45 protein-coding genes and 2 pseudogenes (2 of these 47 cut by a window edge) are annotated in these 57,671 nt (G+C 69.6%); 20 read left to right on the forward strand and 27 right to left on the reverse strand.

Annotated elements, in window-relative coordinates; genetic code table 11:
- Nucleotides 1-509, reverse strand: partial view of an NAD(P)/FAD-dependent oxidoreductase gene (locus tag ACIP8Z_RS29405; protein WP_402088747.1) — the 5' portion only. Its footprint begins 508 nt before the window's first position; the window shows 509 of its 1,017 coding nt (coding positions 1-509); its start codon is at nt 507-509; the stop codon falls past the left edge of the window.
- 106 nt (nt 510-615) lie between these two features.
- Between ACIP8Z_RS29405 and ACIP8Z_RS29410 the strand changes: the two genes are divergently transcribed.
- Nucleotides 616-1,320: a GAP family protein gene (locus tag ACIP8Z_RS29410; RefSeq protein ID WP_402088750.1), complete on the forward strand. Its 705-nt coding sequence runs from the start codon at nt 616-618 to the stop codon at nt 1,318-1,320.
- Between the two features lie 57 nt (nt 1,321-1,377).
- On the opposite strand, the gene ACIP8Z_RS29415 is transcribed toward ACIP8Z_RS29410, so the two are convergent.
- Nucleotides 1,378-1,581: an ASCH domain-containing protein gene (locus tag ACIP8Z_RS29415; protein WP_402088899.1), complete on the reverse strand. Its 204-nt coding sequence runs from the start codon at nt 1,579-1,581 to the stop codon at nt 1,378-1,380.
- Between the two features lie 224 nt (nt 1,582-1,805).
- Here ACIP8Z_RS29415 and ACIP8Z_RS29420 point away from each other — a divergent pair.
- Nucleotides 1,806-2,337 (forward strand): annotated as a pseudogene (locus ACIP8Z_RS29420) (nucleotidyl transferase AbiEii/AbiGii toxin family protein); the annotation flags it as partial.
- Nucleotides 2,338-2,757: 420 nt separating this feature from the next.
- Here the strand turns inward: ACIP8Z_RS29420 and ACIP8Z_RS29425 are convergent.
- From ACIP8Z_RS29425 to ACIP8Z_RS29445, 5 genes and pseudogenes are all read right to left on the reverse strand, one after another.
- Nucleotides 2,758-3,141: pseudogene (locus ACIP8Z_RS29425) on the reverse strand (transposase); the annotation flags it as partial.
- 200 nt (nt 3,142-3,341) lie between these two features.
- A complete protein-coding gene (locus tag ACIP8Z_RS29430; protein ID WP_402088752.1) occupies nt 3,342-6,755 on the reverse strand; it encodes a NaeI family type II restriction endonuclease in 3,414 nt (1,137 codons plus the stop codon).
- Complete coding sequence (locus tag ACIP8Z_RS29435; protein WP_402088754.1) at nt 6,745-7,776, reverse strand: AAA family ATPase; 1,032 nt, start codon at nt 7,774-7,776, stop codon at nt 6,745-6,747. Before ACIP8Z_RS29435 ends, ACIP8Z_RS29430 begins: the two co-directional genes overlap by 11 nt.
- A gap of 28 nt (nt 7,777-7,804) precedes the next feature.
- Nucleotides 7,805-9,547 carry a trypsin-like peptidase domain-containing protein gene (locus ACIP8Z_RS29440; RefSeq protein ID WP_402088757.1) on the reverse strand — a complete coding sequence of 581 codons (1,743 nt, stop codon included), beginning with the start codon at nt 9,545-9,547 and terminating at the stop codon, nt 7,805-7,807.
- Nucleotides 9,547-9,885, reverse strand: a complete 339-nt coding sequence (locus ACIP8Z_RS29445) for a CU044_2847 family protein (protein WP_402088759.1) — start codon at nt 9,883-9,885, stop codon at nt 9,547-9,549. Before ACIP8Z_RS29445 ends, ACIP8Z_RS29440 begins: the two co-directional genes overlap by 1 nt.
- A gap of 85 nt (nt 9,886-9,970) precedes the next feature.
- Here ACIP8Z_RS29445 and ACIP8Z_RS29450 point away from each other — a divergent pair, with 85 nt between their 5' ends.
- Both ACIP8Z_RS29450 and ACIP8Z_RS29455 read left to right on the forward strand, forming a co-directional pair.
- On the forward strand, nt 9,971-10,651 hold the full coding sequence (locus ACIP8Z_RS29450; RefSeq protein ID WP_402088760.1) for a hypothetical protein: 681 nt from the start codon (nt 9,971-9,973) through the stop codon (nt 10,649-10,651).
- A gap of 99 nt (nt 10,652-10,750) precedes the next feature.
- Complete coding sequence (locus ACIP8Z_RS29455) at nt 10,751-12,619, forward strand: DNA/RNA helicase domain-containing protein (RefSeq protein ID WP_402088763.1); 1,869 nt, start codon at nt 10,751-10,753, stop codon at nt 12,617-12,619.
- Nucleotides 12,620-13,636: 1,017 nt separating this feature from the next.
- On the opposite strand, the gene ACIP8Z_RS29460 is transcribed toward ACIP8Z_RS29455, so the two are convergent.
- The 3 genes from ACIP8Z_RS29460 to ACIP8Z_RS29470 form a co-directional block, all read right to left on the reverse strand.
- A complete protein-coding gene (locus tag ACIP8Z_RS29460; RefSeq protein ID WP_402088766.1) occupies nt 13,637-13,834 on the reverse strand; it encodes an NUDIX domain-containing protein in 198 nt (65 codons plus the stop codon).
- A 77-nt stretch (nt 13,835-13,911) separates the two neighbouring features.
- Entirely contained in the window at nt 13,912-15,111 is a 1,200-nt protein-coding gene (locus ACIP8Z_RS29465; protein ID WP_402088768.1) for a damage-control phosphatase ARMT1 family protein, read from the reverse strand.
- Between the two features lie 26 nt (nt 15,112-15,137).
- Nucleotides 15,138-18,668 carry an NB-ARC domain-containing protein gene (locus tag ACIP8Z_RS29470; RefSeq protein WP_402088771.1) on the reverse strand — a complete coding sequence of 1,177 codons (3,531 nt, stop codon included), beginning with the start codon at nt 18,666-18,668 and terminating at the stop codon, nt 15,138-15,140.
- Nucleotides 18,669-18,938: 270 nt separating this feature from the next.
- Between ACIP8Z_RS29470 and ACIP8Z_RS29475 the strand changes: the two genes are divergently transcribed.
- The 6 genes from ACIP8Z_RS29475 to ACIP8Z_RS29500 are packed head-to-tail and all read left to right on the forward strand — an operon-like array spanning nt 18,939 to nt 24,878.
- The gene (locus tag ACIP8Z_RS29475; protein WP_402088773.1) at nt 18,939-19,616 is read left to right on the forward strand and encodes a class I SAM-dependent methyltransferase; all 678 of its coding nucleotides are present in this window, start codon (nt 18,939-18,941) and stop codon (nt 19,614-19,616) included.
- The gene (locus ACIP8Z_RS29480) at nt 19,613-20,929 is read left to right on the forward strand and encodes a N,N-dimethylformamidase beta subunit family domain-containing protein (RefSeq protein ID WP_402088776.1); all 1,317 of its coding nucleotides are present in this window, start codon (nt 19,613-19,615) and stop codon (nt 20,927-20,929) included. The genes ACIP8Z_RS29475 and ACIP8Z_RS29480 overlap by 4 nt, the downstream gene beginning before the upstream one ends.
- Before the next feature lie 19 nt (nt 20,930-20,948).
- Nucleotides 20,949-22,103, forward strand: a complete 1,155-nt coding sequence (locus ACIP8Z_RS29485; protein WP_402088779.1) for a glycosyltransferase family protein — start codon at nt 20,949-20,951, stop codon at nt 22,101-22,103.
- 5 nt (nt 22,104-22,108) lie between these two features.
- Nucleotides 22,109-23,656, forward strand: coding sequence for a hypothetical protein (locus ACIP8Z_RS29490; RefSeq protein WP_402088782.1), 1,548 nt, complete (start codon nt 22,109-22,111; stop codon nt 23,654-23,656).
- Nucleotides 23,657-23,661: 5 nt separating this feature from the next.
- Nucleotides 23,662-24,216 carry an FkbM family methyltransferase gene (locus ACIP8Z_RS29495; protein ID WP_402088784.1) on the forward strand — a complete coding sequence of 185 codons (555 nt, stop codon included), beginning with the start codon at nt 23,662-23,664 and terminating at the stop codon, nt 24,214-24,216.
- 23 nt (nt 24,217-24,239) lie between these two features.
- A complete protein-coding gene (locus ACIP8Z_RS29500; RefSeq protein WP_402088785.1) occupies nt 24,240-24,878 on the forward strand; it encodes a histidine phosphatase family protein in 639 nt (212 codons plus the stop codon).
- A gap of 32 nt (nt 24,879-24,910) precedes the next feature.
- Here the strand turns inward: ACIP8Z_RS29500 and metG are convergent, their stop codons facing one another.
- Nucleotides 24,911-26,635, reverse strand: coding sequence for a methionine--tRNA ligase (gene metG, locus ACIP8Z_RS29505; RefSeq protein WP_402088788.1), 1,725 nt, complete (start codon nt 26,633-26,635; stop codon nt 24,911-24,913).
- Between the two features lie 356 nt (nt 26,636-26,991).
- Between metG and ACIP8Z_RS29510 the strand changes: the two genes are divergently transcribed.
- The 5 genes from ACIP8Z_RS29510 (at nt 26,992) to ACIP8Z_RS29530 (ending at nt 35,541) form a co-directional block, all read left to right on the forward strand.
- Nucleotides 26,992-28,287 carry a nucleotide sugar dehydrogenase gene (locus ACIP8Z_RS29510; RefSeq protein ID WP_402088789.1) on the forward strand — a complete coding sequence of 432 codons (1,296 nt, stop codon included), beginning with the start codon at nt 26,992-26,994 and terminating at the stop codon, nt 28,285-28,287.
- A gap of 20 nt (nt 28,288-28,307) precedes the next feature.
- Nucleotides 28,308-29,258 (forward strand): NAD-dependent epimerase/dehydratase family protein, encoded by a 951-nt coding sequence (locus ACIP8Z_RS29515; protein WP_402088791.1) that lies wholly within the window; start codon nt 28,308-28,310, stop codon nt 29,256-29,258.
- A gap of 456 nt (nt 29,259-29,714) precedes the next feature.
- Nucleotides 29,715-31,283, forward strand: coding sequence for an N-6 DNA methylase (locus ACIP8Z_RS29520; RefSeq protein ID WP_402088794.1), 1,569 nt, complete (start codon nt 29,715-29,717; stop codon nt 31,281-31,283).
- Nucleotides 31,276-32,463 carry a restriction endonuclease subunit S gene (locus ACIP8Z_RS29525; protein WP_402088797.1) on the forward strand — a complete coding sequence of 396 codons (1,188 nt, stop codon included), beginning with the start codon at nt 31,276-31,278 and terminating at the stop codon, nt 32,461-32,463. Before ACIP8Z_RS29520 ends, ACIP8Z_RS29525 begins: the two co-directional genes overlap by 8 nt.
- Nucleotides 32,464-32,466: 3 nt before the next feature.
- A complete protein-coding gene (locus ACIP8Z_RS29530; protein WP_402088799.1) occupies nt 32,467-35,541 on the forward strand; it encodes a type I restriction endonuclease subunit R in 3,075 nt (1,024 codons plus the stop codon).
- 223 nt (nt 35,542-35,764) lie between these two features.
- Here ACIP8Z_RS29530 and ACIP8Z_RS29535 read toward each other — a convergent pair whose 3' ends face one another.
- Complete coding sequence (locus tag ACIP8Z_RS29535) at nt 35,765-37,900, reverse strand: AIPR family protein (RefSeq protein WP_402088802.1); 2,136 nt, start codon at nt 37,898-37,900, stop codon at nt 35,765-35,767.
- Nucleotides 37,901-38,625: 725 nt separating this feature from the next.
- Here ACIP8Z_RS29535 and ACIP8Z_RS29540 point away from each other — a divergent pair.
- A complete protein-coding gene (locus ACIP8Z_RS29540) occupies nt 38,626-39,135 on the forward strand; it encodes a very short patch repair endonuclease (RefSeq protein ID WP_402088804.1) in 510 nt (169 codons plus the stop codon).
- A 263-nt stretch (nt 39,136-39,398) separates the two neighbouring features.
- On the opposite strand, the gene ACIP8Z_RS29545 is transcribed toward ACIP8Z_RS29540, so the two are convergent.
- Nucleotides 39,399-40,727, reverse strand: coding sequence for a class I SAM-dependent RNA methyltransferase (locus ACIP8Z_RS29545; protein WP_402088807.1), 1,329 nt, complete (start codon nt 40,725-40,727; stop codon nt 39,399-39,401).
- A gap of 108 nt (nt 40,728-40,835) precedes the next feature.
- Nucleotides 40,836-42,887, reverse strand: coding sequence for an APC family permease (locus ACIP8Z_RS29550; protein ID WP_402088809.1), 2,052 nt, complete (start codon nt 42,885-42,887; stop codon nt 40,836-40,838).
- A gap of 234 nt (nt 42,888-43,121) precedes the next feature.
- On the opposite strand from ACIP8Z_RS29550, the gene ACIP8Z_RS29555 reads away from it, so the two are divergent.
- Nucleotides 43,122-43,790 carry a TrkA family potassium uptake protein gene (locus ACIP8Z_RS29555; RefSeq protein WP_030321520.1) on the forward strand — a complete coding sequence of 223 codons (669 nt, stop codon included), beginning with the start codon at nt 43,122-43,124 and terminating at the stop codon, nt 43,788-43,790.
- Nucleotides 43,790-44,467 (forward strand): TrkA family potassium uptake protein, encoded by a 678-nt coding sequence (locus ACIP8Z_RS29560; protein WP_073906411.1) that lies wholly within the window; start codon nt 43,790-43,792, stop codon nt 44,465-44,467. The genes ACIP8Z_RS29555 and ACIP8Z_RS29560 overlap by 1 nt, the downstream gene beginning before the upstream one ends.
- A 156-nt stretch (nt 44,468-44,623) precedes the next feature.
- On the opposite strand, the gene ACIP8Z_RS29565 is transcribed toward ACIP8Z_RS29560, so the two are convergent.
- From ACIP8Z_RS29565 to ACIP8Z_RS29600, 8 genes are all read right to left on the reverse strand, one after another.
- Entirely contained in the window at nt 44,624-45,364 is a 741-nt protein-coding gene (locus tag ACIP8Z_RS29565; protein ID WP_319321335.1) for a DUF3159 domain-containing protein, read from the reverse strand.
- Nucleotides 45,365-45,367: 3 nt separating this feature from the next.
- On the reverse strand, nt 45,368-45,766 hold the full coding sequence (locus ACIP8Z_RS29570) for an OB-fold nucleic acid binding domain-containing protein (RefSeq protein ID WP_402088812.1): 399 nt from the start codon (nt 45,764-45,766) through the stop codon (nt 45,368-45,370).
- Between the two features lie 57 nt (nt 45,767-45,823).
- The gene (locus ACIP8Z_RS29575) at nt 45,824-46,510 is read right to left on the reverse strand and encodes a response regulator (RefSeq protein WP_229315636.1); all 687 of its coding nucleotides are present in this window, start codon (nt 46,508-46,510) and stop codon (nt 45,824-45,826) included.
- A gap of 253 nt (nt 46,511-46,763) precedes the next feature.
- Complete coding sequence (locus ACIP8Z_RS29580; RefSeq protein WP_402088816.1) at nt 46,764-49,310, reverse strand: DUF4118 domain-containing protein; 2,547 nt, start codon at nt 49,308-49,310, stop codon at nt 46,764-46,766.
- A 122-nt stretch (nt 49,311-49,432) separates the two neighbouring features.
- Complete coding sequence (locus tag ACIP8Z_RS29585) at nt 49,433-50,185, reverse strand: ABC transporter ATP-binding protein (protein ID WP_402088818.1); 753 nt, start codon at nt 50,183-50,185, stop codon at nt 49,433-49,435.
- A gap of 180 nt (nt 50,186-50,365) precedes the next feature.
- Nucleotides 50,366-51,130: a DUF3710 domain-containing protein gene (locus tag ACIP8Z_RS29590; protein WP_319321343.1), complete on the reverse strand. Its 765-nt coding sequence runs from the start codon at nt 51,128-51,130 to the stop codon at nt 50,366-50,368.
- Nucleotide 51,131: 1 nt separating this feature from the next.
- Nucleotides 51,132-51,644, reverse strand: a complete 513-nt coding sequence (dut, locus tag ACIP8Z_RS29595; protein ID WP_055601374.1) for a dUTP diphosphatase — start codon at nt 51,642-51,644, stop codon at nt 51,132-51,134.
- Nucleotides 51,644-52,228: a PaaI family thioesterase gene (locus tag ACIP8Z_RS29600; RefSeq protein ID WP_319321345.1), complete on the reverse strand. Its 585-nt coding sequence runs from the start codon at nt 52,226-52,228 to the stop codon at nt 51,644-51,646. The genes dut and ACIP8Z_RS29600 overlap by 1 nt, the downstream gene beginning before the upstream one ends.
- A 58-nt stretch (nt 52,229-52,286) precedes the next feature.
- Between ACIP8Z_RS29600 and ACIP8Z_RS29605 the strand changes: the two genes are divergently transcribed.
- The gene (locus tag ACIP8Z_RS29605; RefSeq protein WP_319321348.1) at nt 52,287-52,790 is read left to right on the forward strand and encodes a DUF3093 domain-containing protein; all 504 of its coding nucleotides are present in this window, start codon (nt 52,287-52,289) and stop codon (nt 52,788-52,790) included.
- Nucleotides 52,791-52,808: 18 nt separating this feature from the next.
- On the opposite strand, the gene ACIP8Z_RS29610 is transcribed toward ACIP8Z_RS29605, so the two are convergent.
- From ACIP8Z_RS29610 to ACIP8Z_RS29625, 4 genes are all read right to left on the reverse strand, one after another.
- Complete coding sequence (locus tag ACIP8Z_RS29610; RefSeq protein ID WP_402088823.1) at nt 52,809-53,870, reverse strand: hypothetical protein; 1,062 nt, start codon at nt 53,868-53,870, stop codon at nt 52,809-52,811.
- Nucleotides 53,871-53,881: 11 nt separating this feature from the next.
- Nucleotides 53,882-54,178 carry a DUF4193 domain-containing protein gene (locus ACIP8Z_RS29615; RefSeq protein WP_003955561.1) on the reverse strand — a complete coding sequence of 99 codons (297 nt, stop codon included), beginning with the start codon at nt 54,176-54,178 and terminating at the stop codon, nt 53,882-53,884.
- Nucleotides 54,179-54,574: 396 nt separating this feature from the next.
- Nucleotides 54,575-55,813 (reverse strand): HAMP domain-containing sensor histidine kinase, encoded by a 1,239-nt coding sequence (locus ACIP8Z_RS29620; protein ID WP_319321392.1) that lies wholly within the window; start codon nt 55,811-55,813, stop codon nt 54,575-54,577.
- A gap of 4 nt (nt 55,814-55,817) precedes the next feature.
- Nucleotides 55,818-56,471: a response regulator transcription factor gene (locus ACIP8Z_RS29625; RefSeq protein ID WP_030146958.1), complete on the reverse strand. Its 654-nt coding sequence runs from the start codon at nt 56,469-56,471 to the stop codon at nt 55,818-55,820.
- Between the two features lie 373 nt (nt 56,472-56,844).
- On the opposite strand from ACIP8Z_RS29625, the gene ACIP8Z_RS29630 reads away from it, so the two are divergent.
- A complete protein-coding gene (locus tag ACIP8Z_RS29630; protein ID WP_169749507.1) occupies nt 56,845-57,018 on the forward strand; it encodes a hypothetical protein in 174 nt (57 codons plus the stop codon).
- A 130-nt stretch (nt 57,019-57,148) separates the two neighbouring features.
- Here ACIP8Z_RS29630 and ACIP8Z_RS29635 read toward each other — a convergent pair whose 3' ends face one another.
- A protein-coding gene (locus tag ACIP8Z_RS29635) for an inositol monophosphatase family protein (protein ID WP_402088902.1) crosses the window boundary here: on the reverse strand, nt 57,149-57,671 show its 3' portion. Its footprint extends 296 nt past the window's final position; 523 of the gene's 819 nt are visible here — the last part of the coding sequence; its start codon lies beyond the right edge, outside the window — the gene reads right to left on this strand; it ends in the stop codon at nt 57,149-57,151.

Genomic DNA, 57,671 nt, shown 5'->3' on the forward strand with positions numbered 1-57,671 from the left:
CCGAGCACGACGATCCGCTGGTCGCGCACCTCGTAACCGTGGCAGTAGGGGCAGAAGTGCACGTCCCCACCCCACAGGGCCCGCACTCCGGGGACCTCGGGCAGCTGGTCGCGCAGCCCGGTGGCGAGCACGACGTGCCGCGCGCCGAGCGAGGCACCCCCGTCGAGTCGCACGACGAAGCCCCCCTCGTCCCGCGCCTCGACCTGGTCGACACGGCCCTCGACCCGCACGGCCCCGTAGCGCGCGATCTCGGCCCGCCCGGTCTCGAGCACGGTCAGCGGCGACACTCCGTCACGGGAGAGGAAGCCGTGCATATGGGCCGAGGGAGCGTTACGGGGCTCCCCGGCGTCGACGACGGCGACACTGCGCCGCGCCCGCGCGAGCACGAGCGCGGCGTTGAGCCCACCCGCCCCGCCGCCTATGACGATCACGTCGTACGAGGTTCGGACACTGCTTTCCTTGTGGGCGCCGGTCATGGCGATCACCTCCGCCGCCAGGGTGCGGCCCACCCGAAACCTGAACAATCTCTGTTGCCGTTTCCGGGACGCGAGGGGGGCCGGGACACGGCCGTCGCTTTGCGGCCCGCCGCTCGTTGGTCGACAGTGTCACTGACTGATGCACCGGTACGGAAAGGGGCAGCAGGTGCTGGTCGAGGCGATCGGGGCCGTACTGCCGGCGGCGCTGGCGGTGGGAATCAGCCCGTTCCCGGTGGTGGGCGTGGTGCTGCTCCTGGCCGGGCGGCACGGCCGCCGCAACGGTCCGCTGTTCGCGGCCGGCTGGGTCGCCGGGCTCACGGTCGTGGCCGTACTGGTGGCCGTGGTGTTCAGAGGTGCCGACGACCCGGAGAGCACGTCGTCGGCGGTCGCCGACTGGCTGCGGGTGGCCGCCGGAGCGGCCCTCATCGTGCTGGGGGTCCGCAAGTGGTCACGGCGGCCGCGAGCAGGTGCCGAGGTCGACGAACCGCGCTGGATGGCCTCGCTCGGCGAGGCGACGGCCGGGCGGTCCCTGACGCTGGGCGTCCTGCTGTCCGGCGCCAATCCGAAGAACTTCGTGCTGACGGCCTCGGCCGTCACGGAGATCGTGGAAACCGACGTACACGGCGCGGACTTCGCCGTCGCCGTGACCGTCTACGTGATCCTCGGCTCCTGCACCGTCGTCGGCGCGGTCGTCGCCCACCTCGTCGGCGGGGAACCGGCCAGGTCGTTCCTGGACGACGTGCGTCGGTTCATGGTCACCAACAGCACGGTGATCATGGTCGTCGTCCTCATCCTCCTGGGCGCGAGCATCCTGGGCGACGGGCTCACGGGCATGGGGCGATGAGCACCCGACCGCTTCATCGATCCGGAGACCACCGAACGGCCCGCCCGAATCGACGGGTCAGGCCGGGAACGCCGCCCCGGCCGGGCGGCCCGCAGCCCGAAAGGCCAGACAGACCACGAGGGTGTCGTCCTCGACCGGGGTACTACCCGCACCGCTCCAGAAGCGACGGTGGACGGCCCGCCACGCGTCGAGATCGGCATCACCCTCACCTTCGGCCGCGGCGTGCTCCCACGTCGTCCGTCTGGCCTTCCGGAACAGCAGGTCAGGCGTCCTTCTTCACCGGCTCCAGGATCGCCACGCACTCCACGTGGTGCGTCATCGGAAAGCTATTAGGCTGAGCGATTCCTGAGAATTCCCAGGTCAGAGCCGGTTTCACAGATCGCTGCCCGGCGTGAGGGCGCCCAGAGCATCAAACGAGCGTCATAACTAACCATCCAGCACCTCTTCGGGCGGAACAGACCGCCACGACCAGCTCGCTGCCGTACCTCGACGTTGACACCGAGAACCCGGCACTCATAACCGACATCGCGGCTACGCTGCGCGCCGGCCTGGAAGGTGCGTGCGCTGGAGATCGCCCCGCTGTCGGCCCGCTTCACCGTCACCGACCCGGCTGCCGGGCAGGACTGCGAGGTCGACATCCTCAGGGAAATCTTCTGGCGCCCGGTCGCCCAGAGCCCGTATGGGCCCGTCCTCGCGGAGGAGGACATGATCGGGACCAAGGTCCGCGCCCTCGCTGACCGCGGAGCGCCTCGTGACTTGATCGACGTGTTCGCAGCCTCCCGCCGCTGGAGCACTGCCGATCTCGAAGAATTCGGGCGCCGCCACGCCCGCGACCGCTTCGAGCGCGAAGACCTGCAGGCAAACCTCGCCGGAGCCGAGTGGACCGACGACGAAGCCTTCGCCGCCTATGGGCTCGATGACGCCATGATCACCGCTCTCCGTGCTTGGGCCCTGGAGTGGGCCGACGACCTCGCAACCCGTCTCCTCGAAGAGGTCGATGATCCGGACATCGACTGAGCAGGTAACAAAACAGCCGGTCGCGGGCTTGCCCCACGTCAAGTAGGTCGGTCAGGCGCTGGGCCTCGGCCTTCGAAAAATCGGAGCCGACGAACAACGCGCCGCTGCTGCGGAGGATCAAGCCCGAAGGTGAGTACTGCTCGCCCGACACGCATGTCGAGGCCGCCTGCTCCGGCACCCGGAGGCATTCGACCGCCCTCGCCGGGACCCGGGCCTGATTCCCGGCACTTTCGACGAACGGCTCCGCTCCGCCTCCCCGGTAAGCGTGGTCGCCTTTCGTCGCAGCACGGAGGACCTGAGCGTCGGCAGGGTCGGCCCTCCGGCGGGTTTACCGGTTTACCGGCGCCCATGGGCCCCAGCGGCTACGACCCGGGACTTAGAGGTCGTTTTCTTCCAATGTTTCATCCCGAGGTGGGATGTTTCTGTGGTCTCCTTCGGGTCGCGCCAGGAGATGATGTTCTCGCTGGTCAGGCGGCGGGTCATGGCGAGGTGGATCATGGCTTCGGGGCGTGTGGGCAGGGCTTCGTAATCGCGGGCCAGGCGGCGGTTCAGCATGAGCCAGCCATAGGCCCGCTACACCGCCCATCGTTTCGGTATCGGGGTGAAGCACCTGGTCCCGGGCTTGCGGGCGGTGATCTCCATGTCGATGCCGAGGGTCGCGACGTGCTCGACGAGGTGCTGGCGGTAGCCGCCGTCGACCCAGACCTTGCGGATGCCCGGGTGTGCGGGGGCGACCTGGTCCAGGAGGTGGGCGCCGACAATGGAATCCTGCACGCCAGCCGCGATCACCAGCACACGGAGTAGTCGAGGGGCAGACGCACCCCCACCCGCTCCACGAACTCGGCGGCACGTTCCTCCATACCGGCCGCACACAACACGAGGCTCTCGCAGTCCACTGAAGCCCGCCCTTCACCAAAGAAGCGACGGAACCCGGCGGCTGATCCAGCGCCCCCACCGTAGAGACACCACGGACCACGGGGGTGACGGTGGTCACAGAAGACTGCTCACGCTCCTTCGTCTCCCACCCGTCCGAGGCTGGAGGGAAGTTCGGGTGCCGTGACGACGGGGTCCTCGGGGGACGCCGCCGACCACCGCGCGCCGTCGAACTCCACGAAGGGCCGGTCATCGCCGGGAACGGCCCTCACCAGCCGGACACTGACGAACTCCCCTTCCCGGGGGATGGGAAGTCCAAGTCCGCGGGCGATCTCCTGATGGGACCGGTAGTCGCCGAGGACGACGATCCCGTGGGGCCGGAGCCTGGAGCGCGACCCGCCGTTCCCGCGGACCCGCTTCATGTAGTCCTTCTGCTGTGCAACGGTACGGACCGTGTTCCGCCCGATCCGGCGCCGCTGCACCCGCCGGAACAACTCGTCGAGCCGTCGCTGACCGGACGCGTGCGCGAGAATGGCGGCGCGGTCCTCGGCCGGGATGTGCAGGAGGACGTTCTCCGGCAGGTCCGCGTCGCGCCAGAGCCAGACAATCTCGTCGCGGCGCTCGGCCCTGACCGTAGCCTTCCTGTCCCGGTTCGAGCCGCCGCTGAGCCGTTCCCTGGCGGCGCGCACCAGTCCGACGCTCCAACGGCTCTCGTGGTCGTCCGCCCACACCAGCAGACACAGGTGGCCCTCGGCCTCGGGCGGGATCATCCATCCACCGAACCGCTGAGAGTACTTGCAGTCCACCTCCACCCCCGCGATCCGGTAGTCCATCGCGTCCCCGTTGTCGAATCCGAACTCGCGCTGGACGGCGACCTCCACCAGCGTCCCAAGGTGCGTCCTCTCCGTCTTGAAGAGGTCCGTCCAGTCGTAGCGGCCGGTCCGCTCACCATCGAGGACGGAGTCGATGGTGTCCCGCAGGACCCGGCCCATGCGAGTGCCGTCCGGATCCAGGGCCAGCACGGTCCCGGCGACCGCTGTCAGTTCCGGGTCGTCCGCGGGCACGCTCATGAGCCTCGCCTTCACCGTCTGCGCATCGGCGGGCCGGTCCTCGGGCCGGGCGGCGAGCAGGTCGGTGACGAGCGCGTCGAAACCGGGCGGGTGGACGGAGTGGAACTCCGGCCCGGGATGCGGACCTCCGTGCGCCCACGCGTTGCGCACGGCGTGGTGGGTCAGGGCGGGAGCGGCCCCGGTGACCATCGCGTAGAACAGACAGCCGAGCGCGTACAGGTCGCTTCGGTGATCGACCTGCCGTCCGAAGAGCTGCTCGGGCGAGCGGTACGCGGGCGGGGGGGCCGTCCATCGCCTGTACGCGTCACCGCGGTCGCCCGGCAGGCTGTGGACGCCTAGGCCGGGATCGACGACGACCACCCGCCCGTCGTGGCGCCTTACCAGGGTCGCCGCGTCGAGGTCCAGATGCGGAAGGCCGTTTCGGTGCAGGGCGTCGAGGATCTCGATGAGCTGTCCGCCGATCGCCCGGACCGACTCCCAGGTCAGGGGCCTGGCGACAGGGTCGAGCAGGTCCTCGAACGGCTCCCCCTCGATGGGGTCCGTCACCGCGTAGGGACGGCCCTCGTGGAATCCGAAACCGGTAACGCGCGCCAGTCCCCCGATGTCGGTCGCCGCCAGCAGCTCCGCGTCGACCAAGAAGGCCTGCCGTCCGGTCCCGTCCTCCACCGGCGCGTGGAAGAGCTTGAGCGTGGCTTCCTGGTCCCGCGCCTCGTCCATCGTCCGCCAGAGATCGGAGGTCGGTCCGGCGTGACGTCGTTCGACCAGCCGATAGCGCCCGTCGATGAGGGAGCCGGGACCACCGGTGCCCGTGTCCCTCCCGTCCTCGCCTAGGGCCCGGTCCGGGCTGCCGCCCAGCTTCCGGACCGTCTCATCGGTCACCACCGCCACGGGCTCCCCCTCCGGGCGCCCCTTCGTCCCGTCGCCGTCCTCGTCGCGCGCCACGACCGGGAACTCCCCTGGTCCAGCCCCGGCGTACCGCTGGATAGCGGCGCCGATCCGCGCCGCGGTGGAGCGGGGCACGGCCCGTGACAGCACCTCCCGCACACCCGGGCGGAAGGCGTAGTGGCCTGAGGAGGCCGGCCTTCCGGGAGCGGTCGTGAGCAGGCCGCTCAGGACGACCTCGGCCAAGTGCTGCGGTTCCGGCCGCGCCTCTGTGACGGCGTGGACCAATCGCATGACGGGAAGGATCGGTTCGCCCGCGGCCAGATGGGTCGCGAGACGGAGGGCCTGCGGAGAGGCATGGGCGCGGAAGTCGAGGACGAGTTCCTCGGGCGAGAGCGAAGCGGCCTCGACGCCGCCGCGTTCGAGCGGGGTCACCGAAAGACCGGCGGGCAGCAGGGCGGCCACTCCGGGCACCTCCGTCCCGGTGCTCCCCGCCACGAGTTCCGCCCAGTGCGCGAACCAGCGCGCGGAGGGTTCCAGAAGCGGCAGCGGCAGCCCCGAGTGTTCCTCGCCCGTCGGCTCGTACGGGGTGAAACGGAGAGCGGAGTTGGCGGCGGCCGGTCCCCTCGCCGCGAGCAGACCCGCCGTACCGGGGAGTGCGGTGCGGCGCCACAGCCGCTCCGGGAGGGGCTGGACGACGGCCACCGGCATCGTGCGCGCCCACCGGCCCAGGACTCCGTACCAGCGCGCGGTCGCCTCGTGGCCGGCGTACCAGTGGGGGCCGCTGCAATCACTGAGGACGAGCGCCGCGGCGCGGCCGTCGCGCGGCGGCAGCGCGGCCGGGCGGCCACCGGGGGACTGCCGGAGGCGGCCGTCCTCGGTGAGGGCCAGCAGCCTGACCCCTCGGAACGCGCCCGTCTGCCCCAGGACACGGTGGAGCTCCCGCCACAACGGGCGCCACATGGGCATCGTCGGCCCCGCGTCGTACACAAGGTAGAGGGTCAGCCAGCGCTCGGGCTTCGCCCGGAGCACGGGCAGCCAGGTACCGGGCAGGGCGCCTTGACGGGCGATGCGGTAGGCCGTGCTCCGCTCGTCCAGCTCCCTGTTCAGGCGCGAAGGCACCTGCCGCCGTAGTGGCCGCAGGGCACGCTGGAGCGCAAGCGGATACGCCAGCATGGGCGGCAGCGGCGCCAGGAACGATCTGTACCGCTCCTCGTCCCCGCCCTCGCCCGACGGTTCCTCGTCGGACCGTGGCGACAGCTGGGTCCCCGGCCCGTCGGCCGACGCTCGCGAGGGCTCTGGGGCCGCGGCGGGTTCAGCCGCCGCGCCCGACGGGGCCGACTCCGCCTCTGGTGTCGGCTCCTGCGCTCCCGGCTCGGAGGCTGGTGCCGACGCGCCGCCGTGGCGCGCCAGCCAGATCAACTCGGCGATCTCCGTCGCGGTGACACCCTGGCCCCCGGCCCGGTGCAGGACGTCGAGGAGACGCGTGAATTCGGACGGCGACGGGGGGCCGCCGGTATCGGACGCGGACGAGGAGCCGTCCGGGTCGGACGGGGACGAGGGCCGGCCCGGTCGGCCAGGATCAGAAGTCATGGAACTCGGAGGCCGGGCCGAGATGGGTCATCAGGGAGGCGGCCAGTGCCTCGCGGGACTCGGTCGTCAGACCGGGGACGCGCGACAGGTAGATGGCGTTGAGCAGCTGATCGGTGGCGAGTTCCCCAGTACTGCGGCGCTCCAGGAACGTGGCGATCATCTGCGTCGTCTCCCCGTTCAGGTCCCCCAGGTGCGCCCGCACGATCGCCTCCAGGTGGCGCCGATCGGGCCGGCTGAGGTGCAGGGGGACGCATCTGCGCAGGAAGGCGGGAGGAAACTCCCGCTCGCCGTTGCTGGTGAGCACGATGAACGGGAACGCCCGGCAGCGCACGAGACCCTGTTCCACGGTGACGCGGTCCTCGCCGCCCGCGGCCATCAACCGTGTCGTGGGCGTGTGTTCGGCGGCGCGCACCAGCTCGGGGATCTCGTACTGTCCCTCCTCCAGTACGTTGAGCAGGTCGTTCGGCAGGTCGAGGTCGCTCTTGTCGATCTCGTCGATGAGCAGGACGCGGGGCCGCTCGTAGGGGAGCAGGGCGGTTCCCAGCGGGCCGAGCCTCAGGTGGTCCTCGATGGCGTCACCCGTGGGGTTCCCATCGCCGGGCTCCCCAGGTGACGTGCGTCCCGCGCCCCTGCTGGCGGCGTAGAGGCGGGCCATCGGGTCGTACTGGTAGAGACCGTCCTGAAGGGTGCTGCGGCTGGTGATGTTCCAGCGCAGTACGGGTCCCAGCTTCAGCTCCCTTGCCACGGCGTAGGGCAGCGATGACTTGCCGCTGCCGGGCGGGCCTGTGATGAGCAGCGGCCGGCGCAGAACCATGGCCGCGTTCACCAGGTCGACGCTCTCCCGGGTCGCCCGGTAGGTGCCGGCCCGGTGCTTCCGGTCGCGCGATACGGAGTCGTCCCCGCCCGACGGGGAGGGCAGGGGCGGTCCGCCGTCGAAGGCACGCCAGGGGGGAGGGTCGGGCAGGCGGGACACACCGTCGTGCGGCTCGTCCGTGCCGGTGTACACAGGCCACAGGGACATGGGAGTTCTCCAGCTCGTACGGTTTCGCTCAGAAGATCGGTGATTGTGTGTAGACGTGCGTCTCGGGGAAGCACCGGGGGTCCTCCCAGACGAGGGTCAGACCGGTGGCCCAGTGCTCGTCGGCCAGGTACGCCTCTTGCCGCAGGGTGTGCACCCGGCGCGGGAGTTCGGCCAGCGGCACGGACGCGAGCTGTTCCTGCAGGGCGTCGAGGAAGCGGGCGCCCGTGCAGGCGTACTCAGCCGCGGTGGCCTCATCGTGGCGGTCGGAGCAGCCGGCCCTTGACCAGACGACGACGGGAACCGCCGCGTTCAGACTCGCCCGCAACAGGTCGCGCGACCGCTCGGAGGAGAGCGGCGCCCCGTATCCCACGGCGGTCGTCTCCAGCAGACGGAGCCTGACGGTGAGCTTGGCGGGATCCTGGAAGCTGTCGCACTCCACCCGGTGCCAAGCGGCGCCCTCCGTCCGGCGGTCGAGGGTCTCCCAGGCCTTCTGGAGCCTGAACTGGAGCCTGGACTCCCGGCGACGCCTCAGGTCCATCACTACGACCGGCGAGGAGCACCCCAGCGGAGCCGCGTCGTCCGCGCTGGTATGCCACTCGTCGACGGGTTCGCCGAGCCAGTCTCCCGGAACCGCGAACGCGATGAGCTCGTCACCGTTCTCACGGTCGATGTGCGCGAAGGCGTGGCCGAGGTGCTCCCTCACGTACTCCTGCACGCGCCCCCGGGCGAGGGTGGTGCTGGCCACGAGCCGCGCCCGCCCGTCCCGGACCGCGTGGACCGAGACGAGGTACGTGTCGCGGTCGGAGCCGCTGCGTTCGATCTCGACGAGGATCGGGGACCACGTCATCGGATCCGGCGCCCACGATTCTCGGGGGGCGGTCCCCGCCCCGTGCTCCTCGGCCCAGGCCAGCAGCCCGCGCCGGACGGCCGGGTCCGGGGAACGGCCGGCGAGGTACGCCGCGAAATCAGCCCACGGGGCGGTCCCCGGTGCCGGCTCGACCTCCGTCAGTAGGAACCAGGCCACGTCCCAGAGGGAGAGGAAGCCACCGGCGGGCGGAGGCGGAGGCAGCGGCGACAGCTTCTCCATGACGCTCAGGTACGCCGTCTCGGGGGCGTGGTCGTCTGCGCACCGCTGGACGAGATCGCGCAGGGCGGCCACGGAGCCGGGCTTGTGGTCGGGCACGGGCACCAGATCGGCCGCGTCGGGCCAGCGGCGGACGAGCGCTCTGACGGGGAGCATGCGCCCACCGCCGCCCTCCGGGTGGCGGGCGGTCACCATGCCCACCACCTCGCCGGTGTCCTCCCGGACGACCGCGGCTCCGCTGAACCCCTCTTCCAGCGGTGCGCCGTGGCCCGTCCAGGCCTCCAGCTGAAGCCACTCCCCCGCGATCAGCTGGTCGCTGGTGCTCCGGAACTCACCGAGGATGCCCTCGTCGTACCCACGGGGGAACCCGTACGCGGTCAGCCGGACCGCCTGATGGGCGAGCGGTGCGTGCACGGTGGCGAACCGGGCCGGGGTCACGCCCATCGGCCGTTCGAGTTCGAGCACCGCGACGTCGCCACGGTCCTCGCCGTCCCGGCGCCACTCGCCGGTGGCGATCACGGTCGCGCGGCGAGGCGACAGGTCCGGGTGCTGGGCGAACGTCACGTCGACGTGCTCCGCGCCGTCCACGACGTGCGCACAGGTGAGTACATGACGTTCGGTCACCAGGAAGCCGGAACCCACATCGGCGGTGGTGGTGACCCGCACCTGCCAGGACTTGGAGCTCATCAACCAGCCGAGGTCGTCCCGGCGGACGGCGTCCAGCTCAGCTTCACGACGAGGTGCCCTTCCATGGACGTCTTGGCGATCACCGCGCCCGCCTCGGCGGTGAGCTTCACACCGAACTCGATCTCGACGGTGTCGGGCTTGAGCTCACCGTCACGGAAGACGCGCAGCGCCGACTCGGCCGCGGTGTGGATGCTCTCCAGGGCGCCGTTGAAGGTCTGCCCCGCCTGCCTCAGCACGCCGTCCCCGCGGGAGACCGGCCGGGCACCACGGCTCTGCTCCGCGACGGCGACCACGACCGAGGCACCGCTGTCCGTCTTGAACTCGATCAGTTCGTCCATGGTTCCCCCAGCGCCGTGCTGTGATTTTGCAGCATCATCCTATGACCCTCGCGTGCCCCCACCAGCCCGAGGACTGGAGGACCACATGAACTCCCCTCTCGACCCGCTGCCCGTCTCGCGCCGCAGCGGAGACGAGCCGATCCGGGTCGACGGCGAACGCGTGGCCGCGCTGGCCGACTTCTGGAGCTGGGCGTGCTCGGACCTGGCGGGCAACACCATGCGCGGCGTGCTGGCCGAGTACCTGGTGGCCATGGCACTCGGTGCGGCCGCCGGCGTCCGCACCGAGTGGGACGCCGTCGACGTCCGGACACCCGAGGAGTGGCGCGTCGAGGTCAAGTCGACCGCGTACCTCCAGTCGTGGGCCCAGTCCCGGCCGTCCGTCCCCACGTTCGGCATCGCGCCCACCGTCTCCTGGGACGCCCGCACAGGCACCTCCGCACTGGAGGCGCTGCGCTCCTCGGACGTCTATGTCTTCTGCCTGCTGCACCACGAGGACAAGCGGACGCTCGACCCCCTGGACCTGGACCAGTGGACCTTCTACGTCCTGCCCACGAAGGTGCTGAACAGCCGCTGCCCGACCCAGAAGACCATCGGCCTCTCCAGCCTTCTCCGCCTCGCACCCGTGCGGACCGACTTCGCGGGGCTGCGGGCTGCGGTCGGGAGCTGCGCCGGGGCCTCTCGGGACCCGGCCCCCGGCACACCCGCCCCCACCGCTTCGTCCCGCCCCCAGGAACCGCCTCCGGCCCCTGCCCTAGGATTGCGGTGACCATCTCAGCGGCCCGCCGGGCTTCCGCTCCGCTTCCGCGGAACTGAAGGACATGCCCCCACCCGCACGAGCTACTTCGTGCTGCCTGGGGGCGTTCCCTTGCTGTTCCGTGAGTCCGCGGCGTCTTTGGCCACCCGCACCCACCTCGAAGGACGACTGGCAGAGCTGCTGAGCAAGAACTTCCTGCACAAGCACCGCCACCGGCCGCACCCCGCGGAGGTCCGCTCCTGGGAACGCAGCATCCCGGCACTCACCAACACGCTGGTCGAGGCCGGACTCGGCGATGTGGAGATGCTGCTGGAGTACGGGCTCCCCCTGACGAGCAAGCGGGCGGACGTGATACTCGCCGGCGTCCATCCGGCCACCGGCGGACCGTCCTACGTCGTGGTCGAGTTGAAGCAGTGGAGCAACGCCGAGCCGGAGGAGGACGACCCCGTGCGGTGCCGCGTCGACGCGTACGCGGAACCCGTCCTCAACCCGATCGAGCAGGTACGCGGCTACTGCGACTACCTGGTGTCGTTCAACGGGGCCCTGGAGCGAGCGCCGGAGTCGATCACCGGCGTGGCGTACCTGCACAACGCGACCGAGTTCGGCGTGGCCGGACTGCGCGCCGTCACGGAGGACCGCCGGGGCAGGATGTTCACCGGTGAGCAGCGCGGCGCGTTCATGGACTACCTGCGCTCGGTGCTGGCGCCGAAGCCCGGCAGCGACGCTGCCGACGCCCTGCTCCAGGGCAAGGTCAGGCCCTCCAAGCAGCTGATGGCCGTGGCCGCGGAAGAGGTCCGCAACCGGGAGCAGTTCGTGCTCCTGGGTGAGCAGCGGCTCGCCTACGAGACCGTGATGTCGGCGGTGAGGAAGGCACGGCGGTCCCACCACAAGCAGGTGGTCGTGGTGGCCGGCGGCCCGGGCTCCGGCAAGAGCGTGATCGCCCTGTCCCTGCTCGGCGACCTGTACCGGCGCGGGGTGCCCGCCCTCCACGCGACGGGCTCGCAGTCGTTCACCAAGACGATGCGCAAGGTCGCGGGAGCCCGCAAGCCCGAGGTGCAGAAGCTGTTCCGCTACTTCAACAGCTTCATGGAGGCCGAGCCCAACGATCTGGACGTCCTCGTCTGCGATGAGGCCCACCGGCTCCGGAAGACCTCCGCGAACCGGTACACCAGGGCCGCCCTGCGCACCGGCCGTCCCCAGGTGGCGGAGCTGATCGACGCGGCCCGGGTGCCGGTGTTCCTCCTGGACCAGCACCAGGTGGTCCGCCCGGGCGAGATGGGAACTGTGGAGGAGATCCGCGAGGCGGCGGCCGAGCAGGGGCTGGAGTGCACGGTGGTGGAGCTGGACAGCCAGTTCCGGTGCGGGGGCAGCGACGGCTACCTGCGCTGGGTGACCGGGCTCCTGGGGCTGGAGGGTGACGGACCCCTGGAGTGGGAGCCCGACGGCAAGGTGCGGTTGCTTACGGCCGAGAGCTCTCAGGAACTGGAGGCGTTCCTGACCGCGCGGCACGCCGAGGACTACGGGGCCCGGCTGTCCGCGGGCTACTGCTGGAAGTGGACAACGAAGATCACGCCGAGCATGACAGAGCTGCCGGCCGACGTGGTCGTCGGCGACTGGGCGAAGCCGTGGAACTTGGCAGGCGACCGCTCCCTGCTCGGCGCCCCGCCAGCACCGTTGTGGGCGACCGACCCTGCGGGGTTCGGCCAGGTCGGCTGCGTCTACACGGCACAGGGCTTCGAGTACGACTGGTCCGGCGTGATCATGGGCCCGGACCTCGTCTGGCGGACCGACCGCTGGGTCGTGGACCGAACGGCGTCCAAGGACCCGTCCCTCACCAGGGCCACCCCGGACGAGGACGTCGACCGCCTGGTCCGCAACACCTACAAGGTGCTGCTGACCCGGGGCATGATCGGCACGATCATCTACTCGACAGACCCCGAGACCCGCGAGAAGCTCCGCTCACTGATCCCCTCACCCTGAGCCCCTGAACGAACAGCGCGTGGGGTCACCCGACCCCCCACGCGCGATCCCCGACTCAGGCGTCCTTCTTAACCGGCTCCAGGATCGCCACGCACTCCACGTGGTGCGTCAGGAAGGAGGTCGCGAGTCCTAACCATGGGAGAAAGTAAAGGTCAGAGGCACCTTTTCCCTTGCCGGAGGATGGCAGGGCAGCCAGAGCGTCACGAGCGAATGAGAGTCGGCATCCTCTGCCGGGAGATCCCTGAGCTCTCTACACCAGGTGCTTGTCGACGAAGGGCCGGTACGCGTGGTGAAACCCGGACGTGATTTAGAAACGAATGCTCCCGGGCTGCCCGACCACCCTACTTCGGCACTGCGCCCACGGCCCGCCGAAGGAACCTGCCATCAAGCACAGGCTGACGGAGCAACGGACCGGCCCGCCGGATCGGAACTACCTAGGATGCAGTCGGAGTGGTTGGAGTAAGCCGAAGCGTACGCGAAACGTTTTGATCCGCTGGGTTCACCACTGGGAACCCCACCCCGTCCTCCGTCCGGTCGCAAGGGTATGCGCGAACTCCTTCAGGGCGATCTCTTTGCCCATGCCTGGCTATTCGGCAGCAAAGGGGCCCGTCCCGACAACGAAGCCTGACCTGTCTGAGCAGACAATCGCCCCTACCTGCTCCCTACCAGACGGGGCGGAGGGTCACCGATTCAGATTTACGCTGGTCTGCAGGAATACCGTCGCTGTGACCCCGCACCAGGCAGGCTTCGGAGGATTTGATAAGGCGACAGTAATCTGATCGCCGGATGCCCTTCGGTTGTTCCATGGGCGTGGAGGCCTGCCCTGCCCGCCCTGCGCGTTCTGGAGTGGATATTGACCATCGCCGACCTCGTCGCGGCACCGGACCAAGATCAGGGTCCGTTCAGGATGCTGGTCCATGTGGAGTACCAACTGCGAGTGCTGGGCCTGTTGTGCGCGGCTGCGGACCAGAAGCCAGCCAAGTTCAGCACACCGGGCTCGCTGGAAAAGTGGGCCGACTACAGCCGGCTGCAGAGCGAGAAGCTGGGCTGCAGCCAGTGCCGAGATGACGCGCTAGCGGTCGCCACCAGCACACTCTGGGGCACCACCAGGAGCCCGGTCTCTTCCTCGGTTTCACGTGCTGCGGCTTCCCCAGGAGTCTCCTCGGATTCGATCTTCCCTGCCGGGAACTGCCACGAGAGCGCCCCTTCCGCCACACGAGCAGGACTCGCTCGCCCCGAACGACGACAGCAGCGGCGACCGCTCTCTGGGCCTCGACCGTCACGAAGATCCCCTACCGTCGCACCTGGATCAACGCGTGCGTTCCACTCGTACGCCAGGCAGCCCCGGACCGTTCGAGCCCGTCCAGCACTTCCTGCTCCAAACCGACGATGACGTCGGACTTCAGGGTCCGGAGCGCCGCGACGGCCCCCGGGAAGTACGCGGTGAGATCGGCGAAGGACGCCTTGGCGTCCCACAGCCGGTCGCCCACCAGGCGCCGGTAGTTGAGGTCTCCCTTCAAGACGGTGAGCGTGGCGCCCTCGAACTCGCCGCGGAGGTCCTCGGGCATGTCCTCGTACGGCAGCGGAGCACAGAAGAACGGGTGGGTGCGGACCTCCAGGCTCCCTGCTGCCACGGCCTTCCACAGCCGGCCTCCGATCACACCGGCTTCGCCGGGTGCCTCGGTGAGGCGGCGGAGGCAGTCGACGACGTCGGCCGTCATCGCGTCGGAGACGTAGTAGGGGTACGGCTTGAGGTGAAGCACGACCTGTTCGGCATGCCGCTGTTCGAGGAGGTGGTCGATGAGGATCAGGTCCGGGATCAGCTCGCGCCCCGCATTGTCCGCCACCACGGCGACGGTCGAGGAGCCCCCGACGGGCAACAGCTGCCACAACAAGGCGCTGTCGTCAGCCACCAGCGCGGAGGCAGCGGCGTCACCGGCTGCCGGCTCCCCCGCCGAGACGCGGAAGCCGAGGTCCGCCCGGTTACCCCAGAGCGACGCGTGGAGCAGGGCAGCAGCCCGCTCGTCCGCCGGAACGCTCGCGAGCGCGTCCAGGGCCCGTAGTTCCTCCTCCACGGCCTCACCGCGCAGCTCGGCCCGCTTGAACGGCGCGAACGGATCGACTCCCTGCCACGGCCCGGTGCCGAAGTAGCCGACCGCGCCGAGGAGCCTGCGGTAGAAGTAGCTCTCCGCCCACAGGAACGGGGCGTCGTACCAGGAGCGCCCGAAGTGCTCCTGCCCCCAGTCCGCCCAGCGCTCACGGTCGTGTTCCCCGGGGGCGAGCGGCTCGATGACGCCGTTGGTGATCTCGTCCAGCAGGGCGTCGAGGGCCTCGTGCTGCTGGCGGCCGTACGGGAAGGCGTCTCGCACCTGCTGGATGAGGGCGGGGTGGCGCTTGGCCAGCACGCCCCAGGCGAACGAGCCGGGCTCGTTGCTCAGGATGACCGGCGCTCCAGCCGCATCGCCCGAGTCGTGGGAGGTCTTCTCTGTCATCGTGTCCAAAGCCCTTCGCATGTCGCTCACGTGTCCATAATCCCCAGGGCCACGACGCCAGCCGCGCTCCCGACCAGCACCTCACCCGTCGCCGGCTCGAAGGCCGCGCAGTGCAGTGAGGCGTCCACTCGGACCTCGGCGATCTGCCGCTGATCGTCGAGCGACCACACGCGCACCGTCCCGTCCGCCGCAGCTGACACGAGGCGGTCCTCGTCGCGCATGAAGCCCAGCATGAGGATGCGGCCCGTGTGACCGGAGAGGTGGGAGGTGAACCGGTCCGTCCCCAGATGCCGTACCGCGATGTCTCCGGTTCCCGACCCGACCGCCACGCGGTCGCCCGGACCGTCCACGGTGACGGCGCGAGCCCATCCGCTGGGGCTGCTGAACCGGCTTCTGAAATCCCCGGTGGGGGCGTGCCATACGCGCACCGAGCCGTCACCACCGCAGGCAACCAGGACGTCTCCGCTGTCGTCGAACGAGAGCGATCGCAGCCGACCGGCGTGCACGTCCTGAGTCCACAACAGCGTCCCGGTGGGGAGATCCCAGCACCGGATGTGTCCGTCACCCGTGCTCGCAGCGATACGAGGCGTCGAACGGGCCATCGCCACAGCCCACGTTCGCGGAGTGTCCTGGTTCAAGGTGAGCGACCAGGCCGGGTCAGGCAGCGACCAGACCCTGACCGCCCCGTCGCCGCAAGCCGCGGCGACGTGCTCCTCGCCGCAGGCCAGGGACCAGACGCGTCCATGGGCGGGGGGCAGCCGCCGGCCGACCGCCGCCGTCGCTGTGTCGACGACGGCGACGCCGCCGTCCCCGTCGCCGACCACAGCGGTACGTCCGCCGGCCGCGAACTGCGTGGACCACACGGTGTTCGAGCCACCGACCAGGGTCCTGAGCCTGCCCTTCCCCACGGCCCAGACACGGACAGCGCCGTCCTCGCACCCGGCGACCACGGTGCCGTCACCCGTTCTGGCGAGTGAGCGCACCCAGTCGACGCCCTGCGGGAGCTGTGTCTCACCTACTGACGTCTCCGCCGAGAACGCCTGGATCCTCGGCTCCTCGGTCGCGGCGACGAGGACGTCGTCACGCGGGGACAAGGCGACGGCGCGCACGCGCGCCTTGAGGCCGGTGATCCGGCGGACGAGCGCGAGTTTTCCGTCGGCCGTGTCCCACAAAGCTGCGGAACGGTCACCAGACCCCGAGGCCAAGAGGGAGGAGCCGGGGGCGAAGGACACGGAGCGGACCCAATCCTGGTGTTCCGCACGTTCGTCGAGGAGGCGGCCGGTGCGCAGGTCGAAGAGTCGGACGAACTCGTCCTCTCCGGCCACGGCCACGAGCGAGTCGGAGTCCCCGCCGATCGCCACGGACCAGACGGGGGTGCCGGCGGCCCGCATCGTACGCAGGAGCACCAGCCGCTCCAGGTCCCACGCGCATACGGCTCCGTCCTCGGCACCGGAGACGAGGACCGAGTCGGCTGAGGAGAAGGCGAGGCTGCGGATGCGGCGGTTGTGCCCGGGCAGCACCCCGACGGGTTCGCCGGTGTCCGTGCGCCACAGTCGGATCGCTCCGTCGTCCCCCGCTGAGGCGAGAACCATCCCGTCCCCGGAGAGCGCAGTTGCGAACACCCATCCGGTATGGGCTTCGTGGGCTCGGAGGAGCCTGCCCGTGTTCAGGTTCCACAGCCTGACCACCCCGTCCTCGCCGCCTGATGCCACGAGGTCGCGGACGGCGGACACGCTGACGACCGCACCGATGTGACCGCGCTCCGTCACCGCCTCGGAGCTCACCTCAGGGGGCGGCAACAGCCACCGCGGGGCGAGCACCGTTCCCTCCCCCGCCGCGCCTTCCAAGGTTCGGGTGGCCTCGGGTGTGGATGCCCGCCGCAGCACGATCGAGAGGGTCGAGGCGATGTCGGCCGGGCTCTCCAGCCCGTTCAGCAGATACCCGGCACCGGTCAGGGCCCGGGCGGTGGCCCACACCTGGTGCTGCGGGTGGCCGGCATCGTGGCGCTCGGGCATGGCGTCGAGCACGGCGGCGTCCGCGGTCAGCGACTGGTGCCCGACCAGTGCGACCTTGCGCATGACGTACGTCGGCGAGGCCAGCAGGCTGACGAGCTCGGCGTCAAGGCCCGCCTCACGCAGGTGGTAGGGGAGGTGACGCCACAGATATCCCTCGCTATCAGCGAGCGTTTCCCAGGCACCGTCCGTGCTCTGCCGGTACGCCTCGGTCAGGGACCGGTGAAGGGTCGCCCACTGGTCACCGATCAGATGGCGCAGATAGGACCGGAACACGTCGTGCAGCACGATGGCGTTCCGGTCGGCGAGGTAGGCGCCGATCAGGGACCGGTCGGACAGCACCCGGCAGAACTGGCGCACCACGTGAGGGGCCCACCCGTTCGCGGTGCCCCACCAGTGGGTGAGGACCGACATGGGGATCGGCACCGACGGAGGGAACACCGCCAGGGACAGGTACCGGTCTCGCAGGTCCGTGCGGCCGGCGATCGAGACGCTCTCCGCGAGACTGCGGAGGCTGGATTCGAGCGCCTGCCCGATGGCGTTCTTGCGCTGGTCGGAGTCCCAGACGTCGAAAGCCTGAGGGCCGTACGCGCGGATCGCCGCGTTCGTCTCCGTGACGGCGCGGTCGGCCGGGGCGCCGAAACCGACCTCCTGAGAGACGTTCGCGCCGACGATCGACGCGAGGAGCGGCCAGCCCCCGCACACGCCTGCGAGGCGCGCGGCCTCGGCATCGCCGAGGGCACCGACGTTGCGGACGAGCAGCTCGCGGATCTCCCCCGGGGCCATGGGCCCCAGGCGCACGACTCGGGCGGAGCTGGGGCAGACGCGCACGTTCCGCGTGGTCACGAGCCGTACGCAGTCCTCGCCGCCGAGCAGGAAGGGGCCGAGGTCGGTGGCGGACCAGACGTTGTCGACGACGAGGAGCGCACGTCGTCCCTGGAGCAGGCGGGCGAGGTGGAAGCCGGCCTGTTCCGGATCGGCAAGCGATGGACGGTTGCCGTCGAGGTGGACGCACAGGTCGGAGATCAGCTCGACGACCCTGGCAGCCGTGCATCCCTCGCCGGTCTCCACCCAGAGGATCTCCGAGAAGGAGTCCCGTACACGCGGGTCGTGGCACACCTGCGTGGCCAGCGTCGTCTTTCCGAACCCGCCGGGGCCGCACAGGGCGACCGTGGCGACGGTGTCGTCCTGCGCCGCCTCACGGAGTACGGAGACGAGCCCTTCGAGATCTTCGGACCTGTGCACCAAGCCGGGCTCCGGAACAGGTATGGGGCGGTATTCGTCCGGCGCCGGCGCGACCTCGGGCGTCGGAGCACCGACAGAGTCCCAGAAGCGCTGCCGCACCTCCGCGTCGCTCCGTTCCAACGCCGTGTCGAGTAACGCCTGGGAGTCCGGTGCGACGACGATCTCCTCGCCCCGGGCCTCCCAGTTGGACACCGTCCGGTCGCTGACGCCGAGGTAGGACGCGAAGCCACGCACGCTCCGTCGCGTCGCGAGCCGCAGAGCACGCGCCTCCCGTCCGGTCCAGCGCTGCACCGTGGCCACCTGAGCTCCTTCGACCGACACCGACGACGGTAACAGGGTAGGGCGGTCTGACCAGCGGCGTAGAGCCTTCGCTGCGACGGGAGTTCAGCACGGATGCAGCACCCGGGCGATTCGGGCCAGGTCCGGGCGAGGTGCACCCGTCGCCCTGGACAGCGGCGGTGCTGCACCGCGGGTGCGACACCACGACAGCCCGCTGACCAGCGCCGCTCGGCAGTCTTCTCGGCACGGAGCACCACGGCTCCGTGAACAGCCGAGAGGGGTGGTCACAGCGTGACCGGAACGGAAGAACGACAGGGCGGTCCGGGCGACTGGTCCGGAGGGCAGATCGCCTACTACCGGGCGCGAGCCGACGAGTACGACGCCACGTACGGCACCCGCATGGACATGCCGCGGCTCGCGAAGGCCCTGGACTCGCTGCCGATCGGCGGTGACGTCCTGGAGATCGCCTGCGGCACGGGCCAGTGGACCCGGCTGCTCTCGCACCGGGCCCGCAGCCTGACCGCGCTGGACGCGGCGCCGGAGATGCTCCGCCGGGCCCGCGACCGTATGCGAGGAACCGAGACCCGGTTCGTCGAAGCCGACGTCTTCGGCTGGGAGCCGGACCGCCAGTACGACACGGTGTTCTTCGCGTTCTGGCTCAGCCACGTGCCGCCGGTGGAGATGGAAGCGTTCTGGAACCTGCTCAGGTGGACTCTGGTGCCCGGCGGTCGCGTGGTGTTCCTCGACGACTCGCCGGCGAAGGCGGAGATCGAGGACCGGGTGGAAGCGGCGCCCGTGCCGACCGTCCATCGCACCCTCTCTGACGGCTCCCGTCACATGGCCGTGAAGGTGCTCCGAGACTCCACCGAGCTCACCTCCCAGCTGAGCGGTCTGGGTTGGGACGCCCGCGTCGAGGCGATCGACCTGTTCCACCTCGCCGGCGTGGCCCGCGCCAAGGAGGGCGCGTGACCACCGTCAACGGCTACGCGGCCCGGCCCAGCGTCCGGGCCGGCGAGGTGGTGCGCCTGCACATCGCCACCACCGCGCCCCGCTTCCACGTCGACTTCTACCGCTGGGGAGCCGAACCGCAGCACGCGGGGCACGTCGAGTGGCCCGGCCGTGCCGCGTCTCCTGGACGTTTCGACGCGGACTGGCAGTGGCCCGCGTACGAGTTCCTCGTACCCCCGGAGTGGCGGTCCGGTGTCTACGTCGCGGTGCTGAGCACGGAGCGCGGCTCCGGCATACCGCCGTTGGACGCCCGCGAGGCACGCATCCTCCTGGTCGTCACCCCCTCCGCGCCCTCCGGCCGCAGGATCCTGTACAAGATCCCGACCTTCACCTACCAGGCGTACAACACGGCGGGCGGCGGCAGCCTCTACAGCGCCGCCCAGGTCACGACGCGCCGTCCCGGGGGTGGTGTCGGCGGGCCTGTGAAGGGCCTGCCGGACGCGTACGACCCGTCATCGCCCCGGCAGACGTTCGCCCACTGGGACGCCCCCTTCATCGCCTGGATGGAGCGGAACCGGATCGAGGCCGACTACTGCACCGACCTGGACCTCCACGAGGAACTGTTCCTGCGCGACGGATACCGCCTCCTGGTCGCCGCCGGTCACGACGAGTACTGGAGCACCGACCTCCGACGCCACGTGACGGCCTTCCGGGACGTCGGCGGCCACATCGCGAACTTCGGGGCCAACACCTGCTGGTGGCGTGTCGACGTCGCCCCGGGCGGGACGGGGCTGTCCTGCGGCAAGTTCCCGCCCGGAGCGCCCGCCGGCACCGACCCGGACAGCTCGTACGGGTGCCCGGACCACTGGTGGGAGTCGGAGCCGGAGAACACCCTCCTGGGCGTGAGCTACCGCAACGGCGGGGGCCACTGGGAAGGCACCCGCGCTTCCCAGGGCTTCGTCGTCACCGACGCCGGCCACTGGGCCTTCGCCGGCACAGAGCTCAGGACCGGAGACAGCCTGGGACACGGCGGAGCGCTGATCGGCTACGAGTGCGACGGCGCGGCGTATGAGTACGACGCCGCCGGCCGCCCGCGTCCCACCGGCCAGGACGGGACGCCGAAGGACTTCGAGATCCTCGGCGTCGCCGAGCTCCCCCCGGACTGGAACTTCGCCGCCCGGGAGCCGATGTCCGGCCCCCGGGCCGCCACGCTCGGCGTCTTCACCGCCGGCGGCACGGTCTTCACGGCCGCCACCACCGACTGGGCACGCCTCCTGGCGACCGATCCCCAGGTCGCCACGGTCACCCGCAACGTCATCACCCGGCTCTCCTGACCGAAGGGATGGGATCGTCGTGCCCGCAAACGGAACCAGTAACGTACGACCGCTCGACGTCATCATCGGTGTCAACGGCATCGGTATGGGACACACCGTCCGGCAGAGCGTGATCGCCCAGTACCTCCGCGACCGCGGACATCGGGTCCGGATCGTCACCAACGGCCAGGGCAGGGTCGAGTACTTCCGGGACCTCGGCTTCCCCGCCTGGGACGCCTGGATGCCGACGCTGCTCGCGCGCGGCGACCGGATCCACGCCCGCGACGCCCTGCGCGCGAACATCCGGCAGGCGCCCGGAGGTCTCCTCCGCCACCTCCGGCTGCGCCGGGCCATCCGGAACAGCGGCGTCCCGGACGTGTTCGTCACCGACTACGAGCCCAACACCCCCCGTTTCGCCTACCACTTCGGTCGGCCGCTCGTCTCCATCGACCAGCAGAGCAAGTACCGGCACCTCGACCTCCCCACCGTCGGCCGGTACGCCCGTACGGCCGACGAGCAACGGCTGCGGTACTTCGCGCCCCGCATGGACCGGTCCTTCATCTGCTCCTACGTCCCGCTGAGTGCCGAGGACCAGAGGGTGGAGTTCATCTCCCCCGTCGTTCCGGATCTCGTCAGGTCGGCGCAGGTCACCACCGAGCCCCTCGTCACGGCCTACTTCTCCCGCTACTTCGACCACGGCCCGGAGGAGTCCGTCCGCGAGCTGGCCTCGGTCTTCCGCCGGTCCGTACCGGACCGCACGCTGCGGATCTACGCACAGCCGGCGGAACTGAGGTCCCTGCGTGGGTACGCAGACACCCGGATCGAGATACGCGCCTTCGACCGCGAGGCGTTCATCGCGGACATGGCCCGTTCCGAGGCCGTCTTCTCCAACGCGGGCTTCAACCTGATCAGCGAGGCCCTCGTCCTCGGCAAACCGGTCCACCTCGTCCCGTTGCCGACCTACGACCAGCACTGGTGCGCCAAGGTCGTCGACGAGGCCGGGCTGGGCACTGCCGCCCCGCGCGTCGAGCGGCGAGCCGTCTTCGACTTCCTCGCGAGGCGGCCGGTGCTCCGCGACAACGTCGTACGCCACCGCGACCTGTACCTCGCAGCCGATCCCCGGGAACGGATCGCCTCGTACCTGGAGAGCCTGCCGGCCGGCGACCGGCCGATGCCCGCGCCGATCGCGGGGTAGTCGACATGCCGACTCCCCCAGTTCCTTCCTACGTGGTGACCGCGGCGGTCGTGGCCGCCGCGGTGGCCTGCTACCGATTCGGGGTCTCCCCTGCGGTACGGGCCCTCGCCCGGCGCCCCACGCCACTGGCCATGGGTGCGGCCGTCGCGGTCATCGCCCCCTTGGCCCTCCGCCCGTCGCTTCTCCCCGAGCAGCTGCGTTGGTTCGTCGTCTCCGTGATCGCCCTCCTCACCTGGCGAGGCACCACTAGCGACTACGACGTCACGCTACCCATCGGTCCCCAACGTAGGGACAAACTGCTCCTCCTGCTCCTCGCCGTTGTGTCCTACCTCTGGGCTCCCGCCCTGCTGGCGTGGATCGCCGTGTTCTGCGGCAGGCTGCGTGGCTGGCAGCACCACGCGATGATGTCGGTGAGGCTGCTCAAGGGGTACCTCGCCTGGTTCCTCGTGACCGCGGTCCTCACTCCGCCCCCGTCCGACTCCACGGCGGGTCTGGTGCTGGTACTCGGCTGTGTCTCGCTGTCGCACTACGTCAAGCCGGCCTGGAGCAAGGCCTGTCTGGGGCCGCGCCCCTGGTCGTGGGCCTGGCACAACCGCACGCACTACCTCATGGCCTCGGCGTACTCCTGGGGCTGGGCGCGCTTCCTCCCGTCTGGGAAGGTGTCTCAGCTCCTGCGCCGGGCGAGGGTCGTGGACCGCCCCGTCAACATCCTCACGATGGTCGTGGAGGCCGCCGGGCTGGTCGCCTTCCTCGACCGTCGGCTGATGATGGCGATCCTGGTGGCGACCGCACTCTTCAACCTCGCCGTCGCCCTCGCCTCCGGCATCCTCTTCTGGGAGAACATCGCCGTCAACGCCGGACTCGCGACGGTCATCGGGCTGCTCCCCGGCACGGAGTACGACACGGCCTTCGGGTGGCCCGCCGCACCGGTCGCGCTCACCGTGATCCTGCTCAGCGCCGCCGACCTGCTGTGGCAGCCCTGGCATCTGGGGTGGTGGGACTCGCCCTTCACCGCCCGCATCCACTGGCAGGTGGAGACCGCCTCCGGCGCGACGCGAGGTCTCTACAACGACTACATGTGCCCGTACGAGCGTGAGTTCGGCCGCGTCGAGGGCTACTTCCTGACGGACGAGCCCGTCCTCCACGGACACCTCGGAATCGTCTGGGACCGGCGGATTCGCGATCTCCTCGTCCAGGCCGACGGGGACCCGAACCAGCTGTACCAGCTCAAGCAGACCTACGGCCGGACACACAGGAACGAGGAACGGTCGGCCGAGCACGTCGCCTTCCTGACCGCCATGTTCACCCGGCTCAACGCCGGTACTCGAAAGAGCCTCCTGCCCCGGTGCCTACGTCACCTCAAGGCGCCCGGGGGCCAGCTCTACCGGTGGGGCGATCTGCCCGCCTACCGCGGCGAGGAACCCGTCCGCCGCATCACCATCCGCTACGAGGAGCGCTGCTACCTCCCCCAGACCGGCGACTTCGTCCTGCTCGCCGATCGCGTCGTACGGGAGATCGACCTCAGCGCTCCGATGACCCACCTGGAGGACTGACTCACATGCGCAAGATCTTCGTCGACTGCGGCGCCAACCTCGGAATCGTGCTGAAGCGCTTCATGCACGAGCTCCCGGACCACGACTTCTACGCCTTCGAGCCCAACCCGACCCTGCTCCCCTCCATCACGGCGAACGTGGAGCAGGCCCAGCACGCCGGCCTGGTCGAGGTCTCCCCCAGTGCGGTGTGGACCGAGGACGGCACGATCGACCTCTTCCTCGGCCACCACGAGAGTTCCACCGTGATGCCCGACAAGCGGGTGCCGCCCATGTACGACCAGCAGATCGACTACAGCTCCCCCGTCGCCGTACCGGCGGTGGACTTCAGCGCCTGGCTCCGCCGGACCGCCACGCCGGGTGACCACGTCGTCGTGAAGATGGACATCGAGGGCGCCGAGTACCCCGTGCTCAGGAAGCTGCTCGCTGACGGGACGATCGGCCTCGTCTCCGTCCTCTACGTCGAGTGGCACCACGACCGCTTCCCCGCCATGAGCCAGGCCGAGCACGACGAGGTCGCCGCCGCCGTCTCCGCACGCGTCGACGTCCGCCACTGGGATTGACCGGAGTGAGGGGACACGACGCCATGAACACCCAACGCATCTACCTGGTCAAGCACGGCGAGACGGAGGAGAACCTCCAGGGCATCCACCAGGGCCGCGCGGTCGGCGGGCGGCTCAGCGAGCGCGGGCGCGCCGACATACGGTGGGTCGGTGCCTGCCTCGCGGCGGCCGGGGTCGCCGTGGACCAGATGCTCGTCAGTCCGATGTCCCGTTGCCGGGAGTCGGCCGAGCTCCTCACCGCCGCGCTCGCCCCGGCAGAAGTCCGCGTCGACGAGCGTCTGGCCGCCAAGGACAGCGGTCACCTCGGAGGCCGGCCCAGGGAGCTCGCCGCCGCCGAGGCCGCTCGCCACGGCGTGCCTATCCACCAGCTTCGCACGCCGGGCGGCGAGTCGTCGGAGGACGTCCAGACCCGCTACGTGGACCTCTGGGACGAGGTCTGCTCCGGCGAGCGGCGAACCACCGTCCTCGTCGGGCACGGTGGGGGCATCGCCTGCCTGCTGCTGTGGCTCACCGGGAACGGCTTCGACCGGTACCTCCAGCACGTGCCCGGGTCCGCCGGGGTCACGTGCGTAGAGATCGACGGCCCGGCTCCGCGCGTGCGGCTCATGAATGTCTCGCCCGCGGACCTGCCCGTCCTCCTCCACTCCCGTACCGCCCGATGAGAGTCAGGACGGTACGGGGGCGGGGACGCCTGTCAGGCCTCCGGGGCGCCGCCGAAGCGCTCACGGTAGGACTCCAGGTCCTCCTCCGTGATCTTCGCGAAGAGCACCGGCGGCACCGTGAACGCGGTGCCTGCCGGAACAGTGCCCAGGGACTTGGCCTGGTCGGCGGTCACCCAGGTCGCGGTGTCGTTCTCCAGGGCGAAGGCCCCGCGCATGGCGGCGGCCGACGTCGGGATGAACGGCTCGGAGACGACCGCGTACAGGTGGATCAGGTTCATCGCGGTACGGAGCGTCAGCGCGGCGCCGTCGGCGTCGGTCTTGATCTCAAGCCAGGGGGCCTTCTCCTCCAGGTAGGAGTTGCCCGCGGACCACAGCGCACGCAGGGCGGCAGCGGCCTTGCGGAACTGCAGGGCCTCCATCTGCTCCTCGTACTCGCCGAGCAGCCGTGCGATCTCCTCGCCCAGCTTCGCCTCCGCCTCGCCGGCGGCGTGCCCGGCCGGGACCTCGTCGCCGAAACGCTTGCGGGAGAACGACAGCACGCGGTTGACGAAGTTGCCGAGGGTGTCCGCCAGGTCCTTGTTCACCGTGGCGGTGAAGTGCTCCCACGTGAAGGAGGAGTCGTCCGACTCGGGGGCGTTGGCGATCAGGAAGTAGCGCCAGTAGTCGCCGGGCAGGATCTCCAGGGCCGCGTCGGTGAAGACGCCGCGCTTCTGCGAGGTGGAGAACTTGCCGCCGTAGAACGTCAGCCAGTTAAAGCCCTTGACGACGTCGACCTTCTTCCAGGGCTCGCGCACACCGAGCTCGGTGGCCGGGAACATCACCGTGTGGAAGGGGACGTTGTCCTTGGCCATGAACTGCGTGTACCGGACGGTGTCGTCGGCCTCGTACCACCACGACTTCCAGTCGCGGGTCTCACCGTCGGAGGCGGCGTCCGCCCACTCCTTCGTCGCACCGATGTACTCGATCGGGGCGTCGAACCAGACGTAGAAGACCTTGCCCTCTGCCGCGAGCTCCGGCCAGGTATCGGCCGGCACCGGGACACCCCAGTCGAGGTCGCGGGTGATGGCGCGGTCGTTCAGGCCCTCGGTCAGCCACTTGCGGGCGATGGACGTGGACAGGTGCGGCCACTCCGCACTGACGGTGGCGATCCACTCCTCGACCTCGGGCTGGAGCTTGGACTGCAGCAGGAAGAGGTGCTTGGTCTCACGGACCTCCAGGTCCGTGGAACCGCTGATCGCCGAGCGCGGGTCGATCAGGTCGGTCGGGTCCAGGACACGGGTGCAGTTCTCGCACTGGTCGCCGCGTGCCTTGTCGTACCCGCAGTGCGGGCAGGTGCCCTCGACGTACCGGTCCGGCAGGAAGCGGCCGTCGACCGGCGAGTACACCTGGCGGATCGCCCGCTCCTCGATGAAGCCGTTCTCGTTCAGCTTGCGCGCGAAGTGCTGGGTGATCTCGACGTTCTGCTGCGAGGAGCTGCGGCCGAAGTGGTCGAAGGCCAGCTCGAACCCGTCGTACACGGCCTTCTGCGCGTCGTGCGCCTGCGCGCAGAACTCGGCGACGGAGAGCCCGGCCTCCTTGGCGGCCAGCTCGGCCGGCGTGCCGTGCTCGTCGGTGGCGCAGATGTAGAGGACGTCGTGGCCACGCTGGCGGAGGTACCGGGAGTACACGTCCGCCGGAAGCATCGACCCGACCATGTTGCCCAGGTGCTTGATCCCGTTGATGTAGGGAAGCGCGCTGGTTACCAGGTGTCGAGCCATCCTTGGATGCTCCATTTCGTACGTACGGCGCCGGTGGCGCTGCCACGGCGGGCCCAGGTCGGGAGGCCGCAGCCGACGCGATCACTCCGATCGCACGTCGACGTCACTCACGGTGACGGAACGGGACTGCAAGCCACCGTCATCGTATCGAACCGGGGGTGGGGCCAGCCCGCGGGTTTTCCCGCCTCTCCATGCCGAGCCCGAAAAGCACTCGGCCGTCCAAGACAGGCGGCCAAGCGAGTCCCGGACGGCCGAGGCGTTCCCCATCTTACGGCCACCACCCACGGCGGATCTCGCGCCGCGAGTACGTCCCCACCATCCGACCCCCAACCCCGAACCGCAGCGAGGTGGACCGCATGACCAGGAACCACGAGCCCCGTCGACTCCGCGTCGTCGTCGTGGGGCAGGGATACGTCGGGCTCCCGCTCGCGGTGCGAGCCGCCGAGATGGGGCACAGCGTCGTCGGCCTCGACGTCGACGCCGGCCGGATCAAGCGGCTCGTGGTCGGCGAGTCGTACGTCGAGGACGTCTCGGACAGGCGGCTGGCACCGCTCCTCTCCGCCGGCGTCTACCAGCCGACCGGCGACCCGGCCGACTGCGCCGGGTTCAACGTGGCGGTCGTCACCGTCCCGACGCCACTGCGCGACGGCGCACCGGACCTGTCGCACGTCGAGGACGCGGCACGGACGCTCGGCCGCCACCTCACCCGCGGAGCGACCGTCGTCCTGGAATCGACGACGTACCCCGGGACGACCGAGGAGGTGTTCCGCCCGCTCCTCGAACGAGGCTCCGGCCTGACTGCCGGCCTGGACTTCCACCTCGGGTACAGCCCGGAGCGCATCGACCCCGGAAACTCCACCTGGACACTGGAGAACACGCCCAAGGTCGTCTCGGGCATCACCCCGTCCTCCTTGGAGTCGGTCCGCGACTTCTACGCCTCCCTCGTGGACACGGTCGTGCCCGTGGCCAGCTGCAAGGAGGCGGAGCTGACCAAGCTCCTCGAGAACACCTTCCGGCACGTGAACATCGCCCTCGCCAACGAGCTGGCGATCTTCGCCCACGACCTGGGCATCGACGTCTGGGCGGCCATCGACGCCGCGTCGACCAAACCCTTCGGGTTCATGCGCTTCACCCCCGGCCCCGGCGTCGGAGGCCACTGCCTACCCGTCGACCCCTCCTACCTCTCGTGGCGGGTCGAACGGACCCTGGGGCAGAACTTCCGCTTCGTCGAGCTGGCGAACGACGTCAACAACCACATGCCCGACTACGTGGTGCGGCGTCTCGTGGCGGGCCTCAACGAACGCGGGAAGCCGCTCAAGGGCTCCCGGATCCTGCTGCTCGGCCTGGCGTACAAGGCCAACACCGGGGACGCCCGCGAGACACCGGCGGCCCGCGTCGTCGAACTCCTCACGGGCATGGGCGCCGAGGTCCAGGCCGCCGACCCCCACGTCCTGGACGACGCCCACCCACGCGCCGCCGGCCTGGAGGGCGTCCGGCGGGTCGAGGTGACCCCCGGCTTGCTCGGAACGGCCGACGCCGTAGTCCTCCTCGCGGACCACGAGGCCTTCGACTACCCGCTGATCAGCGCGCACTCCCCGTACATCCTCGACTGCCGTCGCCGACTCACCGGCGCCCACGTCGACTCCCTCTGATCTATCTGAAGGGAACCACCATGAAGATCGTGATCACCGGCGGCGCCGGATTCATCGGAAGCAACCTCGTCCGCGCCCTGACCGAGCAGCCCCAGGTCGCCCGACTCCGGGTCGTCGACAACCTCTCCACCGGGGACAAGGCGAACCTCGCCGGCCTCGACGTGGAGTTCTTCGAGGGAGACGTCCAGGACGCCGTCCTCCTCGACCGGGCGTTCCGCGGCGCCGACGCCGTCGTCCACCTCGCCGCGCTCCCCTCCGTACCGCGCTCCCTGCAAGATCCCCTGGCCAGCCACCACGCCAACGCGACCGGCACCCTCCAGGTCCTCGAAGCCGCCCGCCGCGCCGGCGGCCCGCACGTGATCGCCGCCTCCTCGTCCTCCGTCTACGGCGCCAACCCCCACCTGCCGAAACACGAGGACCTCGCCTCCGCCCCGATGAGCCCCTACGCGGTCACCAAGCTCACGACGGAGGCGTACCTGAGCGCCTACCACCACAGCTTCGACCTGCCGGTCCTCCCCTTCCGCTTCTTCAACGTCTACGGCCCCGGCCAGCGCGCCGACCACGCCTACGCCGCCGTCATCCCGAAGTGGATCACCGCCGCCCTCGCCGGCCGACCAGTGACCATCCATGGCGACGGCACCCAGACCCGCGACTTCACCTACGTGGGCACGATCTGCGACGTCCTCACCGACGCTCTCCTCCACCGGGTCATGGACCCCCGCCCGGTGAACCTCGCCTTCGGAAGCCGCACCTCGCTGCTGGCCCTGATCCAGGAGATCGAGTCGGCGACCGGCCAGCTCGTCGCCCGGGAGAATAAAGCCCCACGCGCCGGTGACGTCCCCCACTCTCAGGCGGACAGTGCACGCCTGAGAGCACTGTTCCCCACGGTGACACCACCGCCGATCCAGAAGGGAATCGCGACGACAGTGGGCTGGTTCCGTTCCGCAATCGAGAGATCGGCCGCAAGGTGAGCGCAATGACCGCCAACCGGCGACGGGGCGGCATGCGACGCAATGGACCCTCTCGGCCCGCCATGGAGTGAACCCGTTGCCCAGACATGCTGGGCATGCCTACGCCAGTGGCCATGCGGGCGGCGGCACAGCCCGCATGACCACCGCGGATGGTGATCAGGTCGGTGTCACGGGGGGGGCAGACCGGCAGCGCGCTGGAGCGGGAAAAGATCAACAAGCAGGGTCGTCCACCCACTGCTGGCCGCGTCGTTTGCTCGGGCCGCTTGCCGAATTTCATGGCCCTGGGGAGGGATATCGTTGGCGAGTCGCCCACACAGGCATGCGACGCCCCGCGCGTGTCCACCCAGTGCCGGCGTGCTCGGCATGTACATGCCGAGCACGCCGGCACTGGGTGGACAGCGGGACTACCACGGCCCTCGGCCGCCGCCCTTTGACGAACAAGGACACCCCCGACTGATGGCAGTGACCCAGCAGGAGATCGAGAACCGCTTGTGGGACGCCGCCGACGAGCTGCGCGTGGCGATGCCCGAAGCGCAGTACTCCTCGGTCGTCTTCCCTCTGATGTTCTGGAAGTACCTATCGGACACCTGGGAGCACAACCACCAGACCTTCCTCGAGGAGAACAAGGACCTCGGCCTCTCGGCCGAGGAAGCCGACGAGGTCGAGTACCGCACCTACCAGACGTTCAAGATCCCCTCCATCCACCCTGGCACCGTCGCCGAGCGCCGTGCCTCCTGGTCGTCCATCCTGGCCACCGTCACCCAGCCCGGCCTGGGTCAGCGGGTCCGGGCCTCCCTGCAGGCCATCGAGACGGCCAACCCTGCCAAGTTCTCCCGCCTGTTCGGATCCATGACCTGGGCCTCCGAAGAGGTGTTGGCGGGGGAGGTGTTGGCGGCGGTCATGCAAGCGATGGACCGCGCTCCGAAGATGCACGAGGGCAACATGTCCCATGACGTGCTCGGTGGAGCGTACGAATACCTGCTGAAGCGGTTCTCCGACGGGTCTGGCACTCGCGCTGGCCAGTTCTTCACTCCGCGCGAGGTCGTCGAGCTGATCGTCGAGGTCCTGGAGCCCAAGAGCTTCGAGTCGGTGTACGACCCAACCTGCGGGTCGGGCGGCATGCTCATCGCCTCCGCGAGCCTGCTGAAGGCCCACGGTGGGCGCGGCTACACCCTCAAGCTGCACGGACAGGAGTCCGTACCGGACACTGCAGGTGTGGCACGCATGAACCTCTTCATGCACAACCTCACCCAGTTCAAAGTCGAGGTCGGCGACACCCTGAAGGATCCGCGCTTCACGAAGCCGGACGGCACGGTCGCGCAGTTCGACGTGATCCTCGCTAACCCGCCCTACAGCCTGAAGTGGAAGCCTTGGAGCAACGACCCGCGTGCCATCGGCGGGGTCGCCCCGCAGTCGTCGGCGGACTGGGCGTTCGTGCAGCACATGATCGCCAGCATGGACCCGAAGAAGGGGCGGGCCGGCGTCGTCCTGCCCCACGGCGTCCTTTTCCGCAGCCAGGAAGCAGCCATCCGTCAGCGCGTCCTGGACGACGACCTCCTGGAAGCCGTGATCGGACTACCCTCGAACCTCTTCTACAGCACGACGATCCCGACCTGCATCCTTGTGTTCCGTGCCCCCGGCACCAAGGCCCCGGAGCGTCAGGGCGGCGTGCTGTTCATTGACGCTTCCACGCGGTTCTCCAAGGCTAAGAACCGCAATATCCTGACCGCGGCGGACATCGCTGACACGGTGGCTGCCTACCACTCAAAGTTCGACGCCAGCGGCAACCCGGTCGACCCCGTCGCAGAGGGCGGCCTTTCGGCGCGATTCGTACCCACCACGGAGATCGCGGCGAACGGGTACGACCTCAACATCGGGCGGTACGTCAAGCAGGTCGCCGCCGAGCAGGAAGACCTCGGCACGCTGATCGACGCCTACAACGTCGCCCGAGCTGAGCGCCAAATCGCCGAAGAGCGGATGCTCAAGGTGCTCGCCGACGCCGGGATCGAGGGCTTCGATGAGTGATCAGTGGTTTGAAACGACGCTCGGGGAAGTCTGCCACTCGATCAAGAGAGGGAAGGCCCCGAAGTACGTCGATGAGGGCCGCCTGGTGTTTAACCAGAAGTGCGTCCGTGACGAGAATCGAATCGCCCCTTCTCTAGCGCGCCGAACCGACCTCTCGAGGGCCGTTCCCGACCACGCTGACCTCCGGGTTGGAGATGTGCTCATCAACTCCACCGGACGCGGCACGCTCGGCCGGGCTGCTGAACTCCGCGAGCTACCCGAGCCTGCGACTGCCGACTCTCACGTCACCATTGTGCGTCCCGACCCGGACTACTTTGCGTTGGGATTCGCAGGTCTGGTGCTCTCAACTCGCAAGGCAGTCTTCGAATCCCTACAGACAGGAAGCACCAACCAGACCGAGCTGTCTGCCACTAGCATCGCGCTGATGTCTGTCGCCCTCCCGCCAATCCCGACGCAGGAGCGGATCGTTCAGGTCATTGACGCAGTCGACGAACAGATCAGTGCACTTGATGCTGAGGCGGGAGCGTTGGAAGGCGTGTATCGGGCGGCGGCGTCTCTGCTCTGGTGCACCTCTGAGGGTGATGAGGCGGAGTCCCGGCTCCTCGGCGACGTGATGCACCTCGATATCGTGCGGACCCGGGTGGAAGCGGGAACGAAGTACCGCCTTGCTGGAGTACTCAACGCTGGCAAGGGCCTTGTGGACAAGGCTGAGTTCGATGGAGCAGACACCGAGTACAACGCGATGAACGTCCTTCGGGAGAATCAAGTGGTGATGCGGAAGCTGACTGCTTGGGAGGGGCCGATCACGGTAGTTCCTGCAGAGTTCGATGGCTTCGTGGCAAGCAACGAGTTTCCGACCTTCACCCTTGCCGGCGACATCGTTCCTGGGTGGATGAAGCACGCCTGCCGGACACCTCGGCTGTGGGCTGAGATGCAGAACAGGGTCGTGGGGACCGTGCAGCGCCGGAAGCGGCTTAACCCCGACCAGCTCTTGTCGGTGGCCCTTCCGATCCCGTCTCGAGCTGAGCAGGAGCAGGCGGCGGAGGTGCTGGACGCGTTGGAGGGGCAGGCCGGTGCGACTCACGCTGAGGCCGACCGTCTCCGTGGAGCGCGTGCCAGGCTGCTCTCTGACCTACTCAACCGCACCATCGAGATTGAGTCTGCTGAGCTGGAGGTTTGAGCTATGGCGAAGGGCGTTCGGGAGCGTGAGTTCCAGAACCTGATGATCCGGTGGTCCCTCCCGTTGGGATGGGGCTTCACAGCGGGGCGTGGGTTGCCACGTGAGACGACTCAGACAGTGATCGTCAGCCAGTTGCGTGACGCCATCGTTCAGTTAAACCCGGGTGTGATCGACGGATTCGACGTGGACGCGGTGGTCGAGGAGATCGTCGCCACGGTCAACGCCGTTGAAGGCGGACTCGTGCGGGCCAACGAACAGGTGCTGCACCTGCTTCGTGGCCATAAGGAGTTCCGGGACGCCGACGGCGCATGGCACGCCCTCAAGGTCATCGACTTCGAGCACCCGACTGCCAACACTCTGGTCGTGTCGGACGAGGTGACCATAACTGTCCCCGGCAAGACCTCCCGCCGGTTTGACCTCGTGTACTGGGTCAACGGCCTGCCCCTGGTAGTTGTTGAGGTGAAATCACCGACCTCGAAGTCTGCATGGGCAGATGCCGCCCGCGAGATCAACAACGTGTACGCCACCGAGTACCCGTGGTTCTTCACGCCCAACGTCTTCGCCGTCGCCTCCGACGGGCTGAAGCTACGGTTCGGTGCCGTAGGTGCCCCCACGAACCTGTGGCAGCCGTTCCGGTCTACCTCAGATGACGAAAACCTGTCCGGGCAGGCCGACGTACAGCGTTCCGTTCAGCTGTTGCTTAACCCAGCGGCCGTCCTGGACATGCTCGCCAACTTCGCGCTCTTCGACACCTCCGGGGGCGGGGCGAACAAGAAGTACCTGCCCCGGTACCCACAGATGGAGGCCGCGCACCTGATCCACGATCGGGTCCTGGAGGGCGGGTCCAAGGGACTGGTCTGGCACCACCAGGGGTCCGGGAAAACCCTGCTAATGGTGTTCGCCGCCTCGCTGCTGCTGGCCGACACCCGAACCGAGTCTCCCACGATCATCCTGCTCTCGGACCGGACTCAGCTCGTGCGGCAGACCTCTGGCGTGTTCACCTCCGCGATGGGGGACGCCTACTTCCACCAGCCCGCAACCAGCGCCGAACTGCGTGCCCTGCTGGCCGACGATGTGCGCGGCGTCATCTCCACGACCGTCCACAAGTTCGCCGACACTGGCAAGAACCTGTCCACCCGAGACAACATCATCGTGCTGGTCGACGAGGCACACCGCACCCAGTCCGCCAAGTCGAAGTCCCTGGCCGGCCAGATGCGCGCAGCGCTGCCGAAAGCGAAGTTCTTCGGCATGACCGGCACCCCCATCAGAAGCCTCGCCACCGACACCTTCGCCCTCTTCGGTGAGGAGGTCGACCCGGGCAGGGTGCTACACCGTTACTCGGTGTCCCGGTCTCTACTGGACGAGGCGACCGTCCCGGTCATGCTGGACCCGCGCCCCGTCTCGTTCGAGATAGATGACCAGGCGTTGCAGGCCGAGTTCGACCAGTTCGCAGACGACTTCGACCTCGACGATCCCGACCGTGAAACCCTATCCCGCAAGTTCGGGCGGCTCACCTCAGTGTTCGCCAACCCCAACCGCATCCGCGCGGTCTGCCAAGACATCGTGGACCACTACCTGGCCGGCGCGTACCGCAACGGCCTCAAAGCCCAGGTCGTCGCCTTCAACCGCGAGCTGGCCGTGGCGTACACGGACAAGATCAACGAGCTGCTGGCGGGCTTCGAGGCGTCGCAAGTGCTCTCCGAGGTCGGGAAGCATGAGCGGATCACCGCCGAGGTGAACATCTCCGTCTCGGACTCCAAGGACGAAGACCCCGCTATGCGGCCATACCAGCTCTCGGAGAACGAGGAGGAGGAGCAAAAGCGCCGGTTCCTCGCCGCCGACGACCCGCTGTGCTTCCTGGTGGTAACCGCGAAGCTGATGACTGGGTTCGACGCCCCCAACGAGGGCGTCCTGTACCTGGACAAGCCGCTGAAGGCTCACACTTTGTTCCAGACGATCACCCGTCCGAACCGCACCTGGGTGTCCCCGACCGGGTTCGTGAAGACCTCGGGCGTGGTCGTCGACTACATCGGTCTGGCCGAAGAAGTCCAGCGGGCCGTTGTCGACCCCACCGCGACGGGGGCCGGCAAGGGTGGCGGGTTCGTCACCGACCTGTCTGAGCTGGTCGCCGAATTCCGCACCGTCTTCGCCCGGATCGAAGACCTCTTCGTAGACGTGGACGACCTGGACCTCGCGGTCCACGGATACGAGTCCGTGCGAGCCATCAACCTTTTCCTGGACTCCAACCCGGGCGCCGCCGAGGTGTTCTCCAAGGACTACCGACTCCTGGCCCGCCTGTACCCGCTCATCAACACCGACAAGCGGGTCGCCAAGTATCGGGACGGCTTCGCGCTGTTCGGATCCGTCTACACGACCCTGTTCAAGAAGTCGTCCGACGAGGAGAGGAAGGAACGGCTGGCCGAGCTGGGGCCGATGGTCCTGGAGATCATCAACGCCCATGTCCACTCCTTCTCCGTGGTCGCCTCCCAGGAGGAGGCCCTCGTCCTGGACGCCCAGGGCATCGCCATACTCAAGGAGTTGCTGACCCTCGTCCGCCCCAAGTCCACCAAGGATGGAAGCGAAGACAAGAGGCCACCATCCGCGGCGGAGATCCTGGACAACATCAAGGCCGCCCTCGACAAGGGCGTCGAACCGGGGTCCGCGAAGTACACGGCCCTTGCGGAGCGGATCAAGCAGCTGCGGGACCGGATCATCCAGAACGCGCAGGACGCCCTGGAGTTCCTGTCCGAAGCACTCCGGATCGCCCGCGCCATCGTGAACGCCGAGAAGCACCCCGCCGAGGCCGTCGTGCTGGACGACGACCACGTGGGTGTGCTGTCACGGATCATCCTCGATCACGCGCCGTCCGGCCTCACGGTCACGGAGCGGAACCTGGCCGAGGAGATCGACCAGGTGGTCACTCGCACCCTCGCCCAGGCATGGGACAACGCCGACGCCCGCAACCGAGGCGCCCGGCGAGCGACCGCCGCAGTCTTCCGCCGATACATGCTGAAGCCGGTCGGGGAGCCGTACGACTCCACCGTCGCCTACATCGAAGCCCACTACCTCGTCGACTGACTAACATACGGAGTCCGGCAGCCGATGGCGGTTGCCGGACCTCGGCCGCACTGCTCGGGTGCCCCGTCACTTCCTTGGGGGCATGCCTGACGGCGCGCTAACACCTTCTCATCGCGCCGAGGTCAGCACCGTTGACGGTCCGAAGCTGGCCTGGCGTCCGCCATGGCGTGAGTAAGCAGCCATGACGCACCTACGCTCGGTAGCTGCCCCAAGGGACAGACGCTCACTCCTGTTCGGCCTGCTCGTCAAGCAATGCCCGCGCTCGCTCCGAGAGAGTCGCGGCACCGTCCAGCGTCCAACGTGCAGGTCCCTGGACAGCAACAGGAGCTTCGTCCCAGCCCGCAAGCTCGTACAAGTTCAGGACCAAGCGCGTCGGAGAGTAAGCGCGCCCATCAACCGCCCACACGAGGCACCGTGTTCGGTCGTTTACCCAGGTTGCCTGACCACGTCTGGGGTCCTCGGCAAGCCACGGGGTGAGCGCGTCGATCTCAGGTTTGTTCGACAAACGCAGGCGAACCGGCGTCCCGTCCGCGATCCTTCCGTAGTCCACCAGGGTGGGTACAGCGTTAGGACGGCGCGGCTTGCGATTGCTGCCCCTGGTGGCGCTATAGATGGCCGGCAGGTCGGGGATGACTCCTTCGCGCTGGGCGTCACGCAGCACCAGCTCCGCGAGGCGTTTGCAGCGCCCGGCGTCAGTGAGCGTCCCACTGAGGAAGGAGGTCTGTCCGTACTCGGAGTCGATGTGGTGGATTAGCCAGGACAGGACGCGATTGGTGAGTGAGGGAACCTCACGAAGGGCCACGTCCCAGTCGTACTCCGGATCATCGATGCGGTCCTGATCAAGAAGCTGAAAGACCAGATGCGTGACGAGCAGGTCACCTCGCTGACTCACATCGGCCGCTCGTTTCTGGAACCTCTTGCGTTCTTCGTTGAGGGCAGTACCCACCGCGCGGTGCACGAGTACAGAGCGCCAGATCTGGAAGGCTCCCGGCCGCTCCCCAAAAAGGCGAGGGTAGGCGCCTCCACTTCCGCGCTCCCAGAGAAGGTCGGTGTCCCGCTTTGCTCGTACGGCGAGCTCAGTGTTGCGGTGCGCACAAGCCAGGGCGATGGCAGCGTGCACCACAGAGCAACCCTCGTCGGGCGCCGGGTCAGGCTCACCACGCTTGAACACATACGACCTTTGCAGGGACAGCATGAAGTCCTCACGGATCATCGCCTGCACCTCGTCCAGGGCGATGAAGTCGCGCTGTTCCACGTGGTTCTGCGTATTCGTCGTCTCGGTGATCCGCTGCGCGAGATCTGGCATGCCTTTGTCGACGACGATCACCTTGACCGTAACTTCGGCATCTTCGACCGCATCTGGAGCTGTCTTCGTGGCACGGTGGGCGGCCGCGACAGTCTGTGCGCCGTTTACGACGCTGACCCCAGAGAGGTGCAGATGCACGGGCTCGTCCGGACGACGGCGTCCCGGCCATTCCTCCTCCAGCCGATCACACAGCACCGTCACTCCGTTGTTGAAGAGCCAGAAGTTCTCCGGCTCGTCAACCAAGGTGCTAAGCATGCCTGAATTTACGCGGGTCGTACCGAGAGATTGGCGCAGGTTCTGCTCGTACAGCCGGCTTTCATGCTCCTGATACCAGTCAGCGATGTTGCTCGCCGGGACGGTTCCTTGGTAGGCGACGAGCGGTGTGTTCCGCCGGAGCCAGTTCGTCATCCGCACGGTCACCCGCACAGGGTCGGGAGCCAGGTCCTCACGGATCTGACGCAGGATGTCCGCAGCGTGGACCACACGGTACTCAAGGACCGGGCCAAGACCATTGAACTCGCGCCGGGCGTCGTCAAGAACGTTTGCGGTCTCCTTGCTGAGCGTCCCCACACCCATGACGGCGATGACCAGGGTCACCTTGAGACGGGCATCGTGCATCGCAGCATTGACTCGAGCAGCGATCGGCTCAAGCCGCTCGTTGAAGCGGTCAAAACTCCGCTGCTCGATGAGGCGAAGGCCAGCGATGAGCTTGTGCGCCGCATTGGTGTCGAGCTTGCCCTTCCCGTCATCACTCCACTTGGCCTGAACGAGCCAGACCTCTTGTGTGCCTTCGGTGACGGCTACCCCGTCAATGCCTTGGTCGTCTTCACCGTCGATGACAGAAGCACCAGCGATCTTGTGATCGCAACCCGTCACCTCCCGCACGGCAGCAGCCGTCAGCGCCCGAGAGAGGAAGCGCTGCTCATAGCCCTGCTGGTCATATCCCTTGAGGTCTGCATCGTAGATGAGTCCCTGATACTGCTTCAGAAGCGCAGTGCGGACCTGGTGAATGCGGATGGGTGCCGTCGCGGCCCTGCGTTCTGTCTCATCCATGTCTGCTGCCCCCAGTACCGTTTGCCACGTTGCTGATCACAGTCTAGGGACAGCCTGAGACGGCAGGGGGCAAGAGACATCAGCCCGACGCCAGGACGCATGCATTCGGTCACCGCGTCCAGCCAGGGGCAGACTGCATCGAAGGGCCAGCAAGGCTTGACTGCCCGAGCCCGGGAGCACCCGGACGAACAGCCGACGTGCACTCGCTTACCAGCTCGCCAATGGCCTTCACGCCGAGGCCACGTCTCTGTCCGCGTGCGCCAGTAGCGTCGCCTTCGCCCCCACGCGACGCACGCAAGCCCCCACCGCTGACAGCTCGACCGTCCCCAAAAGGCCCAAAGTTTTCGGCAGCAGCCAGCATTCGGGTGCGCACCCGCAGGTCAGAGGCGCCCCCCTCCACCATCCACCATCCACCAGGTGCCTTCTACGCACTTGGCTGCAGGCTCGAGTCCTGTGAAGAGCAAGACGGAAAGCTTTCTTCAGTTACGCACAGTTCCTCAACGGCGATCGAAGGATCGGCACGGCCGACACGGTCCGCCCCTGATCTTCAGCGCGGTCGACACGGAGGCACCCCCGTCGCGCAGCCACGTCCGACCCCTGCTACAACCCCTCGGTGAGACCGGGAAGGAACGCGATGCCGAGTTCGGTCGCAGCATGAGCGGCGGTCGTGAACGACCAGGACAGATCACCGGTACGCCGCCCGTAACGGTGAGGCAACCCGATGGTTGATCAGGCGTGAGAATCCAGGAACGCCGCAGGGGGACGCCGGCGCCGCGCGATGCCAACGCGCGGAGGGTCATGGCCGCCCAGCGAAGAGGGACACGGCTCCGGAGCTTGCACTTCGCCGCGCTCTGCACTCATTGGGCTTCCGCTACCGCGTGGACCTGCCGATCGTCGGCATGCCACGTCGTCGCGCCGACGTCACGTTCACGAAGTGGCGCACCGCCGTGTTCGTACAGGGCTGCTTCTGGCACGCCTGCCCGAGTCACCCGCACGCGCCCCGGCACAACGCGGAGTGGTGGCGGCAGAAGCTCCGGGGCAACGCCCGCCGCGACGAGGAGACCGATGCCCACCTCACGCTGATCGGTTGGCTGCCCCTCCGCATCTGGGAACACGAGACCGTCGACGGCGCCGTCAAGCGGGTGACGGCGGCGCTCGCCACCCGGGGGCATCCCCGCGCCTTGGCCATCAGCACCTGGACGCCCATGTCGGAACGGGCGACCGAGGGCTCGTAGAGGAACGCGTGCGGCATCCAAACACACGCGGGACGGGACTCTCAGTCGTGGGAAGCCGCCACGACGCCCAGCGCCACCCAGTGGAGGCGGAAGACACCTTGCGTAGTCAGCAGGACAGGGAGGGGAGCGACCTGAGCGACCCAGCCCTGACCTGACACCCCATCAGAACGAGCGTCAAATGGGCGTCACGAGCGTCATCTCAGCGTCAAGACATCGCCCGTAACGCCCACACGGCACATACCGCGCACCCGCAAAACCCCAGGTCAGGCGTCCTTCTTCACCGGCTCCAGGATCGCCACGCACTCCACGTGATGCGTCATCGGGAACAGGTCGAACGCCCTCAGCGTGCGGACCTTGTAGCCGCGTTCCGCGAAGTACGCCAGGTCTCGGGCCAGGGCTGCCGGGTCGCAGGCCACGTAGGCGATGCGGCGGGCGCCGAGGCCCGCCAGGTGGTGGACCGTCTGCTTGCCGGCGCCGGCGCGCGGGGGGTCCAGGACGATGAGGTCGACCTCCGTGATGCCCGTGCGCGGGAGGACCGACTCGACCTTGCCCTGTTCGATGCGGACGCGCGGGAAGGCCTCCAGGTTGTGGCGGGCGTCCTCGACGGCGCGCTTGCCGGACTCGATGCCGAGGACCGCGCCCTGGTCGCCGACGCGGTCGGCGATGGCGCCCGCGAAGAGGCCGACGCCGCAGTAGAGGTCGAGGGCCGTCTCTCCCTTGCGGGGGGTGAGGCCCTGCATGACGGCGAGCATCAGGGTCTGCGCGGCCTTCGGGTGGACCTGCCAGAAGCCGCCGTTGCCGACGCGGTAGGTGCGGTCGTCGGCGCGCTCGCGGACGAAGGCGCGGCCGTGGACGCGGTGGACCCCGCCGTCCTTCTCGTCGACGCGGAGGACGGAGACCGGCTTGTCCAGCTCGACCAGGGGGAGGCGGCCGCCCGGCTTCGGGGTGAGGATGACCTGGCGGTCGTTCGAGCCGGAGGCGGCGATCGCCTCGACCGAGGCCATGTTCTCCCAGTCGCGCTTCTCGACGCCCAGTTCCGAGACGCCCGGCGCCGCGATCATGCAGTGGTCGATCACCTCGACCTCGTGCGAGCGGTGCTTGCGCAGGCCCGCGTGGCCGTCCGCGTCGATCGCGTACTGGACGCGGGTCCGCCACTGCGGGACCTCGCCCTGCGGGAGCTTGTCGCCCTCGGCCGGCATGACCGTGCCGTCCCAGCCGGCCTCCTCGGGGGTCAGGCCGGCGAGCCGCAGGAGCTGCTCGGCGATGACCTCGCCCTTGAGGCGGCGCTGGGCGCCGGGCTTGGCGTGCTGCCAGTCGCAGCCGCCGCACTTGCCCGGGCCCGCGAAGGGACAGGGTGCCTCGACGCGGTCCTTGGAGGGGTCGAGGATCGTGATCGCGTCCGCGCGCAGGAAGCGGGAGGTCTCCTCGCCCTCGGTGACCCGGGCGACGACCCGCTCGCCGGGCAGCGCGTGGCGGACGAAGAGGACGCGGCCCGCCTCGGTGCGGGCGATGCAGTGACCGCCGTGCGCGACCGGACCGACCTCGACCTCGTACTCTTCCCCGACCAACGACGAAACAGGGGTGTTCTGCATGGTGGGGAAGCTCCAAGGGGACGCGATGGTGGGCTGCCGTTTGGACGGCAGCCCACCAGTCTAGTTGTTCTTTTTGCGATGTTCTTTGTGGCCTGCGGTTCCCGGCGGCTAGTGGTTCTTCGCCGCCGGTTCCTTGTGGCCCTTCTCCACCGGGCCGCGGCGGACCGAGCCCGGCGCGTTCCACTCCTGGCGCTTCCTGGCCCGCTTCTTCGCGGCCTCGGAGGACTGGAGCTGGTACGGGACGGAGGTCACCATGACGCCGGGGGTGAAGAGCAGCCTGCCCTTGAGGCGGAGTGCGGACTGGTTGTGGAGCAGGTGCTCGTACCAGTGCCCGACGACGTACTCCGGGATGTAGACGGAGACGGCGTCGCGGGGGCTCTCGCGGCGGATGCTCTTGACGTACTCGATCACCGGGCGGGTGATCTCGCGGTACGGCGAGTCGAGGATCTTGAGCGGGACGTTGATGCCGCGTCGCTCCCACTCCTCCCTGAGCGCCTTCGTCTCGACCGTGTCGACGTTGACGGTCAGCGCCTCCAGCTCGTTCGCGTGCATGAGCTTGGCGTAGGCCAGGGCGCGGAGCGTGGGCTTGTGGAGCTTGGAGACGAGGACGATGGAGCGGACCCGGGAGGGGCGTACGTACTCGTCGGGGCGTTCCTCGGCGGCGGCGATCTCGGCCGCGACCGAGTCGTAGTGCCGGCGGATCGCGGACATCGTCCCGTAGAAGATCACCATGCCGAGCAGGGCGACCCAGGCGCCGTGGGTGAACTTGGTGGCGAGGACGACGACGAGGACGAGGCCGGTGAAGAAGGCGCCGAAGGCGTTGATCGCGCGGGAGCGGATCATGTGGCGGCGCTTGGCCGGGTCGCGCTCGGTCGTCAGGTGCCGGTTCCAGTGCCGGACCATGCCGATCTGGCTGAGGGTGAAGGAGACGAAGACGCCGACGATGTACAGCTGGATCAGCCGGGTCGAGTCGGCTCCGTAGACCCAGACGAGGAGGGCGGCGGCGCCGGCGAGGAGCACGATGCCGTTGGAGAAGGTGAGGCGGTCGCCGCGGGTGTGCAGCTGGCGGGGCAGGTACCGGTCCTGGGCGAGGATCGAGCCGAGGAGCGGGAAGCCGTTGTACGCGGTGTTCGCGGCGAGGAAGAGGACGAGCGCGGTGGCCGCGGCGAGGAGTACGAAGAAGAACGTTCCGTCTCCGAAGACGGCTGCCGCGACCTGTGAGATCACCGGGTCCTGGACGTAGCTCGGGCCGACCGGGACGCCGTTGACCAGGAGGTCGTCGGCGGGCTTCTCGGCCATCCGGACGTCGGTGGCCATGGCCAGGAAGATGATGCCGCAGAACATGGTGACGGCCAGGCCGCCCATGAGGGCGAGCGTGGTGGCGGCGTTCTTCGACTTCGGCTTGCGGAAGGCGGGGACACCGTTGGAGATGGCCTCGACACCGGTGAGCGCGGCACAGCCGGAGGAGAACGCGCGCAGCAGCAGGAAGACGAGCGCGAAGCCGGCCAGCCCCTGGTGCTCCGGCTTGATCTCGAAGTCGGCGGTGGGCGCCTTCATGGTCTCGTCGAGGACGATCCCCTTGTACGCGCCCCAGGCGATCATGATGAAGACGCCGGCGACGAAGACGTACGTCGGGATCGCGAAGAGCGAGCCCGACTCCTTCACTCCGCGCAGGTTCATCACGGTGAGCAGCACGATCACGCCGACCGCGCAGGCCACCTTGTGCTCGACGACGAAGGGGATCGCGGAGCCGAGGTTCTCGATGCCGGAGGAGATCGACACGGCGACGGTCAGGACGTAGTCGACGAGCAGGGCGCTCGCGACGGTCAGTCCGGCCTTCGGCCCGAGGTTGGTGTTGGCGACTTCGTAGTCGCCGCCGCCGCTGGGGTACGCGTGGACGTTCTGTCGGTACGAGGCGACGACCGTGAACATCAGGACGACGACGGCGAGCGCGATCCACGGGCTGAAGTGGTAGGCCGACAGACCGGCCACGGACAGAACGAGCAGCACCTCGCCCGGTGCGTACGCCACCGAGGACAGCGGGTCGGAGGCAAAGACGGGGAGCGCGATCCGCTTGGAGAGCAGAGTCTCTCCGAGCTTGTCGCTGCGCAGGGCCCGCCCGATCAGGATCCGTTTGGGAAGGTCGGTCAGTTTGGACACGGAGAGGATCGTAAGCGTTCGAAAACAGCCACGCGCACCGGCACCCCCGATAGGCACGGAATCTCCCTGAGTACCACCTCGGATGCGGTCCCGGCCAGCGTTGCCGCTTAAGCTCGGACCGGGTGACCCGGCAGGGTGTTGCCCGCCGCGACCCGGGCGCATCGGGTGAGGAAAGTTGTGAGCAGGGTGTTTTCGCAGGTCAGTAAGACGATCAGGAGTGCGGGGTAAGGGGACGTGCACATCGTCATCATGGGCTGCGGGCGAGTGGGAGCCGCTCTCGCGCAGACCCTGGAGCAGCAGGGGCACACCGTCGCGGTCGTGGACCAGGACCCGACGGCTTTCCGTCGTCTGGGGTCGGGTTTCGGCGGTCGGCGCGTCACCGGCGTGGGCTTCGACCAGGACACGCTGCGTGAGGCCGGGATCGAGGACGCGGGGGCATTCGCCGCGGTGAGCAGCGGCGACAACTCGAACATCATCGCGGCGCGGGTCGCGCGCGAGATGTTCGGCATCGAGAACGTGGCGGCGAGGATCTACGACCCGCGGCGCGCCGAGGTCTACCAGCGCCTCGGCATCCCGACGGTCGCGACGGTCCGCTGGACCGCCGACCAGATGCTGCGGCGGCTGCTGCCCTCGGGCGCGGAGCCGCTGTGGCGGGACCCGAGCGGGGGCGTGCAGCTCGCGGAGGTGCACACCTCCCCGGCCTGGATCGGCCACAAGGTGAGCCGGCTCCAGGAGGAGACCGGCGTGCGGGTCGCCTTCCTCACCCGGCTGGGCGAAGCGATTCTGCCCACCTCGCAGACGGTGCTCCAGGAAGGTGATCTGGTGCACGTGATGATGCGTACGGACGAGATCGCGAAGGTCGAGGAGGCCTTCGCCGAGGGCCCCGAGGAGGGCGGTCACTGATGCGTGTCGCTATTGCGGGCGCGGGTGCGGTGGGCCGTTCCATCGCGGGCGAGCTCCTGGAGAACGGTCACGAGGTCCTGCTCATCGACAAGGCGCCGACCGCCATCTCGGTGGAGCGGGTGCCGCAGGCGGAGTGGCTGCTCGCCGACGCGTGTGAGATCACGTCGCTCGACGAGGCGGCGCTCCAGCGCTGCAACGTGGTGATCGCGGCGACCGGCGACGACAAGGTGAACCTGGTCGTCTCGCTGCTCGCCAAGACCGAGTACGGCGTGCCGCGGGTCGTCGCCCGGGTGAACAACCCGAAGAACGAGTGGCTGTTCAACGAGGCCTGGGGCGTGGACGTGGCCGTCTCGACCCCGCGTCTCATGTCGGCCCTGGTGGAGGAGGCGGTGAGCGTCGGCGACCTCGTCCGGCTGCTGCGCTTCAGCCACGGCGACGCGAACCTGGTCGAGCTGACGCTCCCGCCGGAGTCGGCGGTCGCCGGCACCGCGGTCGGGGACGTGGCCTGGCCGCAGGACACCTCGCTCGTGACGATCATCCGGGGTTCGCGGGTGCTCACGCCGAGCCCCGAGGAGACCCTGGAGGCCGGTGACGAGCTGCTGTTCGTGGCCGCGCAGGCCCGCGAGGAGCAGCTGGAGGACCTGCTGCAGGTCCGCCGCGAGCCGACGGAGTCCTGAGCACCGGGTGTACGGGCGCTTGAGCGCCGGGTGTACGAGCGCCTGAGCGCCGGTGGTACGCGCGCATGAGGATGTGGCGTACGAGCGCCTGAGCGCCGGTGGTACGCGGAAGGGCCCGGACCTGTTCGTCAGGTCCGGGCCCTTCCTCGTGCCGTCTCAGGCCTCCGGGTGGGTCCGCGCCGCGGCCGCGGCCGCCTTGCGCTCCTTCTCGGCGAGCTCCTCGGCCTCCATCTCGGCGAAGACGTCGATCGGCGGCGGAGCCTTCGCGAGGAACACCCAGGTGAGGTAGACCGCGAGCAGGAACGGCGGGATCTTCAGCGCGACGAGCACCCAGCCGAACTTGGTCGTGTCGGCCCACCAGTACATCGGGAAGAGGATCGCGCACTTGCTGAGCAGGATCAGGCCCCAGGCCCAGCTCGCCTTCGTGTACGCCTTCTTCCGGCCCGGGTTACGGGTCCGCCAGGAGAGGTTCTCCTTGAAGACCGGGCCCAGGATCAGGCCGATCAGCGGGACCCCGGCGATCGCGGTGATGATGTACGCGAGGGCGAGGCCCAGGGTGTACAGCATGCCCGGCAGGTAGAAGTCCTTGGCGTTGCCCGTCATCATCGCGAAGACGACACCGAAGGCGACGCCGAAGACGCCGCTGAACGCGTGCTTGACGGTGTCCCGCCGGATGAGCCGGACGGCGACCAGGACCAGCGACACGGCGAGGGCGGCGATCGCCGAGATCTGCAGGTTCTTGTTGATCGTGAAGATCGTGACGAACAACAGGCCCGGCACGACCGTCTCGACCATGCCCCGCAGGCCGCCGAAGGCCTCGAACAGCGCGGCCTCGGTGACCTCCTTCGATGCCTGGGCGTCCTGGTCCGTGGTGGTCGGCTTGTCGAGGGACGTCACCGGCTACTCCTGTCCGAGCGGTCGGAGCTCGTATTTGGGGTTGAAGAGGACCCGCCGGCCGTGGCTCATGGAGATCCGGCCGGAGGCGATCAGCTTGCGGCCAGGCTCGATGCCCACGATGGAGCGCCGGCCGAGCCACACGACGTCGAGCGGTGCCGAGCCGTCGAAGAGTTCGGCCTCCAGCGCGGGCACACCTGCCCGGGGACGCAGCGTGACCGTGCGCAAGGTACCAGTCACCTTGACTATCTGGCGGTCGGAGCAGTCGCAGATACGCGTGCACCCCGACGCCTCGGCGTCCTCCTGGAGCTCCTCCGACTCCAGGTCCTCCGGCGAGGAGGAGAGCCGGTCGAGCATCCGGCGGAACCTACCGGCCGGCTTCTCTGTACGTGGTGCAGCACTCATACAGAAAGCGTACCGGCCACCGCCGTCACCGGGACCTGTCCCCGAACGGGCGCCGGTTCAGCGTTCGAAGCGGTAGCCCATGCCCGGTTCGGTGACGAAGTGCCGCGGGTGCGAGGGGTCGCTCTCCAGCTTGCGGCGGAGCTGCGCCATGTACACCCGGAGGTAGTTGGTCTCCGTACCGTACGAGGGTCCCCAGACCTCCTGGAGCAGCTGCTTCTGGCTGACCAGGCGGCCACTGTTGCGGACCAGGACTTCGAGCAGGTGCCACTCGGTGGGGGTGAGCCGGACGTCCCGGCCGTCGCGGTGGACCTTCTTCGCCGCGAGGTCGACGGTGAAGCCCTCGGTCTCGACGACCACGACCCCGTCCTCGGCGCCGCCGACGGGCTCGGCGCGGCGGACGGCGGCGCGCAGCCGGGCGAGCAGCTCGTCCATGCCGAAGGGCTTGGTGACGTAGTCGTCGGCGCCGGCGTCGAGCGCCTCGACCTTCTCGTCGGAGGTCTGCCGGGCCGAGAGGACCAGGATCGGCACCCGGGTCCAGCCACGCAGGCCCTTGATGACCTCGACGCCGTCCATGTCGGGCAGGCCGAGGTCGAGGACGACGACGTCGGGGTGGCGTTCGGCGGCGAGCCGGAGGGCGGTGGCACCGTCGGGCGCGGCGTCGACCTCGTACTTCCGCGCCTTGAGGTTGATCACCAGGGCGCGGACGATCTGAGGCTCGTCGTCGACCACGAGAACCCGGGTCATGGAGGTGGGCCTTCCTTCTTCGGTCGCCCGTGCGGGCGGGAGCAAGACAGTACGGGAGCGGCGGGGGCGGCGCGCGGGGTACGGGCGTGAACGGGGCGCGCTGCGGGCGGGGCGAGTGGTGCGCGTCGGGGCGGGGGCGGGGGCGGGGACGAGGGCGGGGTGGTGCGCTTCGGGCCGGGGGCGGGGTGGTGCGCTTCGGAGCCGCGCCTCGGGCGGAGGCGGTGGTGCGCTCCGGCGCTCCGGTACGGCCGGCTCAGGTCACCGCGTGCGCCGGGAGGTCGGGGGCCTGCGCCGGGGGTCCGCCCCGTGCGGCCTTGAGGGTGAGCACCATCGTCAGGCCGCCGCCCGGGGTGTCCTCGGCGCCGAGCGTGCCGCCCATGGCCTCGACGAAGCCGCGGGCGACCGCGAGGCCCAGGCCGACGCCGGAGCCGCGCGGGGCGTCTCCGAAGCGCTGGAAGGGCTCGAAGATGCCGTCCTTGGCCTCGTCGGGGACGCCGGGGCCGCGGTCCACGACCCGGAGCTCGACGCGGTCGCCGAGGGTGCTGGCGGCGACGGCCACGGGCACGCCCTCGGGGCTGTACTTGACGGCGTTCTCGACGATGTTGGCGACGGCCCGCTCCAGGAGGCCCTTGTCGACCTCGACCATGGGCAGCGTCTCGGGGACGTCGAGCTCGGCGCTGCCGTCGGGCACTCCCCCGAGGGCCATCGGGACGACCTCGTCGAGGTCGACGGTACGGATCAGCGGGGTGACGGTGCCGGTCTGGAGCCGGGACATGTCGAGGAGGTTGCCGACGAGGTGGTCGAGGCGGTCGGCGCCGGCCTCGATGCCCTCCAGGAGTTCGGCGCGGTCCTGCTCGGACCATTCGACGTCGTCGGAGCGGAGGGAGGAGACGGAGGCCTTGATGCCGGCGAGCGGGGTCCGCAGGTCGTGGCTGACGGCGGCGAGCAGGGAGGTGCGGATCTTGTTGCCCTCGGCCTGCTTGCGGGCTTCCTCGGCCTCGCCCACGAGCCGCTGGCGGTCGAGGACGACCGCGGCCTGGGCGGCGAAGGCGCCGAGGACGCGCCGGTCCTCGGCGGGCAGCACCCGGCCGGACAGGGCGAGGGCCAGGTGGTCGCCGACGGGCATGTCCACGTCCGCGTCCTCGGGCCGGGCCGCCGGGTGGGGGCCGACGCTCGCGGCCCGGGTCCAGGGCTCGACGTCGTCCACCCGTTCCAGGAGGGCGACGGACTCCATGGAGAAGGTCTCGCGGACCCGTTCGAGGAGGGCGTCGAGGCTGGTCTCGCCGCGCAGGACGCTGCCGGCGAGGTAGGACAGCACCTCGGACTCGGCGCGCAGCCGGGCGGCCTGGTGGGTGCGCCGGGCGGCCAGGTCGACCACGGAGGCGACGGACATGGCGACGCCGAGGAAGACGGCGATCGCCACGATGTTCTTGGGGTCGGCGATGGTGAGCCGGTGGACGGGCGGGGTGAAGAACCAGTTGAGGAGGAGGGAGCCTGCCGCGGCGGAGGCGAGCGCCGGCAGGAACCCGCCGAGCAGGGCCGCCGCGACGGTGAGGGCCAGGAAGAGCAGCATGTCGTTGGCGAGACCGAGGTCGGCGTCGACGTGGGTGAGGAGCAGGGCGAGGAGGACGGGTCCGGCGACGCCGACCACCCAGCCGCCGATGATCCGGGAGCGGCCGAGTCGGGCGCCCCGGGCGACCGGGAGGCCGCGGCCCTTGGCGACCTCGCCGTGGGTGACGATGTGGACGTCGAGGTCGGGCCCGGATTCACGGGCCACGGTCTGGCCGACGCCGGGGCCGAGCACGTACTGCCAGGTGCGGCGGCGGCTGGAGCCGAGGACGATCTGGGTGGCGTTGACCCCGCGGGCGAACTCCAGGAGCGCGGAGGGGATGTCGTCGCCGATGACATGGTGGAACGTTCCGCCCAGGTCCTCGACCAGGGTGCGCTGGACGGCCAGCTCCTTGGGCGAGGCGGCGGTGAGGCCGTCGCTGCGGGCGATGTAGACGGCGAGGACCTCGCCTCCCGCGCCCTTCTCGGCCAGCCGGGTGGCGCGCCGTATGAGGGTGCGGCCCTCGGGACCGCCGGTCAGGCCGACGACGATGCGCTCACGGGCCTGCCAGGTGGAGCGGATGTTGTGCTCGCCCCGGTACTGCTGGAGGTACTCGTCGACCCGGTCGGCGGTCCAGAGCAGGGCCAGCTCGCGCAGGGCGGTCAGGTTGCCGGGGCGGAAGTAGTTGGAGAGGGCCGCGTCGACCTTGTCCGAGGTGTAGACGTTGCCGTGGGCCATCCGGCGGCGCAGGGCCTCCGGGGACATGTCGACCAGCTCGATCTGGTCGGCCCGGCGCACCACCTCGTCGGGAACCGTCTCCCGCTGCCGTACGCCGGTGATCGCCTCGACCACGTCGCCCAGCGACTCCAGGTGCTGGATGTTGACGGTCGATATGACGTCGATGCCGGCCGCGAGCAGCTCGGCGACGTCCTGCCACCGCTTGGGGTTGCGGGAGCCGGGCACGTTCGTGTGGGCGAGCTCGTCGACGAGCGCCACGGCGGGACGCCGCTCCAGGACGGCGTCGATGTCCATCTCGGTGAAGGTGCTCCCCCGGTACTCCAGGGTGCGGCGCGGCACCTGCTCCAGGCCGTGCAGCATGACCTCGGTGCGCGGCCGTCCGTGGTGCTCCACGAACGCCACGACGCAGTCCGTGCCGCGCTCCACCCGCCGGTGCCCCTCGGAGAGCATCGCGTAGGTCTTGCCGACGCCCGGCGCAGCGCCGAGGTATATCCGAAGCTTGCCGCGTCCCATGGCACGACCATACGTCCAGCCAATCGGACATTCCGTACGCGGAGAGTGGGCCGGAGCGGTCTTGACGTGTTTCTGATGTCGGGACCGCGCCGGCCTTCGCGGCGGGGACCGGCGGTGCCGCGTCAGTGCTCGATGATCTCGCCGTCGCCTAGTTCGAGGACCCGGTCGGCCAGGCCCAGGAGCTGCGGGTCGTGGGTGGCGACCAGGGCCGTACAGCCCTCGCTGCGCACCACCGCGCGCAGCAGCTGCATGACGGCGAGGCCGGTCTCCTGGTCCAGCTGGCCCGTCGGCTCGTCGGCGATGAGCAGCGCCGGCTTGTTGGCGAGGGCGCGGGCGATGGCGACGCGCTGCTGCTGCCCGCCGGAGAGCTCGCCGGGCCGCTGGTTCGCGTGGTCGGCGAGGCCCACCAGGCCGAGGAGCAGGGCCACCCGCTCCTCGCGCTCCTTCGGGTCGGCCTTGCGCAGCCGCATGGGTACGCCCACGTTCTCGGCGGCGGAGAGGATCGGGAGCAGTCCGAAGGACTGGAAGATGAAGCCGATCCGGTCGCGGCGCAGCTCCAGGAGCCCGTTCTCACCGAGGGTGGCGAGGTCGACGCCGTCGATGACGATCGAGCCGCCGTCCGCGCTGTCGAGGCCGCCGACCAGGTTGAGCAGGGTCGTCTTGCCGGAGCCGGAGCGTCCCTTGAGCGCGACGAGCTCGCCGCGCGGGATGTCGAAGGAGACCCCGCGCAGGGCGTGGACGGCCGCTTCCCCGGTGCCGTACGAACGGCGCAGGTTCTCCACGCGGACCATCGGCGGGCCGGCCGGGTCCTCGGCGACGGCCGTCGCGGACCGCGTGCTGCTCTCACTCACCCTGCGTTCCCCCTCCTCGAACATGTGCCCGCCAGTATGGTCCGCGGCCGGGTCCCAGGGCCAGAGCCCGTGGGCGGAACCTGTGGAAAACGACCGATGGGCCGCTTCCCGTACGTGTCGTACGGAAAGCGGCCCATCGGCCCATGCTGATGCGCGGCGGGCCCGGAGGCCCACCGGTGAACGGATCACCGGTCCGAGCGCGGACTAGCGGATCTCGGAGATCTCCGGACCGCGCTGGAGCTGGCCCATGCCGCCGGAGAAGCGGGAGTTCTCCTGCTCCTCCTGCTGCACGCCGTCCGGCACCATCTGCGCGTCGTTCGGCAGCTTGAGGACGATCGGGTCGCGCGGGGCCATCGGGCCGTCGCCGCGGACGACCACGGTGTCCCGGACGATCTGCTCCAGGAGGCCGGCGGCCTCGGGCTGGACCGCGCCCTGCCCGGAGATCACTCCGCGCAGGAACCAGCGGGGTCCGTCGACACCCACGAAGCGGACCAGCTGCACACCGCGGTTGCCGTCCGGCAGCTGCACGGGAACCTGCGCGCGCAGCTCCCAGCCCAGCGGGCCCTCGACCTCGTCGATGACCCCGCCCTGCTGGACGATGCCCGTGGCGATCTCGTCGCGGACCTCGCCCCAGATGCCCTCGTTCTTGGGGGCGGCGAAGGCCTGCAGCTGCACGGCGCTGTCGCGCAGGACGACGGTGGCCGCGACGATCGCGTCGCCCGCCACCTCCACCCGCAGCTCCATGCCCTCGACCCCGGGGACGAAGACGCCGCCCAGGTCGACACGGCCGTCCTCGGGCTTGCTGACCTCGGAGATGTCCCAGGGTCCGTCGGGCCGGGGCGCCGGCGGAAGGTTCACACGGCGCGGGGCCGCGTCGCCCGCGTCCTCGCCGTCCACCGCGTCGACGACCTGCTCGGCCTCGCCCGCCGCGTCCTCTGCGGCACCGCTCTTCTTGCGACGTCCGAACACGTCACTGTCCTTCCCGGTCGGATACGACCGAAGCGTATCGATTCCCACCCGTTGTGCCGTCCACGGCGGCATGACCGCCGGTGGACCCGAAGCCCCCCTCGGCCCGCGCCGAGCCGGGAAGCTCCGCCACCTCGTGGAAGCGCACCTTCTCGACCTGTTGGACGACAAGTTGGGCAATCCGATCGAATCGTTCGAACCGCACGCTCTCGCGCGGGTCGAGATTGACCACGATCACCTTGATCTCTCCACGGTACCCGGCATCCACCGTCCCCGGGGCATTCACGAGCGCCACTCCGCAGCGGGCTGCGAGTCCGGAGCGGGGGTGCACGAAGGCCGCGTACCCGTCCGGGAGCGCGATGGAGATCCCGGTGGGCAGCACGGCGCGCTCCCCGGGGGCCAGCACGGCGGCCTCGGTGGTGACCAGGTCCGCCCCGGCGTCACCGGGGTGGCCGTAGGCCGGGATCGGCACGTCCGGGTCCACACGCCGGATCAGTACGTCGACAGGGTTGCTCATCAGGGGTTCACCTCGAAGGCGCGGGCGCGCCGGACCTGGTCGGGGTCGGACATGGCGGCCTGGATCTCCTCCGGGCGGCCGTTGTCGATGAAGTGGTCGACCTTGACCTCTATGAAGAGTGCCTCGGCGCGGACGGCGACGGGGCCCTCGGGCCCGCCGATCCGGCCGACGGCGGTCGAGAAGATCTTGCGGCCGCGCACGGCGGTGACCTCGGCCTCCAGGTGGAGCACGGTGCCCACCGGGACGGGCCGGACGAAGTCGGTCTCCAGCCGTCCGGTCACGGCGATGACCCGCAGCAGCCAGTTCAGGGAGCCGAGGGTCTCGTCGAGCGCGGTGGCGAGCACGCCGCCGTGCGCGAGGCCGGGGGCGCCCTGGTGGTCGGGGGTCACCGTGAACTCGGCGGTGACGGTCACGCCCTCGCCCGCGCGCGCCTCCAGGTGGAGGCCGTGGGGCTGCCCGCCGCCGCACCCGAAGCAGTACTCGTAGTGCGAACCGAGCAGCTCGCCGGGGGCCGGAGCGTCGGGGTGGCGTACCGGCGGTATGGCGTCGGCCGGCGGGGTGAGGGCGGCAGATGTTCCAGTCACAGCCGCAGACCTTACCCGCGCGGATGGGCGCAGGTCGCGCCGTGCCAAGCTTGGACGCATGCAGCCTTCCGCATCGTCCCCCGCCCCCTCCCCCGTGCCCTCCGCCGCACCGCTCTTCGACGAGCGGCTGACGGCGCCCCGCTCCTGGTGGTTCATCGCGGGTCTGCTCGGTCTCTCCGGCGGCCTGATCATGGTCCCGCTGGGTACGGTCCCGATGCTGGGCGGTCTGATCGTGGTGGCGGTGCTCGCCGGTGCGGCGGTCTCCTCGTACGGCTCCGCCCGGATCCGGGTGGTGGCCGGTTCGCTCGTGGCGGGCGACGCGCGGATCCCGGTCTCGGCGCTGGGCGAGGCCGAGGCGCTGGACGCGGAGGAGGCGCGCGCGTGGCGCACGTACAAGGCCGACCCGCGCGCGTTCATGCTGATGCGCGGCTATGTGACCCGGGCGGTGCGGATCGAGGTGACGGACCCGGCGGACCCGACTCCGTACGTGTATCTCTCCAGCCGTGAGCCGGAGGCACTGGTGGCGGCCCTGGACGCCGTCCGTGCGGGTGCCCAGGACTGACCGGGCCGAGGGGGCCGGCTAGAAACCGATCTCCTTCGGGTTCTCCGGCTGTTCCAGCGGGGGCAGCTCCCGGAGGGAGTCCCAGGGGACCTGGCGGTTGCGCAGGTCCTTGCGGATGTGGCCGGCGAGCTTCTTGGTGTCGCGGCGGTTCATGACCGCGCCGACCGCCGCGCCGACCATGAAGGGCGTGAGGTTCGGCAGGTTGCGCACCATGCGCTTCATGATCTGCTGGCGCAGCTCGCGCTTGAGCTGTCCGCCGAGCGCCGCGTTGACCGTGGTGGGCTTGGTGGGGTCGATGCCCCGCTCCTCGGCCCAGGAGGTCAGATAGGCCGCCGAACGCTGGGTGAGCCGGCCGGGGGGCCGCAGCCCGTAGACCTCGTGCAGTTCGGCGATGAGTTTGAGTTCCACGGCGGCGACGCCGGTGATCTCGGCCGCGAGCTCCGCCGGCATGGCCGGGGGTACGGGGAGCATGGCGGCGGCACCGATGCTGGCGCCCACGGTCGAGCTCGCGTTCGCCGCGCCCGCGACGAGCTTGTCGGCGAGCTCCTCGGGGCCGAGCCCGGGAAACTGCTTGCGCAGGGTCGCCAGATCGCGGACGGGGATCCGCGGGGCGAGGTCGATCAACCGGTCGGCCAGATGGCCGATGCCGGCCTTGGCGCTGTCTCCGCCGCGCTTCACGCCCTGGCGGACGCCCTGCGCGACGCCGCGCCGGACGGCGTCGATCCGGTCGGAGTCGATCTTGATCTTGTCGAGCTGGGCGCGCGCGGGATTGGCGAGCCGCTTGACGGCGCCGAAGCGCCCGTCCCGCTGTGTCTCGTCGTTCCCCGCTTCGTCCAGCGCGTCGCTCCGTCCCGCTTCCCGCTCCGCCGGCGGAGCGGCCGGGTCCGGCTCCGTGACGGCCTCGAGCGAGGCCGGGAGGCCTCGCTCGTCGTCACGTACGCCAGGGGAGGGCGGGGAGGCGGCGTGCTCGGCTTCAGGGGCCTTCTGGGCACCCTCCGCCGGGCCTGAGCCGCCCTTGTACGTCTTCGGGCTCCCAGGGAGCCGTAGACGCCGCTTCCGGGACGGTGTGTCGCCTGCCACGACCGAGGGTCTCAGTCGCAGTCGCGGCAGATGGGCTGGCCGTTCTTCTCCCTGGCCAGCTGGCTGCGGTGGTGCACGAGGAAGCAGCTCATGCAGGTGAACTCATCGGCCTGCTTGGGCAGGACCCGGACGGCCAGCTCCTCGTTCGAGAGGTCGGCGCCGGGAAGCTCCAGGCCTTCGGCGGCCTCGAACTCGTCGACGTCGACGGTCGAGGTCGACTTGTCGTTCCGGCGGGCCTTCAGTTCCTCAAGGCTGTCCGAATCGACGTCGTCGTCGGTCTTGCGTGGGGTGTCGTAATCCGTTGCCATGTCGCTCTCCCCCTCTGGGTGGTTGCGGTGTCTCCAGCGCACGTAACGCGTGAGAGGTCGGACTTGTGCCCGACCTGAGGCGGAGATTTTGCCTCACATCAAGGTCTGTTACTCAATCGACACCCGTTCCGTCCTCTCGCGAGTGATCGGCTTCGGGTGGCGAACCGGACCGTACACGGTCCTGCGGGCGTCCCTTGCAGGCGCCACCCCGTGTACTTCCCGTCAATCCAGGCCCGGGAAACCCGGACTTTTCCGGGTTTTCACGGGGATTTCTCCGTTACGGAGAGTGGATGTCCGGACACCCTCTCCTGTGATCGATCACACATGAGCGTCTCAGAATCGGGCCCACGGAATTCCGCGCAAAGCGAACGGAACCGGGTCGGCTCGTGCAGTGTGTCAGATCGGCAGAGTGACGCGCATCACGAGACCGCCGCCCTCGCGGGGCTCCGCGATGATACGGCCGCCGTGGGCACGGGCCACGGACCGCGCGATCGACAGGCCGAGGCCGACGCCCTTGTCACTGCCGGTGCGCTCCTGCCGGAGCCGCCGGAACGGCTCGAAAAGGTTGTCGATCTCGTACGCGGGAACCACGGGACCCGTGTTCGAGACGACCAGGACCGCCTGGCCGTGCTCGGTCGCCGTCGTCACCTCCACCCAGCCTCCTTCCGCCACGTTGTACCGGACGGCGTTCTGGAGCAGGTTCAGCGTGATCCGCTCCAGCAGGACGCCGTTGCCCTGGACGACCGCCGGCGCACGCTCGCCCCGGATCTCGACGCCCTTGGCCTCCGCCTCGGCATGGACCTGGTCGACGCCCCGCTCGGCGACCTCGGCGAGGTCGACGGGCTTGCGCTCGATGATCTGGTTGTCGCTCCGGGCGAGCAGCAGCAGACCCTCGACGAGCTGCTCGCTGCGCTCGTTGGTGGCGAGCAGGGTCTTGCCGAGCTGCTGGAGCTCCACCGGGGCCCCGGGGTCGGAGAGGTGGACCTCCAGGAGCGTGCGGTTGATCGCGAGCGGGGTCCGCAGCTCGTGCGAGGCGTTCGCGACGAACCGCTGCTGGGCGGTGAAGGCCCGCTCCAGGCGGTCCAGCATCTCGTCGAAGGTGTCGGCGAGCTCCTTGAGCTCGTCGTCGGGACCGTCGAGCTCGATCCGCCGGGACAGATCGGAACCGGCCACCTGGCGGGCGGTCCGGGTGATCCGGCCGAGCGGGGAGAGCACCCGTCCCGCCATGGCGTAACCGAAGGCGAAGGCGATGACGCTCAGGCCGAGCAGGGCGAAGAGCGAGCGGCGCAGCAGGTCGTCCAGGGCCCGGTCGCTCTGGTGCCGCAGGCAGAGCGTGACAGCGTCGTTGAGCTGGTCGCCGGTGGGGTTCACGGGCAGCTGGCAGATGGCGCTGGTGGGCTGGATCGTGCCGTTGACGACCTTGAAGGGCAGCTGGGAGGTGCTGTCGCTGAGCGCCTGCGCGGTGAAGAGGTAGATGATCGAGAGCAGCAGGATGCCCGCGATCAGGAACATCCCGCCGTACAGCAGCGTGAGCCGTATGCGGATGGTCGGGCGGAGCAGGGGCCGGACCGGGTCCCTGGGGTCCCAGGTCGGCTTCGGCGGCGCCTGGGGGTGGGGCGCGGGGGTGGTGGCCATCGGGTCAGATCCGGTACCCGGAGCCGGGGACGGTGACGATGACCGGGGGCTCGCCGAGCTTGCGGCGCAGGGTCATCACGGTGACACGGACGACGTTGGTGAACGGGTCGGTGTTCTCGTCCCAGGCCTTCTCCAGGAGCTGCTCGGCCGAGACGACGGCGCCCTCGCTGCGCATGAGGACCTCCAGGACGGCGAACTCCTTCGGCGCGAGCTGGACCTCCTTGCCCTCGCGGAAGACCTCGCGGCGGTTCGGGTCGAGCTTGATGCCGGCGCGCTCCAGGACGGGCGGGAGCGGCACGCTGGTCCGCCGGCCGAGGGCGCGCACGCGCGCGGTGAGCTCGGTGAAGGCGAAGGGCTTGGGGAGGTAGTCGTCCGCGCCGAGCTCAAGGCCCTCGACCCGGTCGCTGACGTCGCCGGACGCCGTGAGCATCAGGACGCGGGTGGGCATGCCCAGCTCCACGATCTTGCGGCAGACGTCGTCACCGTGGACGAGGGGGAGGTCGCGGTCGAGGACGACGACGTCGTAGTCGTTCACCCCGACGCGCTCCAGGGCCGCGGCGCCGTCGTACACGACGTCGACGGCCATGGCCTCCCGGCGCAGTCCGGTGGCCACCGCATCGGCGAGCAGCTGCTCGTCCTCGACGACGAGTACGCGCACGTCGTACATCCTTCCCGTTGAGCTGCGGCCCTGAGGCGGACCGGCTGAAAACCTGAGCACTGACTGTGCGTGTCCATCCTGCCCCGTACGCGCGTAAACCGGCTGTAAGACGGCGGTGCGGGGCCTTGGGCGGGCGGGTGGTGAACGGGGGCGCGAGACGGGGCGCTTGGCCCGGATCGAAGAATTCACCGGATTCTCGGGCCAGTTGAGGTTTCTCTGAGGAAGGGGTTGGGGAGGACGACTGCACACCCCGTGATCACGCCCTGTATGTGGCGCGCCACCTACCGCTCTCTGTGCCCCAGAGACCGCAGTGTGTGATCCATCCACCCTCGGCACACCCCGTGCCACCGGACCCATGACGAGGGGGCGCACGATGGACGCTTTCACCGCAGGCCTGCTGCACCGCATCAGGACCACGCAGACGGACCTCACGCGGGCTCGTGAGACGGGCGACGACTACCTGGCGGAGGTGGAGCAGGCGGAGCTTGAGGACCTGCACCGGCTGGCCGCCGAGCACGGCGTGGAGGTAGCCGCGCAGGGCGTCTGACCCGACCGACCCGCTGCCCGTTCAGACCCGACCGACCCGCAGACCGGCCGTTCGACCCGTACGACCGTTCGACCCGTACACGTGTGAGGGCCCCGGCGCCGTTCCCGGCACCGGGGCCCTCACGCGTCCGTCAGTCGTGCCAGGCGCCCAGGTCGTCCAGGATCTCCTGGAGGGGCTCGAAGAGGCCGGGAGGGGCCGCCAGGGCCAGTTCGCCGGACTCCGGCTCCCCCGGGCGGCCGCCGGTCAGCGCGCCCGCCTCGCGGGCGATCAGGGCGCCCGCGGCGAGGTCCCAGGGATTGAGGCCGCGCTCGTAGTAGGCGTCCAGGCGGCCGGCGGCGACGTCGCAGAGGTCGATGGCGGCCGAGCCGCCGCGCCGGATGTCGCGGACGCGCGGGATCACCCGCTGCGCGATGTCGGCCTGGTGGGCCCGCCGGGCCTGGACGTATCCGAAGCCGGTGCCGAGGAGGGCCTGGTCGAGCGGGGGTGAGGGGCGGACCGCGAGCCGCCGCTCGTCCACGTAGGCGCCGCCCTCCGCGTACGCGCCGCCGCCGAGGACCGCCCGGTAGGTCTCGCCGCGCATCGGGGCCCCGACGACGCCGACCACGGTCTCGCCGTCCCGTTCGGCGGCGATCGAGACCGCCCAGGTGGGCAGT

This window comes from Streptomyces sp. NPDC088553 (assembly GCF_044752965.1).
Lineage (GTDB): Bacteria > Actinomycetota > Actinomycetes > Streptomycetales > Streptomycetaceae > Streptomyces.

Excerpts from the sequence above, each read along its gene's own strand:
- ACIP8Z_RS29410 (WP_402088750.1), top strand. The coding sequence starts at position 616 with ATGCACCGGTACGGAAAGGGGCAGCAGGTGCTGGTCGAGGCGATCGGG.
- ACIP8Z_RS29430 (WP_402088752.1), bottom strand. The coding sequence starts at position 6,755 with ATGACTTCTGATCCTGGCCGACCGGGCCGGCCCTCGTCCCCGTCCGAC.
- ACIP8Z_RS29435 (WP_402088754.1), bottom strand. The coding sequence starts at position 7,776 with ATGTCCCTGTGGCCTGTGTACACCGGCACGGACGAGCCGCACGACGGT.
- ACIP8Z_RS29440 (WP_402088757.1), bottom strand. The coding sequence starts at position 9,547 with ATGAGCTCCAAGTCCTGGCAGGTGCGGGTCACCACCACCGCCGATGTG.
- ACIP8Z_RS29445 (WP_402088759.1), bottom strand. The coding sequence starts at position 9,885 with ATGGACGAACTGATCGAGTTCAAGACGGACAGCGGTGCCTCGGTCGTG.
- ACIP8Z_RS29450 (WP_402088760.1), top strand. The coding sequence starts at position 9,971 with ATGAACTCCCCTCTCGACCCGCTGCCCGTCTCGCGCCGCAGCGGAGAC.
- ACIP8Z_RS29465 (WP_402088768.1), bottom strand. The coding sequence starts at position 15,111 with ATGACAGAGAAGACCTCCCACGACTCGGGCGATGCGGCTGGAGCGCCG.
- ACIP8Z_RS29490 (WP_402088782.1), top strand. The coding sequence starts at position 22,109 with ATGCCGACTCCCCCAGTTCCTTCCTACGTGGTGACCGCGGCGGTCGTG.
- ACIP8Z_RS29495 (WP_402088784.1), top strand. The coding sequence starts at position 23,662 with ATGCGCAAGATCTTCGTCGACTGCGGCGCCAACCTCGGAATCGTGCTG.
- ACIP8Z_RS29500 (WP_402088785.1), top strand. The coding sequence starts at position 24,240 with ATGAACACCCAACGCATCTACCTGGTCAAGCACGGCGAGACGGAGGAG.
- metG (WP_402088788.1), bottom strand. The coding sequence starts at position 26,635 with ATGGCTCGACACCTGGTAACCAGCGCGCTTCCCTACATCAACGGGATC.
- ACIP8Z_RS29510 (WP_402088789.1), top strand. The coding sequence starts at position 26,992 with ATGACCAGGAACCACGAGCCCCGTCGACTCCGCGTCGTCGTCGTGGGG.
- ACIP8Z_RS29515 (WP_402088791.1), top strand. The coding sequence starts at position 28,308 with ATGAAGATCGTGATCACCGGCGGCGCCGGATTCATCGGAAGCAACCTC.
- ACIP8Z_RS29520 (WP_402088794.1), top strand. The coding sequence starts at position 29,715 with ATGGCAGTGACCCAGCAGGAGATCGAGAACCGCTTGTGGGACGCCGCC.
- ACIP8Z_RS29525 (WP_402088797.1), top strand. The coding sequence starts at position 31,276 with ATGAGTGATCAGTGGTTTGAAACGACGCTCGGGGAAGTCTGCCACTCG.
- ACIP8Z_RS29530 (WP_402088799.1), top strand. The coding sequence starts at position 32,467 with ATGGCGAAGGGCGTTCGGGAGCGTGAGTTCCAGAACCTGATGATCCGG.
- ACIP8Z_RS29535 (WP_402088802.1), bottom strand. The coding sequence starts at position 37,900 with ATGGATGAGACAGAACGCAGGGCCGCGACGGCACCCATCCGCATTCAC.
- ACIP8Z_RS29545 (WP_402088807.1), bottom strand. The coding sequence starts at position 40,727 with ATGCAGAACACCCCTGTTTCGTCGTTGGTCGGGGAAGAGTACGAGGTC.
- ACIP8Z_RS29560 (WP_073906411.1), top strand. The coding sequence starts at position 43,790 with ATGCGTGTCGCTATTGCGGGCGCGGGTGCGGTGGGCCGTTCCATCGCG.
- ACIP8Z_RS29570 (WP_402088812.1), bottom strand. The coding sequence starts at position 45,766 with ATGAGTGCTGCACCACGTACAGAGAAGCCGGCCGGTAGGTTCCGCCGG.
- ACIP8Z_RS29575 (WP_229315636.1), bottom strand. The coding sequence starts at position 46,510 with ATGACCCGGGTTCTCGTGGTCGACGACGAGCCTCAGATCGTCCGCGCC.
- ACIP8Z_RS29580 (WP_402088816.1), bottom strand. The coding sequence starts at position 49,310 with ATGGGACGCGGCAAGCTTCGGATATACCTCGGCGCTGCGCCGGGCGTC.
- ACIP8Z_RS29585 (WP_402088818.1), bottom strand. The coding sequence starts at position 50,185 with ATGTTCGAGGAGGGGGAACGCAGGGTGAGTGAGAGCAGCACGCGGTCC.
- dut (WP_055601374.1), bottom strand. The coding sequence starts at position 51,644 with ATGAGCAACCCTGTCGACGTACTGATCCGGCGTGTGGACCCGGACGTG.
- ACIP8Z_RS29605 (WP_319321348.1), top strand. The coding sequence starts at position 52,287 with ATGCAGCCTTCCGCATCGTCCCCCGCCCCCTCCCCCGTGCCCTCCGCC.
- ACIP8Z_RS29615 (WP_003955561.1), bottom strand. The coding sequence starts at position 54,178 with ATGGCAACGGATTACGACACCCCACGCAAGACCGACGACGACGTCGAT.
- ACIP8Z_RS29620 (WP_319321392.1), bottom strand. The coding sequence starts at position 55,813 with ATGGCCACCACCCCCGCGCCCCACCCCCAGGCGCCGCCGAAGCCGACC.
- ACIP8Z_RS29630 (WP_169749507.1), top strand. The coding sequence starts at position 56,845 with ATGGACGCTTTCACCGCAGGCCTGCTGCACCGCATCAGGACCACGCAG.